Genomic DNA, 57,671 nt, shown 5'->3' with positions numbered 1-57,671 from the left:
ACCCATAACGCCCAGCCCGCCAGCAGCATATATATCGGGGCAACGCACAGCGAGGCGCTAATCATGCCGCGTAGTACGCGCGGATAGGGTAATACGCGCTTTTGCGGTTCATTGACAATCGCCACGAGGAGCAGCAGCATCAGCGTCAGCGTGGATAGCAGCCCCGCAGCGGAAACACGCGCAGAAATCGCCTCCAGTCCGGTAAAGGGTAACGTCACAATAAACAGCAATGCCAGCAGCGACACCACCGGCAGTAAACCTGTCGCGATCAGCGTCAGCAGCTTTTGCACCGCCGCCACAAGGCGCGACTGCGTGCGGGCGAGAATGACCGCCAGCGCCGTAATCAGGCCGATGGTCACATAAATAAAGGCTTCAGTTTCAAAGAAAAGGGTGCTGAAAAAGCGGATGCCCACCAGCCTGAATAGCGCGCTCCAGAGCAGAAGCACCAGCCAGAACAGTCCGTTGGCGACCAGGACGATAAACAATGTCAGTACGTTATGCCATAACCGCAGATAAAACTGGGGATAACGCGCCGAACCGGTTTGCGAATGTAGCTGATATTGCATCCAGGGTAATACCAGCATCGCCATCAACACAAGCCGGAGACCATACAGCCAGAGGAGCTCGGCCAGGCGCCATTTCTCCACCGCCTCAACCTGCCATTTCAGCCAGCCGCTCATTGCCAGCACGACCACAAAGATCAGCCCCAGCCAGCCCCACAGCGCGCGCTGTTTAAAAGAGACCACGGTAAGCAATAGCATTGACGACAACGCTATCGTCGCAGGCATACCATAGAACAGCCAGTCGCTATTTTGTGGTACCAGCCAGGCCATCAGCAGGTAGCACAAGACGCCCTGCAGCAAACCGGTGAGCAACATACCCCAGCGAGTAGTACGTGAAAGCGCTACACTTTCCATGTCGTTATCCAGAATGATGAGAAAGCCGCATTATTGCATCATCTGTTCACCGCCAGGCGTCGTCATGCATAATTCAGAAAAAAACGCAGAGAGGTGAATCGATATTGTTAATGTTGGTGTTACGTAACTTTCTTACATGAATGCGATTACAGTCACATTATGTCGGTCAAAAACACTTCCTTTTAACGTTTTCAGAACATTTTCCACAACAAAAGTAGGTTTCCTGCCATAATAACCGCCGCTGCGTGACAGGAGTCACAGTGTTTTTCGTCAATCGTGATTTTGTCCAGATACGTAAATCTATGAGCCTTGTCGCGGTTAACCAACCTCAAAAAACCTTACTATTTTCGGTAATATATATTGGCTAAGGAGCAGTGATATGCGCGTTAACAATTTAACCCCGCAAGATCTCAAGGCTTATGGTATCAACGACGTCCAGGATATCGTTTACAATCCCAGCTACGACACCCTTTACCAGGAAGAACTTAATCCTGGTCTGGAAGGCTATGAGCGTGGCGTGTTAACTAACCTGGGCGCTGTTGCCGTTGATACCGGTATTTTTACCGGTCGTTCGCCTAAGGATAAGTATATTGTTCGCGACGACACCACGCGTGATACGCTGTGGTGGTCCGATAAGGGTAAAGGTAAAAACGATAATAAGCCGCTTTCTCAGGAAACCTGGCAACACCTGAAAGGTCTGGTGACGCATCAGCTTTCCGGTAAACGCTTATTCATTGTTGATGCGTTCTGCGGCGCAAATGCCGATACGCGTCTTTCCGTGCGCTTTATTACGGAAGTCGCCTGGCAGGCCCACTTCGTTAAAAATATGTTCATTCGCCCAACGGACGAAGAGCTGGTAGGCTTCAAACCTGACTTTATTGTCATGAACGGCGCGAAGTGCACCAACCCGCAGTGGAAAGAGCAAGGGCTGAACTCGGAAAACTTCGTGGCGTTCAACCTGACTGAACGTATTCAGCTTATTGGCGGCACCTGGTACGGCGGCGAAATGAAAAAAGGGATGTTCTCGGTAATGAACTACCTGCTGCCGCTCAAAGGTATCGCCTCAATGCACTGTTCCGCCAACGTGGGTGAAAAAGGCGATGTCGCGGTCTTCTTCGGCCTTTCCGGTACCGGAAAAACCACTCTGTCCACCGACCCGAAACGTCGTCTGATTGGCGATGATGAGCACGGTTGGGATGACGACGGCGTGTTCAATTTTGAAGGCGGCTGCTACGCCAAAACCATCAAACTGTCGAAAGAAGCGGAGCCAGAAATTTATCATGCGATTCGCCGTGATGCGCTGCTGGAAAACGTCACCGTGCGCGAAGACGGCACCGTTGATTTCGACGATGGTTCCAAAACCGAAAACACCCGCGTCTCTTACCCGATCTATCATATCGATAACATCGTTAAGCCCGTGTCCAAAGCAGGTCACGCCACCAAGGTTATCTTCCTGACGGCGGACGCCTTCGGCGTGTTGCCGCCGGTTTCCCGTTTAACCGCTAACCAGACGCAGTACCACTTCCTGTCAGGTTTCACCGCTAAACTGGCCGGCACCGAACGCGGCGTCACCGAACCGACCCCCACCTTCTCCGCCTGCTTCGGCGCCGCGTTCCTGACGCTGCACCCGACGCAGTATGCTGAGGTTCTGGTGAAACGTATGCAGGCAGCAGGCGCGCAGGCTTATCTGGTTAACACCGGCTGGAATGGCACCGGCAAACGTATCTCCATCAAAGATACGCGCGCGATTATCGACGCCATTCTGAACGGTTCTCTTGATAACGCGGAAACCTTCCGTCTGCCGCTGTTCGATCTGGCGATCCCGACTGAACTGCCAGGCGTGGATACCCACATTCTCGACCCGCGTAACACCTACGCGTCGCCGGAACAATGGCAGGAAAAAGCCACCGCGCTGGCGAAACTGTTCATTGAGAACTTCGAGAAGTATACGGATACCCCGGCAGGCGAAGCGCTGGTTAGCGCCGGACCGAAGCTGTAAGGAACAGGCCGGATGGCGGCTTTGAACAGCGTCATCCAGCGTTAAGAAGAAAGGGAGGGTAATACCTCCCTTTCTTATGCCTCTTTTGTCGTCCCCTGGACGCGAGCCACAGGAACCGGTAGCCAGGCGCGAATCGACAATCCGCCACGCTCGCTGGTGCCAATCTCCAGCATCCCGTTATGGTTATCGATAATGCGCTGCACAATCGCCAGCCCCAGCCCTGTGCCGCTGGTGCTACGGGCGCTGTCGCCGCGTACAAAAGGCTGGAACAGATGTTTACGCTGCTCCGGCTTAATGCCCGGCCCGTCATCTTCTACCTGGAACCAGGCGCGATGCGACTCGGTGCCGCTGCTGACCTTAATCCAGCCGTTGCCATAGCGGGCAGCATTGACCACCATATTCGCCACCGCGCGCTTAATCGAGAGCGGGTGCATTTTCACCTGGATACTGCCTGCCTGAAGCGCAGTGTTAATCTCACGCTCATAGCCGCTTTCCGCCGCAATCACCTCGCCCAGCACGGAATTGAGATCCGCCATCTCCATTGGCATTTCCTGACCGGTACGCAGATAGTCAATAAACTGTTCGATAATGGCGTTACACTCTTCGATGTCTTTATTGATCGACTCCGCGAGATAACCGTCTTCCTCGCCCATCATCTCCGTCGCCAGACGAATACGGGTCAGCGGCGTGCGCAAGTCGTGGCTGACGCCCGCCATCAATAGCGTACGGTCATCGGCCAATTGTTTCACGCCGGCTGCCATATGGTTAAACGCCCGGGTCACAGAGCGCACCTCAGAGGCGCCATATTCACGCAGCGGCGGCGGAATAATTCCCTTCCCTACCTGCAAGGCGGCATGTTCAAGATCCACTAACGGTCGATTCTGTATACGAATAAACAGCCACGCGCCGCCTATCGCCAGGAGCATGATCGCCAGCGTGTAACGGAAAAGCGGAGAAAAATCGCCCTGATGAATTTCAGTCAGCGGCACGCGCACCCAGATATTGGGCGACAGCCAGGTTTTGAGCCACACGACGGGCGAGCTTTTGTTGACCTCAACCCGCACTTCCGTCGGGCCGCCTAATTGCTGCGCCATCTGGTGGCTTAAGAATTCGTAGTGTTGCGCCCAACGCAGCCCGGCCTCTTCAGCGGCTTCGTTGGTGTAGAGAGAGATCCCCAGCTCGCGATAGATTTCCCGGCGAAACGCAGGCGGCACGACTAACTGCGTGCCGTCCTCCAGTTGCAGCTTATCGGTCATCAGCATACGGACTTCGTAAGCCAGAACCTTATTAAACTGCTGGAGGCTCGGCAAAATCGCGAAGTTCAGCACCACCAGGTAGGTCGTCACCAGGCTGACGAACAGCAAGGTGACGATGAGCAACAGCGTGCGGGCAAATGAACTTCGCGGCGAGAAGCGCATTCGCCTCATGCTTTAGAACCGTCCGGTACGAAGACGTAGCCCAGGCCCCATACGGTCTGAATATAACGCGGATGTGCCGGATCTTCTTCCACCATACGGCGCAGGCGGGAGATCTGGACGTCGATGGAGCGTTCCATCGCGGAATACTCGCGGCCACGGGCCAGATTCATCAGCTTATCGCGAGAGAGCGGCTCGCGCGGATGGCTGACTAACGCTTTCAGTACCGCAAACTCCCCGCTGGTCAGCGGCATCGGTTCATCTTCACGGAACATCTCGCGCGTACCGAGGTTCAGTTTAAACTTACCGAACGCGATAACGGCCTCTTCCTGCGACGGCGCGCCGGGCAGTTCGTTTGCCTGACGACGTAACACGGCGCGGATACGCGCCAACAGCTCGCGCGGGTTAAACGGTTTAGGAATGTAGTCATCGGCGCCGATTTCCAGCCCGACGATACGGTCAACTTCTTCACCCTTCGCCGTGACCATAATGATCGGCATTGGATTACTCTGACTACGCAGGCGACGACAAATCGACAGACCATCTTCACCTGGCAGCATTAAATCCAGTACCATGAGGTGGAAAGATTCACGGGTCAGCAGACGATCCATCTGCTCGGCGTTAGCGACGCTTCGAACCTGGAAGCCCTGCTCGGTCAGATAACGTTCCAGTAGCGCCCGCAGACGCATATCGTCATCAACCACCAGAATCTTATAATTCTCTTGCATTGTCTGTACTCCCAAAGGTTCGCAACAAATGTAAGTGTGTATTCTTAAAAAAGCTCACGTGAGTCACCAGCAAATTCTGGTATGAATTTCAGGCTAAATTGTTACAAAGCATATTTAACAGCAGCTTAAATATACAATTAATCGGCAACCCCATTATTTATTCTGTCGGGACGATCACGTTATACCCCGTGTGCGCAATATCGACAGCAAAGGTAAATCAACGAGATGAAAACGCCCCTGATCACCCGCGAAGGGTACGAAACACTCAAACAAGAGCTCAATTATCTCTGGCGTGAAGAGCGCCCGGAGGTCACCAAAAAAGTGACCTGGGCTGCGAGTCTGGGCGACCGCAGCGAGAATGCCGACTATCAGTATAATAAAAAGCGCCTGCGTGAGATCGACAGACGCGTCAGATATCTGACCAAATGCATGGAAAATCTCAAAATCGTGGATTATTCCCCGCAGCAGGAGGGCAAAGTCTTCTTCGGCGCCTGGGTGGAAATTGAAAATGATGACGGCGATACGCTGAAGTTCCGCATTGTCGGCTACGATGAAATTTTCGGACGTAAGGATTACATCTCTATCGACTCGCCGATGGCGCGGGCGCTACTGAAAAAAGAAGTGGGCGATCTGGCGGTGGTCAACACCCCTGTCGGCGAAGCAAACTGGTACGTCAATGCGATCGAATACGTCAAATAAGACAAGAAGAATCCTAAGCCCCCGCTGATGGCTGGCATTTTTGCCAGCCAATCCGTATAACTATCCCCTGATTTTTATCCTGAAGACGAAGCTAACCCATGATGAATGATTCTTTCTGCCGCATTATTGCGGGTGAAATCCAGGCAAATGCCGGACAGGTTGAAGCTGCCGTTCGCCTGCTTGACGAAGGGAACACCGTGCCGTTTATCGCACGTTATCGTAAAGAAATCACCGGCGGTCTGGATGACACGCAGTTGCGTAACCTGGAAACGCGTCTGGGCTATCTGCGTGAGCTGGAAGACAGGCGTCAGGCCATCCTCAAGTCCATTTCCGAACAAGGCAAACTGACCGATGAGCTGGCTGGCGCCATCAACGCTACGTTAAGTAAGACCGAGCTCGAAGACCTCTACCTGCCCTATAAACCTAAACGCCGCACCCGTGGACAAATCGCCATTGAAGCCGGCCTTGAGCCGCTGGCCGATCTGCTCTGGAACGAGCCGTCCCACGATCCTGACGTGGAAGCGGCAAAGTACATTGATGGCGACAAAGGCGTGGCGGACACGAAAGCCGCGCTCGACGGCGCACGCTACATTCTGATGGAGCGCTTTGCCGAAGACGCCGCATTGCTGGCGAAAGTGCGTGATTACCTGTGGAAGAACGCCCATCTGGTCGCCACCGTCGTGAGCGGCAAAGAGGAAGAAGGGGCAAAATTCCGCGACTATTTCGACCATCATGAGCCCATTGCTAACGTCCCGTCTCACCGTGCGCTGGCCATGTTCCGTGGTCGTAACGAAGGCATTCTGCAACTTTCGCTCAATGCCGACCCACAGTTTGATGAGCCGCCGAAAGAGAGCTACTGCGAGCAGATCATCATGGACCATCTCGGCCTGCGGCTAAATAACGCCCCGGCGGATAGCTGGCGCAAAGGCGTAGTGAGCTGGACGTGGCGTATCAAAGTCTTAATGCACCTCGAAACCGAACTGATGGGCACCGTGCGCGAACGTGCGGAAGATGAAGCGATTAACGTGTTTGCCCGTAACCTGCACGACCTGCTGATGGCAGCCCCCGCAGGCCTGCGCGCCACAATGGGCCTTGATCCTGGCCTGCGTACCGGCGTAAAAGTCGCTGTCGTTGACGGCACCGGCAAGCTGGTGGCGACGGATACCATTTATCCGCATACCGGTCAGGCGGCCAAAGCGGCGACCGTGATCGCCGCGCTGTGCGAAAAATACCACGTCGAACTGGTCGCGATTGGCAACGGTACGGCCTCGCGTGAAACCGAACGCTTCTATCTCGACGTACAGAAACAGTTCCCGAACGTGACGGCGCAGAAAGTGATCGTCAGCGAAGCGGGGGCGTCCGTGTATTCCGCTTCTGAGCTGGCGGCGCAGGAGTTTCCGGATCTCGACGTCTCCCTGCGCGGCGCGGTCTCTATCGCGCGTCGTCTGCAGGATCCGCTGGCGGAACTGGTGAAAATCGATCCGAAATCGATCGGCGTCGGCCAATATCAACACGATGTCAGCCAGACCCAGTTGGCCCGTAAACTGGATGCGGTGGTCGAAGACTGCGTAAACGCCGTCGGCGTCGATTTGAATACCGCCTCCGTACCGCTGCTGACCCGCGTCGCAGGCTTAACACGCATGATGGCGCAAAACATCGTCGCCTGGCGCGATGAGAACGGTCAGTTCCAGAACCGCCAGCAACTGTTGAAGGTGAGCCGTCTGGGGCCGAAAGCGTTTGAACAGTGCGCGGGCTTCCTGCGTATTAACCACGGCGATAACCCGCTGGATGCCTCCACCGTCCACCCGGAAGCCTATCCGGTTGTCGAACGCATTCTGGCGGCGACGCAGCAAGCGCTAAAAGATCTGATGGGCAACAGCAACGAATTGCGTCACCTCAAGGCCGCTGATTTTACCGACGATAAATTCGGCGTGCCGACCGTGAGCGATATCATCAAAGAGCTGGAAAAACCGGGCCGCGACCCGCGTCCTGAATTTAAAACCGCGCAATTCGCCGATGGCGTTGAAACCATGAACGACCTGCTGCCGGGGATGATTCTGGAAGGGGCGGTCACTAACGTCACTAACTTCGGCGCGTTTGTCGATATCGGCGTTCATCAGGATGGCCTGGTGCATATCTCCTCGCTCTCGAATAAGTTCGTTGAAGATCCGCACACCGTGGTAAAAGCGGGCGACATCGTGAAGGTGAAAGTGCTGGAAGTGGATCTGCAACGTAAGCGTATTGCGCTGACGATGCGTCTGGACGAACAGCCCGGCGAAACCGCCGCTCGCCGCGGCGGCGGCGCCGATCGCGCTCAGGGCAACCGCCCGGCATCAAAAGCGGCGAAACCGCGCGGTCGTGACGCCCAGCCAGCCGGTAACAGCGCCATGATGGACGCGCTGGCAGCCGCAATGGGAAAAAAACGCTAATCGGGTAATACGCAGGCCGGGTTACTTCTTATCCGGCCTGCGATTTTGCAATACGTCCAACCCTTTCTTTTTTAATTAACAATTAAATCTTACCCATTAGAATCTGTTAATTAATTTCCTTCTGCTATCCGCACTATTAATTATCACTTTATTAACAGATGAAACCTTAATTAAACATTAAAAACGGGGAATATTTGCACATTAGAGGTATTTGCAAAAAGACAAATAAATGTTGAGCCATATCAACATCGGCGCAAATTATCGCTTATTTGTACATTCCGTCACATTTTAATCGTTGAAGATAGAAACCATTCTCATTATCATTGTGTTGTTGATTATTTACTCTTTCCTTCGTTGGCTAAACATCGGGTCTCCTGCCGCCCCCCTGAGCGCCGCATGAGGTATACATCCAGTTAGTAAGAAACAAGTAGGTCGTATGCAATTCACTCCTGACACTGCGTGGAAAATCACCGGCTTTGCGCGTGAAATCAGCCCGGCGTATCGTCAAAAACTGCTTTCGCTCGGCATGTTGCCCGGCTCTTCATTTAATGTCGTCCGCGTCGCGCCCTTAGGCGATCCGATCCATATCGAAACACGACGCGTGAGTCTGGTTTTGCGTAAAAAGGATTTGGCGTTAATAGAAGTGGAAGCGGTTTCCTGTTAATACAGTGAGTCTATAAAAATGAAAAAATTAACCATTGGTTTAATTGGTAATCCTAATTCCGGCAAGACCACCTTATTTAACCAACTCACCGGCGCGCGTCAGCGCGTGGGGAACTGGGCGGGCGTCACCGTCGAGCGTAAAGAGGGCCAGTTCGCGACAACTGACCACCAGGTCACGCTGGTAGATTTACCCGGCACCTATTCTCTGACGACCATCTCGTCACAAACCTCTCTCGACGAACAGATCGCCTGCCACTACATCCTGAGCGGCGACGCCGACCTGTTGATAAACGTTGTGGACGCCTCCAATCTGGAGCGCAACCTCTATTTGACGCTGCAACTGCTGGAGCTGGGTATCCCCTGTATTGTCGCGCTCAACATGCTGGATATCGCCGAAAAACAGCAGGTTCGTATTGATGTCGACGCTCTGTCCACGCGTCTGGGTTGCCCTGTCGTACCGCTGGTATCGACTCGCGGCCGCGGTATCGAGGCGCTGAAACTGGCCATTGACCGTCACAACGCTAATGACAACGTCGAACTGGTGCATTATGCCCAGCCGCTGCTGCGCGAAGCGGGTTTCCTGGCCGACGCGATGGCCCAGGAGATGCCTTTACAACAGCGCCGCTGGCTGGGTCTGCAAATGCTGGAGGGCGATATCTACAGCCGGGCTTACGCAGGCGAGGCGGCGCAAAACCTGGACACCTCCCTTGCCCGTCTGAAGGACGAAATGGACGACCCGGCGCTGCATATCGCCGACGCCCGTTACCAGTGTATCGCCGCTATTTGCGACGTGGTCAGCAATACCCTGACAGCCGAACCCAGCCGCTTCACCAGGGCGGTCGATAAAATTATCCTGAACCGCTTCCTCGGCTTACCGATTTTTTTGTTCGTGATGTACCTGATGTTCCTGCTCGCCATTAACATCGGCGGCGCGTTGCAACCCCTGTTTGATGCCGGTTCCGTCGCCATCTTTATTCATGGCATTCAATGGATTGGCTACACGCTGCACTTCCCGGATTGGTTAACTATCTTCCTGGCGCAAGGTCTTGGCGGCGGGATCAATACCGTCCTGCCGCTGGTGCCGCAAATCGGGATGATGTACCTGTTCCTCTCCTTCCTTGAAGACTCCGGTTATATGGCGCGCGCGGCCTTCGTCATGGATCGCCTGATGCAGGCGCTGGGACTACCGGGTAAATCCTTCGTGCCGCTGATTGTCGGCTTCGGCTGTAACGTGCCTTCCGTGATGGGCGCCCGCACGCTTGACGCTCCGCGCGAACGTCTGATGACCATCATGATGGCGCCGTTTATGTCCTGTGGCGCGCGCCTGGCGATTTTCGCCGTCTTTGCCGCCGCCTTCTTCGGGCAAAACGGCGCGCTGGCGGTCTTCTCGCTATACGTGCTGGGTATTGTCATGGCGGTATTAACCGGCCTGATGCTGAAACATACCATTATGCGCGGCGAAGCCTCTCCGTTTGTGATGGAGCTGCCGGTTTACCACGTACCGCATATCAAGAGCCTGATCATCCAGACCTGGCAACGCCTGAAAGGTTTTGTACTACGCGCCGGTAAAGTCATTATCATCGTGAGTATTTTCCTGAGCGCGTTTAACAGTTTCTCGCTGAGCGGCAAAATCGTCGATAACATTAATGACTCCGCCCTCGCCTCTGTAAGCCGGGTCATCACGCCAGTCTTTAAACCGATCGGCGTCCATGAGGATAACTGGCAAGCGACCGTGGGTCTGTTTACGGGCGCCATGGCGAAAGAAGTTGTCGTCGGTACGCTGAACACGCTCTACACCGCCGAAAATATTCAGGACGAAGCGTTTAATCCTGCCGACTTCCACCTCGGCGATGAACTGCTGGGCGCGGTTGACGATACCTGGCAAAGCCTGAAAGACACCTTTAGCCTGAGCGTACTGGCTAACCCGATCGAAGCGAGTAAAGGCGACGGTGAAATGGCGACCGGCGCGATGGGCGTGATGGATCAAAAATTCGGCAGCGCCGCGGCGGCGTACAGTTACCTGATTTTTGTCCTGCTTTACGTACCGTGTATCTCGGTAATGGGCGCTATCGCCCGCGAGTCCAGCCGCGGCTGGATGGGCTTCTCCATCCTGTGGGGACTGAATATCGCCTATTCGCTCGCCACGCTGTTCTACCAGGTTACCAGCTTCAGTCAACACCCGACATACAGTCTGATCTGTATTCTGGCAGTGATCGTCTTTAACGTTGTGGTGTTAAGCCTGTTGCGCCGCGCCCGCAGCCGTGTAGACATTGAACTGCTGGCAACCCGCAAAAACGTCAGTTCCTGTTGTTCGGGCACTGCGGGCAATTGTCACTAAGGGATGTAAAAAATGGCTTCATTGATACAGGTTCGCGATCTACTGGCGCTACGGGGGCGTATGGAGGCAACGCAGATCAGCCATACGCTGCACGCTCCGCAGCCCATGATCGACGCCATGCTGAATCAACTGGAGATCATGGGTAAAGCGGTACGTATCCCGGAAGAAGCGGACGGCTGCCTTTCAGGCAGCTGTAAAAGTTGTCCGGAAGGTAAAGCCTGCCTGCGCGAATGGTGGGCCTTGCGTTGACCTTCGCCGGGTAGCGACGTAACGCGTCTTATCCGGCCTTTATCCCGCCTTTATCCCGCGTTATGTTGCCCGGTACGCGTCACGCTGCCGGGCAATTTTGCGTCATGCCTTCCACAAAGATGAAAGCGTTACCGCCGTGCGCATTTATCTCCCCACGCGCCTCGCAAGCGCGCTAATCCTCTACTGCAATCAGCCCGGTCTGCGCGTAGTGTCACGCCATTGAACTTCACCGATGACGGATCGATATGGCGACCTCAACAACATCCACGCCGCATGACGCGGTATTCAAACAGTTTTTATGCCACCCCGATACTGCACGGGATTTTTTGGAAATCCATCTCCCGTCGACATTACGTCAAATCTGTAATCTGAATACGTTACGGCTGGAGTCCGGTAGCTTTATTGAAGAGGATTTACGCCCCCATTATTCCGATATTCTGTGGTCGCTGGAAACAAGTGAAGGTGACGGTTACATTTACGTGGTTATTGAACATCAGAGTACGCCGGACGCGCATATGGCATTTCGGCTGATGCGTTACGCAATGGCTGCAATGCAACGGCACCTGGAGGCCGGGCATAAGACGTTGCCGTTAGTGGTGCCAATGCTGTTTTATCACGGAAACCGCAGCCCGTATCCGTTCTCATTATGCTGGCTGGATGAATTTGCCGACCCGGTGATGGCGCGTAAGCTATACGCCACCGCCTTTCCTCTGGTCGATATTACGGTCGTGCCGGACGACGAGATTATGCGACACCGACGGGTCGCGCTGCTGGAACTCATACAAAAACACATCCGCCAGCGCGATCTGATGGGGCTTGTCGAACAGCTGGTCGCCCTGCTGGTTAAGGGATACGCTAATGACACCCAGCTTCAAAGTTTGTTTAATTACATGATGCACACTGGCGACGCCGCGCGCTTCAATACGTTTATCCGCCAGGTGGCTATGCGTATCCCACAGCATAAGGAGAAGATCATGACTATCGCAGACAGATTACGTCAGGAAGGACATCGTAACGGGTTACAGCAAGGCAAACAGGAAGGCCAACGGCTCGCCGCATTGCGCATTGCCCGCTCCATGCTAAACGATGGTTTCGATCGCGATACCGTGCTTAGGGTTACCGGGCTGGCGCCTGCCGATCTGGCGTCTGAAAGCCATTAACCTTGCAGAATGGTCCGGGCCCGGCAACGCCCTGGTTACAGCGATGATTTTAGCGTCATCAGCGCCTGACAAAACGCCGCCGGATGCGAGATAAACGGCGCATGGGCCGCCTTCGCCATTATCTGTGATGTACTGTGCGGCCATAACGTATCGAGCAAAGGCACCATTTTACGCGGCACCAGACCGTCCAGATAACCATACAAACGCAAAAATGGCATGTTCACATTTTTAAGCGCTTCTCGTAGATCGACCGTTTTTAAGATTTCCAGTCCGCCATTGAGCACCTCTACATCCGGCATAGGCTGCGCCAGCACCACGCTTTTTAAGGTGCGGGCATCCTGACGCGCCGTCTCCGTCCCTAACGTTTGCAGCGCCAGAAAACGCTCCACCGTGCGCTGAAAATCGTCGCTAAGCTGCTGCTGGAATCCGCCGAGGATTTCCGGTTTTATTCCCGGCCACCCCTCACGCGCGCTAAAGCATGGCGAAGAGGCGACTGTCACCAACGCCTGAACGCGTTCAGGGTGGGTGAGCGCCATCTGACTCGCCACCAGGCCGCCCAGGCTCCAGCCAAGCCAGATAGCCTGGTCCGGCGCGTTTTTCGCTACCTGCGCCGTCATCTCTTCAAGCGTCATGGCGCCAAACCCCGAGCTGCGACCATAGCCCGGCAAGTCGACCAGATGCAGCGTAAAATGCGAGCCGAGTTCCTCGCGAATGCAATGCCATACCTCCGCGTTCAATCCCCATCCGTGCAGCAGCACAAGATGACAATTTCCCTCGCCGTAGGTCTGCCACCAGATGTCATTCATCAGTTACTGTTCTCTTTTGTCTAACAAGGATGCACCTATGCTAACAGTACCGGGATTATGCTGGCTATGCCGAATGCCGCTGGCGTTAAGCCACTGGGGGATTTGTTCCGTATGCGCGCGCGCCGTCCGCCAGCGCGTCAGCCTGTGTCCGCAATGTGGATTACCCGCCGCGCATCCTTCGCTCCCCTGCGGTCGCTGCCTGCAAAAACCGCCGCCCTGGCAGCGTCTGGTGAGCGTCAGTGACTATACGCCGCCCTTGAGTTTACTGGTGCATCAGCTTAAATTTACCCGCCGCAGCGAAATTGCCGCCGCACTGGCGCGTCTACTGTTGCAGGAAGTCCTCATGGCGCGCCGCAGCACTGGCTTGCAGCTTCCCGACAGAATCGTCAGCGTTCCGCTCTGGTCGCGCCGACACTGGCGGCGGGGATTTAACCAAAGCGATCTGTTATGCCAACCGTTAGCGCGCTGGCTTGGCTGCGCGTGGGACAGCCAGACCATCACGCGGGTACGGGCGACCGCAACACAACATCATCTCAGCGCCAGGTTACGTAAACGCAATTTGAAAAACGCGTTTCGCCTTGAATTGCCGGTACAGGGTCTCCATATGGTTATTGTGGATGATGTCGTCACTACCGGAAGTACCGTCGCGGAAATCGCGCAACTGCTTTTGCGCAACGGCGCAGCGACTGTCCAGGTATGGTGCCTGTGTCGAACCTTGTAGAGCCTCGATGATGGGCGTATTATAACCAACTAAAATAGTCAACTATTAGGCCATTACTATGATCCGTATTTCCGATGCTGCACAAGCGCACTTTGCCAAACTGCTGGCAAATCAGGAAGAAGGGACGCAAATCCGCGTATTTGTCATTAATCCCGGCACTCCTAACGCAGAGTGCGGCGTTTCTTATTGTCCGCCCGACGCCGTAGAAGCCACCGATACTGCACTGAAATTTGACCTGTTGACCGCTTATGTTGATGAACTGAGCGCGCCCTATCTGGAAGACGCGGAAATTGATTTCGTGACCGACCAGCTAGGTTCTCAACTCACATTGAAAGCGCCAAACGCGAAGATGCGCAAAGTGGCCGATGACGCGCCGCTGATGGAGCGCGTGGAATATGCTCTGCAATCGCAGATTAACCCGCAGTTGGCGGGCCACGGCGGTCGCGTCTCGCTGATGGAAATTACCGATGAAGGCTATGCAATTCTGCAGTTTGGCGGCGGTTGTAACGGTTGCTCGATGGTTGACGTCACGCTGAAAGAAGGGATCGAGAAACAGTTGCTGAATGAATTCCCGGAACTGAAAGGGGTTCGCGATCTGACCGAACACCAGCGCGGCGAGCACTCATACTACTAAGATTTTCCCCGCATCCATGCCCGATGGCGCTTGCGCCTGTCGGGCCTTGTCTGCCCCACCGTAGGCCGAATAAGGCGTCTACGGTGCCATCCTGTGCCATCAGCCACATCTCAGAGCAATGGTCCTTCTTCTTTCGCCGATAACATGACCTGTGTCTCATAATTTAAATTTTGCCTGCCAGGGTCATTTTCAACACCCATATGTTACCCGTATCATTCTTATGGGCACCTAACATCCATATAACATCTGACTACGCTCATTCGTTTCAACGGTAATCAGTATTGGTGCTATTGCGACTCTGTTCCCGTCGGGAACAACAGGAATTTGTCGTCGAAACAATGACGTTACCCATAACAAAGTAAAGGCCAGGTAAATCATGCCATTAGTCATCGTTGCTATCGGTGTTATCTTGTTACTTCTTCTGATGATCCGCTTCAAAATGAACGGATTTATCGCCCTTGTCCTGGTAGCGCTCGCTGTCGGGTTGATGCAGGGAATGCCGCTGGATAAAGTCATCGGCTCCATCAAAGCCGGTGTCGGCGGTACGCTTGGCAGTCTGGCCCTGATTATGGGGTTCGGCGCCATGCTGGGCAAAATGCTTGCCGACTGCGGTGGCGCTCAACGTATCGCCACTACCCTGATCGCGAAATTTGGTAAAAAGCATATTCAGTGGGCCGTAGTGTTAACCGGCTTTACCGTCGGCTTCGCTCTGTTCTATGAAGTGGGCTTCGTTCTGATGCTGCCGCTGGTATTCACCATTGCCGCAGCGGCGAATATCCCGTTACTGTACGTCGGCGTGCCGATGGCCGCGGCGCTCTCCGTCACACACGGCTTCCTGCCGCCGCACCCGGGCCCAACCGCAATCGCCACGATTTTCCATGCCGATATGGGTAAGACGCTGCTGTTTGGTACGATTCTGGCGATCCCGACCGTGATCCTTGCCGGCCCGGTTTACGCCCGTTTCCTGAAAGGCATCGATAAGCCGATCCCGGAAGGCCTGTACAGCGCGAAAACTTTTACGGAAGAAGAGATGCCGGGCTTTGGCGTCAGCGTCTGGACGTCGCTGGTTCCGGTGATTCTGATGGCGATGCGTGCGGTTGCCGAGATGATTCTGCCAAAAGGCCACGCTTTCCTGCCCGTTGCCGAGTTCCTGGGCGACCCGGTAATGGCTACGTTAATTGCCGTACTGATTGCGATGTTCACCTTTGGCCTGAACCGCGGGCGTTCAATGGATCAGATTAACGATACGCTGGTCTCTTCCATCAAAATTATCGCCATGATGCTGCTGATCATCGGCGGCGGCGGCGCGTTCAAGCAGGTGCTGGTCGATAGCGGCGTGGATAAATACATCGCTTCAATGATGCATGAAACCAATGTCTCTCCGCTGTTGATGGCGTGGTCTATCGCGGCGGTGCTGCGTATCGCGCTGGGCTCCGCGACTGTCGCGGCGATTACCGCAGGCGGCATTGCGGCGCCGCTGATCGCCACTACCGGCGTTAGCCCTGAACTGATGGTTATCGCAGTCGGTTCCGGGAGCGTGATTTTCTCTCACGTCAACGACCCGGGCTTCTGGCTATTCAAAGAGTATTTCAATTTGACTATCGGCGAGACCATTAAATCCTGGTCGATGCTGGAAACGATCATCTCCGTCTGCGGCCTGATCGGCTGTCTGCTACTGGGTATGGTGGTTTAAGCGAGGCGGCTTGTAGGCCGGATAAGGCAGCAATGTGCGCCAGGATTGCCTGATGGCGCTGCGCTTATCAGGCCTACGTGCTCTCACCATCATAAAGCCGGGGAAATCCCCGGCTTTATTACTTCTTCTTCGCGGCCGCTTTTCGGCGCTTATCCAAATCCTTAATCAGCTTGTTTACACCCTCATCGGCAAACATCTGCTCCAGCGTGGCGGTGAGCTTCCGTCGCCAGTTTTTATACTGATCGCTGGTGCCCGGTACGTTAACCGGATCGGCCATATCCAGCCAGTCCTCCGGCTGAAGCCCCAACAGACCGCTGTTACTGTCGGCGATATAGCGCTGAAGTCCGCGATTTAGCGTTGGCGTCATCGACATTAACGATGCCTTATGCCCGGCGCGTTTTGGCAGACAGCCATATTTATGCAGCGCGTCCAACAGCCCCTGTTTCGCCCGCTCGCGATCCTCATACAGCCCGCGCAGAATCACTTCATCCGGATAAAGCCCCAGAGCTTTACCCAACGTCAGGTCACCGCATTCCCAATAGCCGCGCAGCGTGGGGAGATCGTGCGTCGAGGCGACAGCCATCGATTGTTGCGGATACGCGCCTGGCGCGCGGAAGTTTTTCTCAAGGTCATTTTCAAACCACAGCACTTTATAAGAATAGACCCCGCTATCGCGCAGCTTGCCGACAATCTCAACTGGCACCGTCCCCAGATCTTCGCCTATCACCATACAGCGGTGACGTTGGCTCTCCAGCGCCAGAATAGAAAGCAAATCATCTACCGGATAATGGACGTAAGCCCCCTGATCCGCTGTTTCGCCATACGGTATCCACCACAGACGCAGCAACGACATGACATGGTCAATGCGCAACGCGCCGCAGTTTTGCATATTGGCGCGCAGCAGGTCGATAAAGGGCTCATACGCCCGGGCGACAATAATATGCGGGTCCATTGGCGGCAGCCCCCAGTTCTGACCGAGCGGGCCGAGGATATCCGGCGGCGCGCCGACAGATGCTTTCAGGCAGTACAGCTCCCGGTCGCACCAGGTTTCCGCGCCGCCTTCCGCTACGCCAACCGCCAGATCGCGGTACAGACCAATCGGTAGTTTAAAACTCTGGCAGGTATCCCAGCAGGCGGCGAATTGGCGCCAGGCCAGCCACTGAAGCCAGAGGTAAAACTCCACCTCTTCGCGGTGCGCTTCACAGAATTGTTTTACAGCGGAAGACTCTACCGACTGGTACGCCTCCGGCCAGGCTGGCCAGCCCCAGCGCTGCTCATCCTCTTTTACCTGATACGCATGCAGCGCGTCGAATGCCGCCTGCCAGTAAAGGCTCTCGCCTTCGCGGGCGATAAAGTGACGAAACTCCGCCATTTGCGCATCGTCGCGAGCGGCAAACCGCGTCCACGCCATCCGCAGCGCCGTAATTTTCAGCGCGGTAACGGTAGCGTAATCCACCCATTGCGCATCGCGTGCCTGTCGCAGCTTTTGCTGTGTGGCGGGCATTTGCCACCATGCCTGCGCCTCTTCGCTCAGGCGGAAATCTTCGACGGCGTTGACGTCGATATATATCACGTTCAGCCAGCGACGAGACGAGGGGCTGTAGGGACTGGCGCTCTCCGGATTCGCCGGATAAAGCGCGTGGATCGGGTTCAGGCCGATAAACGCGCCGCCGCGTGTCGCCACGTCGACCAGCATCGACTTCAAATCGCCGAAATCGCCAATACCCCAGTTTTTTTCTGAACGCAGAGTATAAAGCTGGACGCAGGCCCCCCACAGTTTTTTCCCCTCCAGCAGCGCCTGCGGCTCATAGCATCGCGGCGGGGCGACGATAATCCGGCAGTGCGTACGCTGTTCATCCTGGGTCAACGTCAGGGTGTGGTAGCCCTCCGGCAACGTAGCCGGCAGGTTAAGTTTTTTACCGCCCGTCACGCGCCCTTTGTAATGCATGCCCTCTTCCGTAGTCAGCAGCCAGGCAAACTCACCGCGCCCCTCTACCGGCAACGCCATTTTTTTACCCGCGGTATAAACCTTCACATTCGGCACGACCGCCTGTGGTCCTGTTGTCGTGCCGTGCATCGCCGCCAGCAAACGTCTCTTGGTTTCAGCGCCAATAGACTGCGGTTTGCCATGAGCATTGATGTAACTGGGGCTGATCCCCGCCGCCAGCGCGGCACTATCGAGACGTTTATTTTCCATCGCGCTCCCTTAGCGTTTTGCCTGCCAGATACGGGCCTGATAATCGCGAATAGAGCGATCGGAACTGAACATACCGCAGCGCGCGGTATTGAGGATCGCGGCGCGCGTCCACGCTTCCTGGTCGCGATACAGCGCATCCACCTGCTTTTGCGCCTCGACATAAGCGGCGAAGTCCGCCATGACCAGGTACGGATCGCCCCCCTGTTTGCCGAGGCTATGCAGCATCTGGTCAAAGGCATGTTTATCGCCATCGCTGTATTGACCGCTTTCCAGCTCTTTTAGCACCGCATCCAGCACTTTGTCTTTTTTACGCCATTTCACCGGATCGTAGCCTTTGGCTTTGAGCGCCTTGACCTCTTCCACAGTATGGCCAAAGATAAAGATATTCTCTTCACCCACCTTTTCAGCGATTTCAACGTTAGCGCCGTCCAGCGTTCCCACGGTCAACGCCCCGTTCAGCGCCAGTTTCATGTTACCGGTGCCGGACGCCTCTTTCCCGGCGGTAGAAATTTGCTCGGAAATATCCGCCGCCGGAATGAGCATTTCCGCCGCCGAGACGCAATAATCCGGCAGGAAAACCACCTTCAGCTTATCACCCACCGCCGGGTCGTTATTAATGGCTTCCGCAACCTTATTGATAGCAAAAATGATGTTCTTCGCCAGGTAATAGCCCGGCGCCGCCTTCGCGCCAAACAGGAATACGCGCGGTACGCGGTCAGCCTGCGGGTTTTCGCGGATCTCTTTGTACAGCGCCAGAATATGCAACAGATTCAGATGCTGACGCTTGTACTCGTGCAGGCGTTTGATCTGAATATCAAAAATCGCGTTGCTTGAAATCTCAATCCCGGTACGGGCCTTGATGAATTTCACCAGCCGTTCTTTGTTCGCCCGTTTGATGTCGCGATACTGCTGACGGAATGTGGCGTCGTCAGCGTATTTTTCGAGGTTGATTAACTGGTCGAGATCGTTAGCCCACTCTTTTTTCAGCGTTTTATCCAGCAACGCCGCAAGCTGCGGATTGCACTGTTTAATCCAGCGACGCGGTGTAATGCCGTTGGTGACATTGTGGAATTTGTTCGGCCAAAGCTGGTGATATTCCGGGAACAGATCTTTCACCACCAGATCGGAGTGCAGCGCCGCCACGCCGTTGACCGCAAAGCCGCTGACCACGCACATATTGGCCATGCGTACCTGACGGTCGTGCACCACCGCCAGTTTTGCCCATACCTGCTTATCGCCAGGCCAGGTGTTATCGACCAGCGTCTTAAAGCGATCGTTAATCTGCTTGATAATCTGCATATGACGCGGCAACAGCGCTTTCACCAGCTTCTCATCCCAGCACTCCAGCGCTTCTGGCATCAGGGTGTGGTTGGTGTAGGCGAAGGTTTTGCTGGTGATAGCCCAGGCGTCATCCCAGCTCAGTTGGTGCTCGTCAATCAGCACGCGCAGCAGTTCCGGAATGGCGATGGTCGGGTGAGTATCGTTCAACTGAATGACCTCGTAATCCGCCAGCTCATGCAGTTTGCGTCCGGCCAGATGGTGGCGACGCAGAATATCCGCTACCGAGCAGGCGCACTGGAAGTATTGCTGCATCAGGCGCAGTTTTTTACCCGCCGTGTGGTTATCGTTGGGATAAAGCACCTTCGTCAGTTTTTCCGCATCGATACCCTGCTGTTCCGCCCGCAGGAAAGCGCCGTCGTTGAATTTGGTCAGATCAAACGGATGCGCGTGGGTCGCCTGCCACAAACGCAGCGGTTGCGCGACGCCGTTACGATAGCCTAACACCGGCAGATCCCAGGCCTGGCCTGTAATCACAAAACCTGGCTCCCAGCGCCCTTCTTTGGTAACTTTACCGCCGATCCCAACCTGGACGTCCAGCGCCTCGTTGTGGCGGAACCACGGATAGCTGCCGCGATGCCAGTCATCAGGCGCCTCCATCTGCTTGCCTTCAACAAATGACTGACGGAACAGCCCATACTGGTAGTTCAGACCATAGCCCGTAGCGGACTGCCCGACGGTGGCCATCGAATCGAGGAAGCAGGCGGCCAGACGTCCCAGACCACCGTTGCCGAGCGCCGGATCGACTTCCTCTTCCAGCAGATCGGTCAGATTAATATCGTGCGCTTTCAGCACATCGCTAACGTCCTGGTACCATCCCAGATTTAACAGGTTATTTCCCGTCAGGCGACCAATCAAAAATTCCATCGAAATGTAGTTCACATGACGCTGGCCTTTCATCGGCTGCGCTACCGGTTGCGCGCTCAGTAATTCCGCCAGCGCGCCGCTAACGGCCTGCCACCACTGACGAGGCGTCATGTCGGACGCCGACAGTAAACCGAAACGCTGCCACTGACGCGTCAGGGCGGCCTGGAATTGATCTTTATTGAAGGTTGGCTGTGACATAGGAAATCCGTCCTCGGGTAATAAAACAACGTTATCGCTAGTTTGCCAGGCTCGATGTTGACCTTCCTCCTCCCGGCAATGATTAGGGAGGGAGGAGGAGCGGGGATGAGCATAAAAGTGTGATCGCCGCCACTTACCCCTGTATAAACGCGCCGATTCCTGTCAACGACACCCAGTGTTACGCATAATCAAATGAATAAACAGAAATAACAGTAAATCGCGAAGGGGTATTTTCGAAAGATTATATGAACGCCGAAATAGTTTCTTACCTGAAATATTCAGCGGCGGGAGATTCACTCACTAAACATAATTAATTAAACGCCTGGTATCGCCATTGTGTTAAATCCGGATGATGTCCAGGACATTATTTACAATAACGGAAATATGACCTCAGCCCAGCTCTGACGCTCGTTTCAACCGCGCCGAATACTTTTTTAATACCGTTATTTAGAATTGTGACAGAGTGCAAATTCAGACACATAAAAAGTCTGCTTAGCTTGCATTAAAATGCTTTCTGGCCGACCTTATATCTATTAATTACGAAGCGCAAAAAAAATCGCAGTTCCCCCCATTTCCCACAGTGAAGTGATTGCTATGTTGATTCCGTCTAAATTAAGTCGTCCGGTTCGTCTCGACCATACCGTGGTTCGTGAGCGGCTGTTGGCTAAACTTTCCGGCGCGAACAATTTCAGGCTCGCCCTGGTAACCAGTCCTGCTGGCTATGGGAAAACCACGCTTGTCTCACAGTGGGCGGCGGGCAAAAATGAATTAGGCTGGTACTCTCTCGACGAAGGCGATAACCAGCAAGAGCGATTCGCCAGTTACTTAATTGCCGCTATCCAACAGGCCACCGGCGGACACTGCTCTACCAGCGAAGCGATGGCGCAAAAACGTCAGTATGCCAGCCTGACGTCCCTCTTCGCGCAGCTCTTTATTGAACTGGCGCAGTGGCATCGCCCGCTTTATCTGGTGATTGACGACTACCATTTGATTACCAATCCGGTGATTCACGACGCGATGCGCTTTTTCTTACGGCATCAGCCGGAAAATTTCACCCTGGTGGTGTTATCGCGTAATTTGCCGCAACTGGGCATCGCTAACCTGCGCGTGCGCGATCAGCTGTTGGAAATCGGCAGCCAGCAGTTGGCTTTTAACCATCAGGAAGCAAAGCAATTTTTTGACCGTCGTCTTTCGTCGCCCATTGAAGCCGCTGAGAGCAGCCGCATGTGCGACGATGTGGCCGGTTGGGCCACTGCGCTACAGTTGATCGCCCTCTCCGCGCGCCAGAACCATACCTCTGCGCATCACTCCGCCCGCCGTCTTGCCGGGATTAATGCCAGCCACCTTTCTGATTATCTGGTGGACGAAGTACTGGATAACGTGGATGTCAGCACCCGACATTTTTTACTTAAAAGCGCGATCTTACGCTCAATGAATGACGCGTTGATCGTGCGCGTGACCGGCGAAGAAAACGGCCAGATGCGGCTGGAGGAGATTGAGCGCCAGGGGTTATTCCTGCAACGCATGGACGACACGGGCGAATGGTTTAGCTATCACCCGTTGTTTGGTAGCTTTCTGCGCCAGCGTTGCCAGTGGGAACTGGCGGCGGAACTGCCGGAGATCCACCGCGCGGCCGCAGAAAGCTGGATGGAACAAGGTTTTCCCAGCGAAGCTATACATCATGCGCTGGCGGCGGGTGACGCGCAAATGCTGCGCGATATCCTGCTTAACCATGCGTGGGGGCTGTTTAATCACAGTGAACTGGCGCTGCTGGAAGAGTCATTAAAAGCGCTGCCGTGGGAAAGCCTGCTGGAAAATCCGCGGCTGGTGTTGTTACAGGCCTGGCTGATGCAAAGCCAACACCGCTACAGCGAAGTGAATACGTTGCTGGCGCGCGCCGAGCAAGAGATCAAAGGGGTTATGGACGGCACGCTGCATGCTGAATTTAACGCGCTGCGCGCCCAGGTCGCCATCAACGACGGCAATCCGGAAGAGGCTGAGCGGCTGGCGAAACTGGCGCTGGATGAGCTTCCTCTCGCCTGGTTTTATAGCCGCATTGTCGCGACCTCCGTTCACGGCGAAGTGCTGCACTGTAAAGGCGATCTCAGCCAGTCTTTATCGCTGATGCAGCAAACCGAACAAATGGCGCGCCATCATGACGTCTGGCATTACGCGCTGTGGAGCTTAATTCAACAAAGCGAAATTCAGTTCGCCCAGGGATTCCTGCAGGCCGCATGGGAAACGCAGGAGAGAGCCTTCCAGTTGATCAAAGAGCAACATCTGGAACAACTGCCGATGCATGAGTTTCTGGTACGTATCCGCGCGCAATTGCTGTGGGCGTGGGCGCGCCTTGACGAAGCGGAGGCCTCGGCGCGCAGCGGTATCGCTGTGCTGTCCACCTTCCAGCCGCAACAACAGTTGCAGTGCCTGACGCTACTGGTGCAGTGCTCGCTGGCGCGCGGCGATCTGGATAATGCCCGTAGTCAGCTTAACCGACTGGAAAATTTATTAGGCAATGGCCGTTATCACTGTGACTGGATCTCTAACGCCGATAAAGTGCGTGTCATTTACTGGCAGTTAACCGGCGACAAAAAATCCGCCGCCAACTGGTTACGCCATACGCCAAAACCGGCGTTTGCCAATAACCATTTTCTGCAAGGACAATGGCGGAATATCGCCCGCGCGCAGATCCTGCTGGGCGAATTCGAGCCTGCGGAAATCGTGCTGGAAGAGTTAAATGAGAATGCCCGTAGCCTGCGCTTAATGAGCGATTTAAACCGCAATCTGCTGTTACTCAATCAGCTTTACTGGCAATCCGGGCGGAAAAACGACGCCCAGCGCGTATTGCTTGATGCCTTACAGCTTGCCAACCGCACCGGATTTATCAGCCATTTTGTGATTGAAGGCGAAGCCATGGCGCAACAATTGCGTCAGCTGATTCAACTCAATACGCTGCCGGAGATGGAGCAGCATCGCGCGCAGCGCATCCTGCGAGAGATTAACCAACATCACCGGCATAAATTCGCCCATTTTGACGAAGGCTTCGTCGAGCGCCTGCTTAACCATCCGGATGTCCCGGAGCTTATTCGCACCAGCCCGCTCACCCAGCGTGAATGGCAGGTGTTAGGGCTTATCTATTCTGGTTACAGCAACGAACAGATTGCCGGTGAACTGGCGGTGGCCGCGACCACCATTAAGACGCATATCCGCAACCTCTACCAGAAACTCGGCGTCGCGCACCGTCAGGACGCGGTACAGCACGCGCAGCAGTTGCTGAAGATGATGGGGTACGGGGTTTAACGTGTGCCTGATGGCGCTTCGCTTATCAGGCCTGTAGAGTCATTTTAAAACATATTGATATTGCTGGTTTTGTAGGCCGGGGGCATAAACGTAAATCCAGACGTTGAGTTGGCTTCAGGCCCGATGGCCGTCGCTCAGCCGCAGGTTAAATGGCGCCCATCCATCCGGCGGGTCCCATTCGCCACTGCCATAAATAATACCCTCCCGGATATCGTGAATAATGACGCCATCAATACCACACGGTTCCGATCGCCAGATAATGCCGGAACTCACGTTGATAAGAAACGTATACTGAAAGGTTGTGACCAGGAAATTCTCACTCAGCGAGGCCTTATGATCCCAAACATCGGGTATTGAATAAATATGGCCAACATAATCATCAAGAAACAGGCTCTTAACCTGATGTGAATCCGTATCAAATAAGTGAACGTGCTGACCGTATAATATCGTAATAGTCTTATCATTATTCATGATGCCGCTGAAGCACTGCTCAACGATCCAGCGCCCCTCTTCCAGCGCGACAAAAAGACACAGCACGATAACCGGCTCGCCGTCCTGACTCACCAGCACTCTTCGCCGCATCGTTGAAGGGCCGGAAAAGGGATTAACATCCCTCTCCGGGATGGCGTCAGCAACGCGTTGTTCAGCATCAAGGAAATCAGCGTGGTATGTCATGATCCGCTATCCTTTTTACTTACCATAACCTGCACCATCTCCCTCGCCTCCTCCAGGTTGAACGTTACCGGCAAAAACCGTTCCACCACCGCAATATTGGTAAGCAAGTGAGCGGAAGCCCGCGCCACGGTAAACGCGCCTTCGCCCGCCAGCGCCAACGGTAAAATCAGCTGGTCGGCCAGATGCTCTCCCACCGCTGCCGGGCTTGCGAGATAGCGCCGCGCTTCATGCGCAACCTGGTTAGCTACCGCTTCCGCGCTGGTGCCTTTTACGCCGAACGCGGCGAACAGTTCGGTCAACTGTTCGCTTTGAATCATCAGCGACAGCGCGTTGCCCGGCCCGCAGCCGCCTTCCAGCGCAACGACGTTTTTCTCCGCCCGCGGGAAGTGGGCTTCCAGCGTTGCGACTTCACGTTCGCCAACGTGGTGAGGCACCGAGGCCAGCAAAGCTTCGGCGGTGATACGCCGCGTCTCGCCGCGCGATATCAGCGTCAGACCGCGTAAAGACGCTGCCGGTTCGACGACCGTTGCCGCCGCGCCGCCGCCTGCCGGATAAAAGCCGTGTTTTATCAGCGTGGTACGCTGGTTGATGCCCATCCTCGCCAACAGCGGTTCCCAGACGCGGCAGATAAAATCGGCGCTGGGCGCGGCCTGATTATGCGTCCCGCCGTGAACCTCCACGCGGGATGAACCATCGGCAAACCACAGCGCGGGCAGGACGGTTTGCAGCACCAGCATACAACTGCCCGCGCTGCCAATCGCGAAACGGTACTCGCCGCCGCGAATCGGCCCCGGCGTAAAACGCAACTGTTGCGAGCCCAGCTCGTCGCCGTTCACCTGCGCGCCGCAGATTTCCGTTGCCGCCCGCACCGCCGTTAAATGCTGGCGTAGCAGCCCCGGTTTGGCGCGCCCGGCGCGGATGCCGCTCATTTCAAACGGCTGGCCGGTTATCATTGATAAACTCAGCGCCGAGCGCAAAATCTGCCCGCCGCCCTCTCCCTGTGCGCCATCCAGCGCGATGATCCTTGCCATTTTCTATCCTTTAACGCACACCACCTGCCGCAGGGTGTACATGATTGCCACCAGGTCAGACTGCGCCGCCATCACCGCATCAATATCTTTATACGCCATTGGGATCTCGTCGATCACGTCCGCATCTTTACGGCATTCGACATGCGCGGTGGCGCGAATCTGATCGTCAACGCTAAACAGTTTCTTCGCTTTCGTTCGGCTCATCACACGCCCGGCGCCGTGGCTGCACGAACAGAACGACTCTTCGTTACCCAGCCCGCGCACGATAAAGCTTTTCGCCCCCATCGAACCGGGAATGATACCGAACTCACCGCGCCGCGCCGAAACCGCCCCTTTACGCGTCACATAAATCTCTTCGCCAAAGTGCTGCTCTTTTTGCACATAGTTATGGTGGCAGTTGATCTCGTCCATATCGAGGGCGATCGGTTTTTCCACGCAGCGCTGGAGCGCCGCCAGCGCGTTTTCCATCATCGCCTCGCGGTTCAGGCTGGCGAATTGCTGCGCCCAGTGTACCGCTTTCAGGTAATCATCAAAATATTCGCTTCCTTCATTAAAATACGCCAGATCGCGGGACGGCAGCGTTTCTAACTGCTCCTGCATTTCTTGCTGCGCCAGGCCGATAAAATAGGTGCCGATGGCGTTACCGATCCCGCGCGAACCGGAGTGCAGCATGATCCATACCCGATCGGTTTCATCCAGACAGATCTCAATAAAGTGGTTACCGGTTCCCAACGTTCCCAGGTGCTTATAGCTATTGGTATTCAAAAAGCGCGGATATTTTTGCGTTAACCACTGATATCCCGCTTCCAGCTGCGCCCATTTTTCATCAACGTTGGCGGGCGGTTTTCCCCATGCGCCCACATCGCGACGCCCGCGTCCGGTGGTACGCCCGTGAGGCACAGCGGCCTCTATGGCGTTACGCAGTTCCGCCAGATTTTCCGGCAGATCGGCCGCCGTTAAGCTGGTACGCAGCGCGTTCATTCCACAACCGATATCCACGCCCACCGCCGCCGGAATAATCGCCCCTTTCGTCGGGATCACGCTACCGATGGTCGATCCTTTCCCCAAATGCACATCCGGCATAACGGCAATATGTTTGAAAATAAACGGCATTTTCGCCGTATTGATCAGCTGCTGACGGGCATCGTCTTCTACCGGTACGCCTTTGGTCCACATTTTTACCGGTGCGTTCTGGGTGGTCATCAATTCGTAATTCATCATTTTTTTCTCGTTTTAATCATTAGGGTGGCGACAAGTTTATGTGAATACACCGCTCTACCATTGAGCTACAGAGCCGGGCTCTGACGGGTCTCGAACCCGCAACAAATGTAGATCCACAGGCATTCGCCAAAACAGGGTGGCACGACAAGTTGAGGTGGATCACCCGCTCTACCGTTGAGCTACAGGGCTAAGCCCCGGCAGGGTTCGAACCTGCGTCTGGCCATACAAGGTGTAGATCCACCAGCATTCGTGCCTTCAGCGTTGCGCGACAAATTCATAGCCGGGATGATACGCATCGGGAAAGATGTAATCCCGGCCAGCATTCGCGCCGCGCTGAATACTCTTTACAGCGTCACGGCTTCAATCTCTTCCAGCCAGTGCGCGCTGCCATAGCGACCGTTAACAAAGTTATCTATCACCGTAAACACCTCGTCGCTGAAGCCGCCGACGTTCAAAATATCGCTTCGTTCCGCCGCCTGGGTGGTACCGTAAGGCAGCAGATCGATACACACCAGGCGCGCCTGCGGGTTGCGCTTTTTCAGTTCGATCCAGCATTCCATGGTGGCCGTTGAGCCATGGCGCGACTTATCAACCCACGATTCGTTATCCGACACCATAATCACCAGATCCACCCGCGCCCGCTCGTTCAACAACCTACGCAGCGGCGCGGAGCAGTTGGTGCCGCCGCCGCCAACCGCCGCCAGCTTTTGCGCGTTGTGCATGACCGACTGGCGCGCATCAAGCCGCACGTCGACCACATCGCATTCAAACGGCAGCACGCGGGCCTGCGGATGATTACGCAGCACGGCGGCGGCGATCAGCCCGGCAACGTCCACGCAGCGGATCTTACTGGTCGCCCCCTTGCGATAGCCGGTTATCGACGACTTCATCGACCCCGACACGTCCGGGCAGACCACCACATTGCCGCGAAACGGCGGAATGTTCTCCAGCGCGTACTCCATCGCCTGCGCTAAAGCCTCGCGAATAACCTGCGGCACGCTGCTTTGCAGATTGCTCCACGCCGACAGCAACTGATAAGGATAGACCCAGGACTGGCGCACCTGCGCCCTGTCCGCCAGCCGCTGCGCCACGCTGGCGGCAAGCGTTGCATTCTCAAACACGTCATGACGCGCCAGCGTATTCAAATTCATCCGCAACGTTTGCCAACTCATCCGCTGCGCCAGTTGCGCCCACTGTTCGCGACTCAGCGGCGCGTTGGTCAGCAGTAAAAACGGCACATCGGGTAAGGCCGCGCCGATATTGCCTTCACGAAACGCCAGCAGCGCGCGCGTTTTTTCCGGCAGTTGCGCCTTATCGCACGGCTTACCAATCAGCCAGGCGAAGAAGGCTTCCTGCCACGCCGCCTGCGGCCGTGGGTGCACCATTTTGACGATATCCGCCAGCGACGGCGCATTGCCCACCGAGGCCTGCAATAAACGCTCTTCGCTGGCGTTCTGCAACCAACGCTGCACCAGCTTCTTTGGCCGCGTCCCCAGCGAGCGCCGCCCGGTCACGCCGCTGCGTAACATTTGCACAAAGTTACGCAGCATCCGGCCATTGTTGATCACCCGCGCAAATACTACCGGCAGCAGCGCCGAACCACGCGCCGCCAGAATGGCGGTCAACAGCGCGGGCATATCCTTCATCATCCCGCGTTCGCGGCCATAAATCGCCAGTTGCGCTAAAAACAGATCGTCGAGATCTTTCGCCGTCGCCAGAACATCATTTAGCTGCGCCTGGCCGCTGGCATAAAAAGTCTCGTTCATGCAGCCGGTCATCACCATTTGCGCCAGTTTATGGCGCGGGGTGAAGGCAAAGGCCGCTGCGCCTTGCTGATTGCTGGCGTTGGCCAGCGGCACGTCCCTTAACAGCGAACGGAACAAAAGTGGATTAGCCATTTGTTTTTCCCATTTCCGTTATTCTCCATGCCATGGTTATTGCAACCAGCGTGCCAGAAAATAAATTATTTTTTAATCTATTGATTTTTAATTGATTTATTTCTTTAGCGTTCAAGTGAAAGAAAAATGCCTGCACGGTAGTCATTAAAAAGCGATAAAATTATCTCGTCTTTTAGAAGGAAATCTAAGATGCGAAAAACGGTGGCCTTTGGTTTTGTCGGTACGGTACTCGACTATGCAGGACGCGGCAGTCAACGTTGGGAAAAATGGCGCCCCACTTTGTGTCTGTGTCAGCAGGAGACGCTGGTCGTTCACCGCCTGGAACTGCTGTACGATGCCCGCTCTCGCTCGCTGTTTGAAGGATTAAAGAAGGATATCGCCAGCGTCTCGCCGGAAACGGAAGTCGTCGGCGTAGAAATCGCGATCCGCAACCCGTGGGACTTCGAAGAGGTTTATGCCTGCCTGCACGATTTCGCCCGCAGCCATACCTTTCATCCCGAAGATGAAGACTATCTGATTCATATCACCACCGGCACTCACGTCGCGCAGATCTGCTGGTTCCTGCTGGCGGAGGCGCGCTATCTACCGGCGCGATTAGCGCAGACCTCGCCGCCGCGCAAAAAAGATAAACCACATAGCACGGGCGACGTGACGATTATTGACCTCGACCTCAGCCGCTACAATGACATCGCTACCCGCTTCGCCCAGGAGCGGGAGGAGACGCTCAACTTCCTGAAGTCCGGCATTGCAACCCGCAACCCGTGTTTCAACCGGATGATTGAGCAAATTGAGCGCGTCGCGATACGCTCCCGTTCGCCAATCCTGCTCAACGGCCCGACCGGCGCGGGCAAGTCGTTTCTCGCCCGTCGCATCTATGAACTAAAACTGGCCCGCCACCAGTTCAGCGGCCCGTTTGTCGAAGTGAACTGCGCCACCCTGCGCGGCGACACGGCGATGTCGGCGCTGTTCGGCCACGTTAAGGGGGCGTTTACCGGCGCGAGAGAGGAGCGTGCAGGACTGCTGCGCAGCGCCGACGGCGGCATGTTGTTTCTTGACGAAGTGGGAGAGCTGGGCGCGGATGAACAGGCCATGTTGCTGAAAGCCATTGAAGAGAAACGCTTTTACCCTTTCGGCAGCGACCAGCAGGTCAGCAGCGATTTCCAGTTGATTGCCGGCACGGTGCGCGACCTGCGCCAGCGGGTGGCGGAGGGGACATTCCGCGAAGACCTGTATGCGCGCATTAATCTCTGGACCTTCGAACTACCGGGCCTGCGTCAGCGCCAGGAAGATATTGAGCCAAACCTTGACTACGAACTGGAGCGCCACGCGGCGCTAACCGGCGACAGCGTGCGTTTTAATACCGAAGCGCGCCGCGCCTGGCTGAGCTTCGCCACCTCGCCGCAGGCCGCCTGGCGCGGTAACTTCCGCGAACTCTCCGCCAGCGTCACCCGCATGGCGACGCTGGCGGACAACGGGCGAATCACGATCGAAACGGTAGACGATGAAATCGCGCGTTTGCGCTATAGCTGGAATGATCATCGCCCCTCCGCGCTCGACGGACTGCCGGGCATTGACGCAACGGCGCTGGATCTGTTTGACCGTATGCAACTGGAAAACGTCGTTGCCGTCTGCCGCCAGGCGAAAACCCTTTCCGACGCCGGGCGGCAGCTATTCAACGTTTCCCGTCAGGGGAAAGCCACGGTGAATGACGCTGACCGGCTGCGTAAATACCTGGCGCGTTTTGGTCTGACGTGGGACGTTTTACAGAATTAACACAGCTCCAGTTGGATATGGTTCTCCGTCAACACCTGCATCACGCCCGGCGGCGGCAGGGTATCGGTGTAGACCGCATCGACCATACTAATGCTGCCCATGTTTACCATCGCGTTACGGCCAAATTTGGAGTGATCCACCACCAGCATCACGTGGCGCGAATTTTCGATAATCGCGCGCTTGGTGCGTACCTCATGGTAGTCAAATTCCAGCAATGAGCCGTCGCTATCAATACCGCTAATACCGAGAATGCCGAAATCGAGACGGAACTGGGCGATAAAGTCCTGCGTCGCTTCGCCAATAATGCCGCCGTCGCGGCTACGGAGTTCGCCGCCAGCGAGGATAATACGAAAATCCTCTTTCGCCATTAGCGTGTTCGCTACGTTCAAATTGTTGGTCACGATCCGCAAATTACTGTGCCCTAACAGGGCGTGCGCTACGGCTTCCGGCGTCGTGCCGATATCAATAAACAGCGTTGAACCATTGGGAATCTGGGCCGCGACTTTGCGAGCGATGCGCTCTTTTTCTTCCGTTTGCGTTGCCTTACGATCGTGCCACGGCGTGTTCACCGAGCTGGAGGGCAACGCCGCGCCGCCGTGGTGGCGCAAAATCATATTCTGTTCCGCCAGATCGTTAAGATCCCGACGAATGGTTTGCGGGCTGACAGAAAAATGCTCCACCAGCTCTTCCGTACTGACGTACCCCTGTTTTTTCACCAGTTCAATGATCGCGTCATGCCGTTGTGTTTGTTTCATGAATAATCTCTGAAAGTAACCAACCTTGCGCCGGATAGCGGCATTCGCCCTACCCGGCCTGGAAAAATATCTCGACCACAGGCCGGATACGCCTCACGTTCGTTTTCGCGCATTCAGCGTATCAACAAAGGCCATCGCTAAACCGACGATAAGCCCGGCGATGTGCGCGCCGTTCGCCATAGACATGCCAAACCAGTCAAACCAACCAGCGACTATCCACAATAATGCAAAAATAATTAAGCCGCGCTGGAGGTAAATTCCGCTTTGCGGATCGCGCTCTCCGCGCAGCCACACGTAACCCATCAGCGCATAGACGACGCCAGACAGTCCGCCAAACCACGGGCCGCTAAATTTCTGCTGTACATAGCCGCTTAGCAGCGCGCTTATCACCGTAATGACGATTAATTTACCGCTGCCCAGGCGCTTCTCTACCGCCCCGCCGAGATACCACCACCACAGCAGGTTAAAAAGAATATGCATCAGTGAGAAGTGCATAAAGATATGGGTGAAGTAGCGCCAGACTTCAAATTTTAAAACCGGATCGAACGGCCACGCCAGCCACACCATCACCGTCTGATCGCCGATGAGACTCATCGCGATATAGACCAGCACGCAGGCGAGCATCACGATCCAGGTAACAGGGCCGGCTCGTTCACGCAGCGTGGCGAGAAAGGGAAAACGGCGGTAGCGCAGTCCGCTGTTAGTCTGCCCGGACTGCCAGCTAGCCGCCAGATAACGCGGATCGCCGGGATTTTCTATAAACCGCGCCAGCTCGACCCGCACACGTTCGGCCTGCGATTCATCTGCCAACCAGATATCGCTTTGATTATGTTGCTGAATAGTAAGAATGACGCCCTGGGTGGCCATGTAATCAACAAATGCCTGCGCCACGCGAGGATTCGCAAAGGAAGTAATCATCAACATTATTGCTGTCGCTTAGTCCATACAAAAGAAGACAGTATATATACCCTTCTCGTCGGAGGCTGCATCTTTATGGGATTACGCGCCATTCGCGACATTGGCAGGGAAACGGCGATGCCAGGCCTCAAACCCGCCGTCAATGCTGTAAACCGCATCATAGCCTTGCTGGAGCAGATACTGCGCGGCGCCTTTACTACTGTTGCCGTGATAGCACATTACCATCACCGCGGTATCGAAACCATGCTTACGCATAAACGCGCCCAGCGTATCGTTAGTCAAGTGAAACGCCTGCGGCGCATGACCCATGGCATAACTTTGCGGATCGCGAATATCGACCAGCACCGCCGCGCCCTGGCGCAGTTTCTGATACGCCTCTTCTACAGTGATACATTCAAATTGTTCCATGAATCGCTCTTTCATTATTGCCGGTGAAGCCAATTAAGGCATTTTATCGCCCAGTGTACGTTGACGGAGTAGCTTAACGCCATAATGTTATACATATCACTCTAAAATGTTTTTTCGATGTTACCAATAGCGCGTTTCTTTGCTATTATGTTCGATAACGAACATTTTTGAACTTTAACGAAAGTGCAAGAGGGCAGCATGGAAACCAAAGATCTGATCGTGATAGGCGGGGGCATTAACGGTGCAGGCATCGCGGCTGATGCCGCCGGACGCGGTTTGTCCGTACTCATGCTGGAAGCGCAGGATTTGGCCTGCGCGACCTCTTCCGCCAGTTCAAAACTTATCCACGGCGGCTTACGCTACCTTGAACACTACGAGTTCCGTCTGGTCAGCGAAGCGCTGGCAGAACGTGAAGTGCTGTTGAAAATGGCGCCGCACATCGCCTTCCCGATGCGTTTTCGTCTGCCGCACCGCCCGCATTTACGTCCGGCCTGGATGATCCGTATCGGTCTGTTTATGTACGATCACCTCGGCAAACGTACCAGTTTACCCGGTTCCACCGGTGTGCGGTTTGGCGCAGATTCGGTGCTCAAACCGGAAATTGTGCGCGGATTCGAATATTCCGACTGCTGGGTAGACGATGCGCGTCTGGTGCTGGCTAACGCACAGATGGTGGTGCGTAAAGGCGGCGAAGTCCTTACCCGTACTCGCGCAACCGCCGCTCGTCGGGAAAATGGCCTGTGGATTGTCGAAGCGGAAGATATCGACACCGGTAAAAAATATGTCTGGCAGGCGCGCGGACTGGTTAACGCCACCGGACCGTGGGTCAAACAGTTCTTCGACGAAGGGATGCACCTGCCGTCGCCGTATGGCATCCGCCTGATCAAAGGCAGCCATATCGTCGTGCCACGCGTCCATAATCAGAAGCAGGCGTATATTCTGCAAAACGAAGATAAGCGTATCGTCTTTGTCATTCCGTGGATGGAAGAGTTTTCGATCATTGGCACAACCGATGTCGAATATAAAGGCGATCCGAAAGCGGTAAAAATTGAAGAGAGCGAAATTAATTACCTGTTGAAGGTCTATAACGCGCACTTCCAGAAACAGCTTGGCCGGGACGATATCGTCTGGACCTACTCGGGCGTGCGTCCGCTATGTGATGACGAGTCCGACTCGCCGCAGGCTATCACCCGTGATTACACGCTGGATATCCACGACGAAAACGGCAAAGCGCCGCTGTTGTCGGTCTTTGGCGGTAAGCTGACAACCTATCGTAAGCTGGCCGAACATGCGATGGAAAAACTGGCGTCTTATTATCCAGGCATCGGGCCGGCATGGACCAAAACGTGCGTACTGCCCGGCGGCGACATCGACGGCAGCCGCGAAGATTACGCGGCGAAGCTGCGTCGTCGTTATCCGTTCCTGACGGAATCGCTGGCGCGCCACTATTCGCGCACTTACGGCAGCAACACGGAGTGGATTCTCGGCGAAGCCACGTCGCTGCTTGATTTAGGCGAAGATTTCGGTCATGAGTTTTACGAAGCGGAACTCAAGTACCTGGTGGATCACGAATGGGTGCGCCGTACTGAAGATGCTATCTGGCGTCGCACCAAAGAAGGCATGTGGCTGACCGCCGAACAGCAGTCCCGCATCACCCAGTGGCTGGCGGCGTATGTTGAGAAACACCAACTTTCACTGGCGTCGTAATAAAATCCGGGGCGGTTTATACCGCCCTTTTCGCCACATACCGCATTCACTCGCCGGGTTTTGTACAGCCGGGCATATGATTAGTGATACGGTAGCGATCGACACTTATTTGGGTAATAAAGAAGGGTTTTGCCCGCGCTTCGCTATTCCAGAGAGTTTTCCCCGTTTTACACCAGCTTTTATGAGGAAAGTTGGCATAATGAACCACGCTCTCCTCCCCCAGCACGCTTTCAAAATGCGCACGTTTATCACCGTCGGCCACGCTAAATTCAGCATAAAAAAGATTGCTGTCCAGGTTAAACGTCATTTCTATTTCACTGGCGGACGATGGAAAGAACACAGGCAGCCAGGTCCAGATACCGGACTGCTCGGGTATGGCGGCATAATCAGGAAAATAGCTTACCTGGCGATCATCGCAGGCGGTCAGCACAGCGATGATGATTAATGTTGCACCACACCGGAGGACCTGATTAATCAGCTCAGCAACAATATCTTTATGCCACGAAGTGGATTCACGCCGTACAATACGAATATCCGCGCCGCTGGCCGGGTCTACGCCTACCCGTTCCACATATAATTTAACATCTTCCATTTAGTCCCTTTATTTCGCGGCCGGATACAGCGGCACATATCCCACATCCTGCACCAACTGTTGTCCCTGCGGGCTTAGAAACCAGTCCACCAGCTTTTGTGTTTCCGCTGTGGGGTGTTCACGGGTGACCATATAAACATCAACCGTGTACGGGTAACTGCCGTTACGAATATTTTCAACCGTCGGCGCAACATCGTTTATCGCCAGTAATTTAATCTCTTTATTGCTGTGCATCTGCGTAGCGTAATAACGAAAGGTATAGCCAATGGCGTTGTGCGTATTGCGATACTCAGCCACGATATCCACCATTTCCCCCATCGCGGTTGCCACTGATGTTGTTTGCGCTGGCATCAGCTTTGTTTCTTTCATTACCTTCGCCAGCATCGCCGTTTGGCTGCCAGAGTTTTCCGGTCGCTGCCAGGGCTTAATGTCGATTGCCTCTCCGCCCACCTCATTCCAGTGGGTGATTCTTCCGCTAAAAATGCCGCGAATTTGTACATCACTCAACGATGACACGGGATTGTTTTGGTTGACGATAAACACAAACGCTTCACGTGCAAAGGGGGTGTAAACCAGTTTTACGCCACTGGCCTCGGCCAATTGCTTTTGAGCAGTGGAAGGCTGGGCGACAAAAATAAGATCGGCATTACCGTTAAGGATATTTTGATAGGCTTCAATGGTTCCCTGGTTTTCAAGGTAGTCTTCAGGGCAGATATCATCCGGAAAGCGCGTAAGCGCATAAAAAGCCGAGGCGTATAACGGCAAGCCAGCCGTTGCGCCATCGAGCCGCGGCCAATTTTGGGTGAGCAGAAGTGTCGGTTCATCGCGCAGCCCGGTTAGCTTGTTGCCCCATGTGTGCGCCTGATAATCGCGGAAATAAAGATATTCACTGCTCTCGGGAGCGGGATATTTCACGGCATAAAGATGTGACTGATATACGGCACAGCTCCCGAAAAACAGCAGGCAAATCACCAGCAGATTACGACAAGAGTAGCCCGCACCGCCGCGTAGCACTCCCCAACGCGCACCGCCATACCCTAATGCAAAACAGAGCTGCGAGCCAACCGGGATGAGCAACACTGCCCATACCCAGCCGTTGAAAAAGGATATTACGCTGGGTACTAACCAAAGCGTTTGCACCACCTGGGCGATGGGTTTACGCCCTATCGCGCGAATATTAAGATCGGTGAGAAACATCAGGATGACCCACCCCATCAGCACCACCAGAGCGGGCATAAGCAGGCAGCAATCACGCCATTCTGGATTTACCTCTGATGCATTTCCCTTTCCCCATATCCGGCCACAGAGAAAAATTAACCCCGCGCCCAGAAGCGCTACCGGGATAATGGTCGCCTCTTCAATAGATCGCGCGACGGGGATACTATTTTCAAGAACGCTAATGCACGCCCACGTTCCCCCCACGATAATCGTAATAATGTTCACCAGCAGCGGCACGCCGATAAACGCCATTATGATTGACAAAAAAAGCCACTTAGCATTTTTCACTTTTCTATCCGCTAATCCCTGCGATAGCGGAAGTATAAACCCGGTAGTCCTGAGCACCCCCCATGCATTTTTCTGAAATCGCGACGTTAAAACATTCACGATAGCGGCAGACAGAAGTTGAAAGTTCCGGCTGCCGTTTTTTATTTACAGTCTCACATTAACCTGCAAGATCGATCTTTTTCCGCGCCTGCCCAACAGCATCGGCGGCCCGCAATGCCGCCTGAACGGCCTCCGGCGTAATGGTAAACGGCTCGTTGTGCATCGTTTCCCCAGTTTGACAAGACGCCCTGGAAACGGCCAGCAGTTCATCATCGCTAACGCCAGCCAGACCAATATCCGCCAGCGTGGTGGGCAAGCCTATATCTTCACAAAATTGATAAACCTCCTCGATAAGCTCAGGCGCTCTATCGGTGAGCATAAGCATTGCCAGCGTGCCAAACGCAACCTTTTCCCCATGCCAGTATTTGTGCGTGGCGGGCAGTACCGTCAGACCATTATGAATAGCGTGCGCCGCCGCCAGCCCACCGCTTTCAAAACCGAGCCCGGATAATAGCGTATTCGCTTCGATAACATGTTCGAGCGCCGGAGTAACCTGATGTTGTTCACAGGCAAGCTTCGCCAGGCGCCCATAGCGCATTAAGGTGGTGTAGCAAAAGCGCGCCAGCTCAAATGCGGTCATCGGTCCTGGCCTGGTGGTCATATTGCCTGCCCCTTTGATGCGGCAATCTTCCGCTTCAAACCAGGTTGCCAGCGCATCGCCTATCCCGGAAACCAAAAAGCGTACCGGCGCGGCAGCAATAATACTGCTGTCCACCAGCACAAGCGTCGGGTTACGTGGAATCATCAGGTAGCGTTTGAATTGCCCTTCTGGCGTATAGATAACAACCAGTGAACTGCACGGCGCATCCGTTGAGGCCAGAGTAGGAACCACGGCAATAGGCAGCCGCAGGCTGGCGCCAGTTGCTTTTGCCGTATCCAGGGTTTTCCCACCCCCCATACCGACAATCACATCGGCGCCAATTTCCTGCGCGCGTGCGGAGATGCGAGCAATTTCCTCATCACTGCACTCGCTACTGAACACTTCGATATCAAATTCAATCACCCCGTGCAGTGCTGTTGCAACTGTATCCCGGTAGGTGTTGTGAACAACAGGATCCTGCAAAATCAGCGCCTTATGACCGAGTGCGGCCAATTCCTGCGGGAGATGCGTTGTCAACGCTCCTTTACCCTGAACATATCGTGACGGAAAGATCGCGGTAGTAACCATTGTTTCTCCTTAAAAAGCATTAAAGTTCAATATACAGAACACAAATTCCACATAAAGAATTTAATGCTGTTTACTCTGAACGCACAATGACCAGGTGAGAACATAATCTTATCCTGTGAGGCAGCGCACAATTTTGGCGATGTATTAGACCGATGAGCAGTTTCCAGTGGGTTATCCGCTCTTTCTCACTTTATCTCCGTTCATTTTTGAAGCAAATCACAAAATATAACCTTCCTTAGAGTATGGAATTGACGCTGTATGAATACGTCGGCATAGTGTCAATATACAGAACAGTAGTTCCATATACAGAACACTTTTTTGATACTAAAGGGATGCAATGATGAGCATTGAAATAGAGAAACCGACCACACGAGGGCGCTGGCTGCATATTATTCCAGCCACGATCCTCGTTTATATCGTGGCCTATATGGACAGGACCAATATCGCCATTGGGATAGCAGGCGGCATGGATGAAGATTTAGGCATGACGGCTTCTTTTGCCGGTCTGGTCGCCGGGATCTTCTTTATTGGTTATATCTTCCTGCAAATTCCCGGCGGTCAGATAGCCGAGCGGCTAAGCGCCAAAAAGTTAATTGCCTGGACAATCGTCGCCTGGGGTGGCTTTGCCCTGCTGACCGGTTTTGTTCAGACACCGACGCAGTTGTTGATTATTCGCTTTGTGCTCGGCGTGGCGGAAGGTGCTGTGTATCCCGCCATTCTGGCGCTGATTGGCCACTGGTTCCCAAATGAGGAGCGCGCCAGGGCTATCGCCTATTTCCAGATGAACCTGGCCGTCGCTTCTATTATTACCGGGCCGCTTTCCGGCTGGCTTATTGAAACCTACGGCTGGCGGGAGATGTTTATCATCGAAGGCTTGCTCTCTCTGGGACTGCTCTTTGTCTGGCTACCTTTGGTTTCCGATCACCCGCATCAGGCAAAGTGGCTGGATCCGAAAGAGCGCGCCTGGATCGAACAAAAATTGCTGGCCGATCGCGCGTTGAGTATTGGCGGAGAACAAAGCAGCATTCGCGGCGTATTAAAAAGCATCAACCTGTGGAAGCTTGTCGGTATCTATTTCTTCGTACAGGTCGGCTTCTATGGCTTCGCGCTATGGATGCCAAATCTGATTAAACACCTGACCGGCAGCGGCATGACCATCGTTGGGGTACTCACTGCGGCGCCTTACGTTCTGTGCATTATCGGTCAGTATTACATCGCCAAATGGTGTGATAAGACGATGAATCGCCGCCTTTACACGGCTATTCCTCTGCTGGGTTTCGCGGTCTGCCTCGCCCTCTCCTTATTACTGAAAGATAACGTCTGGCTCGCCTACGGCATGATGGTTATTTGCGGGTTCTTCCTGCAAGCCTATGCCGGTCCATTCTGGACGCTGCCGCCATTACTCTTCGCCCCCAACGTTCTGGGCGGCGTGCGCGGCACGATCAACGCCCTGGGCAACATTGGCGGCTTTATCGGTCCGTACCTCGTCGGGCTGTTAACGGTGACGTTCTCGCAAACAGCAGGAATGACCGTACTGGTTGCCGCCCTGCTTATCGCCGTTGGACTGCTTTTCAGCTTACCTTCTGTTACCGCTCGTCCTGCAGGTAGCAGTAACACACCTAACACCTCGACGCCGGGTGCGTCACTTAAACAGGAAGGAATCGCCAAATGAGCCAAAAATGTCAACATGCTCGCGACCTGTGGTCGCAGCTCGACGCCCTGCGTCTTGGAATGAATTACAGCAAAGAAGATGTCAATAAACTGCAGGTCCTGGTGGATGATTGCTATGGCGAAAGTCATCCGGGCAGTTTCCATCTTAACCAACTGGGCGATGAAGCCGTGCTGGGTGTTCATGAAAGCGGCGGGCGCGCGGTCCGTCACCATGTGACGGATATCTGCGACGGCTGGGGTCAGGGCCACGATGGGATGAATTACATCCTGGCATCTCGAGAAGCTATTGCCAACATGGTCGAAATTCATGCCTCAGTGGTGCCTTATGATGCCGGTATTCTGATCTCAAGCTGCGATAAATCTATCCCGGCGCATCTGATTGCCGCCGCACGCCTGAACCTGCCGCTGCTGCATATTCCTGGCGGTTCTATGCGTCCGGCACCGAATATGAGTACTTCTGACCTCGGTGGGATCACTGCTAAGTTGAAGAAAGGCGAAATCGGCATTCAGCAAGTAGAAGCCATGCAGCAATGCGGTTGCCCCACCGCCGGAGCCTGCCAGTTTATGGGAACGGCCAGTACCATGCAGTGCATGTCAGAGGCCTTGGGGCTGGCCCTGCCAGGCAGCGCTTTGCTGCCATCGACCCTGGCGGAAATTCGCCGCGTTGCCAGAACTGCAGGCCACCAGGCGCTGTATCTGGCGGAGAAAAATATCACCACCCATAAGATCCTGACTCCTGCGGCGTTTGAAAATGCTATCAAAGTCCATGCTGCTATTGGTGGCAGCACCAATGCGATGATCCACCTTCCGGCCATCGCTCATGAACTCGGATGGGAGCTGAAGCCCGAACTGTTTGATCGGATCAATAATGAAATCCCTTATCTGACCAATATTCAGCCCAGCGGTGAATACGTTACCGAAATGATGTGGTTCGCAGGCGGCGTGCCAATGGTGCAATGGTATCTGCGCGATTATCTGGATCTTGATGTTCTTACCGTGACTGGCCGTACGCTCGGTGACAACCTGGAAATGCTCCATCAATCCGGCTTCTTTACCCGCAACCACGGTTACCTCAACAATTACAAAGTCAGTCCGGAGGCGGTAATCCGTAAACCAGAAAATGCCACCAAAAAAGGGTCGATTGCGGTACTGAAAGGCAACATCGCGCCTGAAGGAGCGGTCATTAAATACGCGGCCTGTGCGCCGGATATGCACCACCATACCGGTCCTGCTCGGGTCTTTAACTCCGAAGAAGACGCTCAGCAGGCCATCATCCATAACCATATCGAACCCGGCGACGTCATTTTCATTCGCTACGAAGGCGCAAAAGGCTCTGGCGCACCGGAAATGCTGATGACCACCGATGCCATCGTGTATGACAAACGCCTCGACGGAAAAGTCGCATTGATTACCGACGGTCGTTTCTCTGGAGCGACCAGCGGGCCATGTGTCGGACACGTCTCGCCAGAAGCCGCTGATGGCGGGCCGATTGCCCTGGTGGAAGATGGTGATTTAATCGAAATGGATGTGAAAGGCCGCAAGCTCAATATTGTAGGGATCGACGGGTTGCCTAAAACAGAAGAGGAAATACGCCGCTGTCTTGAAGAGCGTCGAGCAAGCTGGAAGAAACCTGATTATTCAAACCGTCGCGGCGTCTTTAAACAGTTCACCGCTAATGCAACATCATTAATGGCCGGAGCCTGGCTTAAATAATATCCCTGGCGGGCTACGGCTCGCCTGTTTTAAGGATCAATACATGACTCAGATTACGAAATTTCACGGCGTATTTCCGCCAGTTCCGACCATTGTTAATGCGCAGGGAGAGTTAGATAAAGTCGGCATGGCAACCTTGCTGGATCATCTTATTGCAAGCAAGGTCAATGGCGTATTACTGCTGGGCAGCGGAGGGGAATTTTGCCATATGACCAATGCGCTGCGTCTGGAAACCGCAGAGTTTTGCGTCCGTCATATTAACCGCCGTATTCCAGTACTATTAGGTATTAGCAGCACCAGCACGCAGGAAGTGATTGAGTATGGTCAGCATGCCGACCGACTCGAAGTCGATGCCGTGCTGGTACTCAATCCCTACTATGCCAGATTGACCGATGAGTATATTTATCATCATTTCAAAACCGTGGCTAATAACATAAAAAGCCCGGTGATTCTCTACAACTTCCCAGCATTGACGGGACAGGACCTTAGCGTTGATTTAATTACCCGGCTGGCGCAGGATCACCCCAATATTATCGGCATTAAGGATACCGTTGATAATATCAGCCATATTCGTGAAATCATCAATAATGTCAGGCCAGTGCGTCCGGACTTCGTTATTTTCTCCGGCTATGATGAATATATGATGGATACGCTTATCTTAGGCGGCAACGGCGGGATCCCAGCGACAGCGAACTTTGCGCCGCAGCTAACCTGCGGGATCTACCGCGCGTGGTGTGAAAAAGAGTATGAGACAATGTTCGGATTACAGCGCAGGCTGTCCGCGCTTTCCACTATTTACAGCCTGGATTCACCTTTCTTCGGGATAATCAAAAAGGCAATTCAGCTTAGCGGAGTCGATATTTCAACTCATGTAATGCCCCCCGTTTTGCCGGCAAATGAAGAACATATTTCGAATTTGAAGCAGATCTTACAGCGTGCGGGACTTTAAGCGATGACGAAAGCGGGCTTCTTGCCCGCTATGTCTTTTTATTTCAGCACATCAGGCGCGTCAGGCTACGGCTGGCATCCATCATCAGCGTAGCAAGCGACTCGCGTTTATCATCGGGGATCTGGAACGTAACGCCGGATACGCTCAGGGCGGCGATCACTTTCCCCTGCGTATTGAATACCGGCACCGCAATGCAGCGCACGCCAAGGGAGTCTTCTTCGTTATCATAACCCCAGCCGCGACGGCGAATTCCTGCTAACTCCTGCTTAAGGATATTCACATCTGTGATCGTCGTATCCGTAAAACGCGTTAATATTTGATCTGGAGGCAGCAACTCCTCCAGCTCTTCCCCGCTAAGCCATGCAATCAGCACCTTTCCCAGCCCTGAGCTATGTAATGAGAGGCGCTTGCCCTCCCAGCTTCGAATCACAATAGCCTGTGGGCTTTCGACTTTCAGAAGATAAATGGGGGCATCGCCCTCCAGAACACCAAGATGGCAGGTCAGGCCGGTGTTATCGCGAATCTCTTCAAGAATCGGTAACGCGATTTTTTTAATATCGTACTGTTCCGCCGCTTTATTACCTAATTCATACAGGCGTAGCCCCAGATAATACTTGTCTTTTTCCTGGCGTAATAACCCATGCTCCACCATGCCGTTGAGCAAAGATGAGGTACTGCTTTTCGCAATCCCTGAATTTTGATGGATCTGGGTAAACGTTGCGCCATCGCACTCCAGAAGGTAAGCAAATACGCGCATAATTTTATCGAGAGCCGGAATAGATGTCGTAATCTTTTTCATATTATTATCAATTAATTATGGATTTTTCTGCTAATACTATACACCAGTACTCAACCCTTTTTCCATGACAGAGACCAAGTGCCGCTAACAGATTCAGCAGACGAATATCGGCATCCCCCCCGAATATACCACGATAAAAAACGGGGCCGTTTGGCCCCGTTCTCAAGCGTTAAACCGCTACAACCGCACCGGATCAATATGCCAGATATTTTCGGCATACTCTTTGATGGTTCTGTCCGATGAGAAGTAGCCCATATTGGCAATGTTGAGCATCGCTTTCGTCGTCCATTCTTCCGGGCGACGATACAACTCATCCACCTTATCCTGGCAGTCCACGTAGCTGCGGTAGTCCGCCAGCACCTGATAGTGATCGCCAAAGTTAATCAGCGAATCTACCAGATCGCGGTAACGACCTGGCTCTTCCGGATTAAAGACGCCGCTACCAATCTGCGTCAGTACCTGATGTAGCTCTTCATCTTTTTCATAATAGTCGCGAGGCTTATAACCCTGCCTGCGCAACGCTTCCACCTCTTCGGCAGTATTACCGAAGATAAAGATATTCTCCTCGCCGACATGCTCCTGCATCTCTACGTTCGCACCATCCAGCGTACCAATGGTGAGCGCGCCGTTCAGGGCAAATTTCATATTACTGGTGCCGGAAGCTTCTGTCCCTGCCAGCGAAATCTGCTCAGACAGGTCAGCAGCGGGAATGATTACCTGCGCCAGGCTGACGCTGTAGTTCGGGATAAACACTACTTTCAGCTTGTCGCCAATCTGCGGATCGTTGTTAATCACTTTCGCTACGTCGTTGATCAGATGAATAATGTGTTTTGCCATGTAATAGGCGGAAGCCGCCTTACCGGCAAAAATATTCACCCGCGGCACCCAGTCGGCCTCCGGATTTTCTTTAATGCGGTTATAGCGGGTAATGACATGCAGTACGTTCATCAACTGCCGCTTGTATTCGTGAATACGCTTAATCTGCACGTCGAATAACGCTTTAGGGTTCACCACCACATTCAGTTGTTGCGCTATCACTACCGCCAGCCGTTTTTTATTTTCCAGCTTCGCCTGACGCACCGCATGATTGACCAGCGGATAATCACAATGCTGCTTCAGCTCGCTGAGCTGACTAAGATCGGTACGCCAGGTACGACCAATATTCTCATCCAGCACGTCAGACAGCGGCGGGTTTGCCAGCGCCAGCCAGCGGCGCGGCGTAACGCCGTTAGTGACGTTACAAAAACGGGTCGGGAAAATCTTCGCAAAATCCGCGAACAGCGACTGCACCATCAGGTTGGAATGGAGTTCAGAAACGCCGTTGACTTTATGGCTGACCACCACCGCCAGCCAGGCCATCCGTACCCGGCGGCCGTTCGACTCATCAATAATCGACGCGCGTCCAAGCAGGCTGGTATCGTTGGGATATTGCTCCTGCAACGTTTTCAGGAAATAGTCGTTAATCTCGAAGATAATCTGCAGGTGGCGGGGCAGAATTTTCCCCAGCATATCGACGGGCCAGGTTTCCAGCGCCTCGCTCATCAACGTATGGTTGGTATAAGAGAAGACCTGACAGCACACCTCAAACGCGTCGTCCCAGCTAAATTTATGTTCATCAATCAGCAGGCGCATCAGCTCCGGAATTGACAGCACCGGATGCGTATCATTGAGGTGAATGGCGATTTTATCCGCCAGATTCTCATAGGTTTTATGCAGTTGATAATGACGGTGCAGGATATCCTGCACCGTCGCCGAGACCAGAAAATACTCCTGACGCAGGCGTAGCTCTCGTCCGGAATAGGTGGAATCGTCCGGGTAGAGCACCCGTGAAACGTTCTCAGAGTGGTTTTTATCTTCCACCGCCGCAAAGTAGTCGCCCTGGTTGAATTTACCGAGGTTGATTTCACTACTGGCCTGCGCATTCCACAGCCGCAGTGTGTTAGTGGCGTCGGTGTCGTAACCGGGGATGATCTGATCATACGCGACGGCCAGAATCTCTTCCGTCTCAATCCAGCGCGCTTTTTTACCTTCCTGCTGAATGCGCCCGCCAAAAAGCACCTTATAGCGCGTATTGTGGCGCTTGAACTCCCACGGGTTGCCATATTCCAGCCAGTAATCCGGAGATTCTTTTTGCCGCCCGTCGACAATATTCTGCTTAAACATACCGTAGTCGTAGCGAATGCCGTACCCGCGACCCGGTAATCCTAGCGTCGCCAGCGAGTCCAGGAAGCAAGCTGCCAGCCGTCCTAAGCCGCCGTTGCCAAGCCCTGGGTCATTCTCTTCATCGATCAGCTCTTCGAGATCTAAGCCCATGGCCTCCAGCGCGCCTTTAACGTCATCATAAATGCCCAGCGAGAGCAGCGCGTTAGAGAGGGTACGACCAATCAAAAACTCCATCGACAGGTAATAAACCTGCCGGGTTTCCTGCGATAATTGGGCTCGATTAGAACGCAGCCAGCGCTCCACCAGACGATCGCGCACCGCGAACAACGTGGCGTTCAGCCATTCATGTTTATTGGCAATGACCGGGTCTTTACCAATCGTAAACATCAGCTTATAGGCAATAGAATGCTTAAGCGCCTCAACGCTGAGTGTGGGCGATGCATAAGTAAACGGAGCATTCATATAAATGATTCCTGGATGACTATTTCAAGCGATAGTACAGCTCGCGGTATGATTTCGCGGCAACTTGCCAGCTAAAATCCATCGCCATCGCCTGCCGTTGTACAAACCGCCAAAGCGAAGGCCGTGACCACAACACAAAAGCACGCCGAATCGCGCGTAGCAACGACCAGGCGTTACTGTCTTCGAAGACAAAACCGCTGGCGATACCGTCCGCCAGATTTTCCAGCGAACTGTCGGAGACCGTATCGGCCAACCCCCCGGTACGCCGCACCAGAGGCAGCGTGCCATACTTTAAGCCATATAACTGCGTTAAGCCGCACGGTTCGAAACGACTGGGCACCAGAATAACGTCCGCGCCGCCCATAATGCGATGCGAGAAAGCTTCGTGATAGCCGATCTGTACGCCAACCTGCCCTGGGTGTTCCGCCGCCGCCGCGAGGAACCCTTCCTGAAGCACCGGATCGCCCGCGCCGAGTAGCGCCAACTGCCCGCCCTGCTCCAGCAGCCCCGGTAACGCCTCCAGCACCAGATCCAGACCTTTCTGGTTGGTCAGACGGCTTACCACGGCGAACAGCGGCACTTTGTCGTTAACCTTTAACCCCATCGCAATTTGTAGCTGACGTTTGTTTTCCGCCTTCTCTTCCAGGGTATCGCGCGTGTAGCGCGACGCCAGCAGCAGATCGGATTCCGGATTCCAGATCTTCTCATCCACGCCGTTCAGTATGCCGGACAAGCGCCCTTCCAGATGACGCTGGCGCAGCAGGCCTTCCATACCATAAGCAAACTGCGGTTCAGTAATTTCACGCGCATAGGTCGGGCTCACCGCCGTAATATGGTCGGCATAGTACAAACCGGCCTTCAAAAAGGAGAGTTGTCCGTTGAACTCCAGCCCATGCATATTAAAGAATGACCACGGTAGTTCGATGTCATCCATATGCTTTGCATAAAACATGCCTTGATAGGCCAGGTTGTGTACGGTAAAGACCGATTTCGCCGGCCGCCCGCGCGCCGCCAGATAGGCGGGCGCCAGCCCGGCGTGCCAGTCATGGGCGTGCACCACGTCGGGGCGCCAGAATGGATCAAGTCCGCAGGCCATTTCACAGCCGACCCACCCTAACAGGGCAAAGCGCAGCACGTTATCGGTATAGGCATATAAATTCGTATCGTGATAGGGACTGCCTGGACGCTCGTACAGATGCGGCGCGTCGATCAGATAAATGCCCACGCCGTTATAATGCCCGAACAGCAGCGATATCTTACCTGCGAAAGTATCGCGGCGGCTCACCACATGCGCGTCGGGTATCCCCCGACGGATATCGGGAAACCCTGGAAGCAGAACGCGAACATCAACACCATCCGCAATTTGTGCCGCAGGCAACGCGCCTATCACATCCGCCAGCCCCCCAGTCTTCAGCAGGGGGAACATCTCTGAACATACATGTAAAACCTGCATTATCGCTCCTGTTTGACCTGCAGTTTGCGCAGCATTTCACGCGTGACCAGTACAATACCTTCTTCTGAACGGTAGAAACGACGAGCGTCCTCTTCCGCATTTTCACCAATCACCATGCCTTCCGGGATAATACAGGCACGGTCAATAACACAGCGACGTAAACGGCAGGAGCGCCCTACCCAAACCTCAGGTAACAACACTGCCGAATCAATATTACAAAAAGAATTTATTCTCACCCGTGGGAAGAGCACAGATTGCACCACCACCGAACCGGAGATAATGCAGCCGCCGGAGACCAGCGAGTTCAGCGTCATACCGTGGCTACCGGAGCGGTCCTGCACGAATTTCGCAGGCGGTAGCGATTCCATATGCGTACGGATAGGCCAGTTCTGGTCATACATATCCAGCTCCGGCGTCACCGAGGCTAAATCCAGGTTCGCCTTCCAGTAAGCTTCCAGCGTACCTACATCGCGCCAGTACGGTTCGGCTTGTGGATCGGACTGCACGCAGGAGAGCGGGAAAGGATGCGCGTAAGCCATACCTTCGCGGGTGATTTTGGGGATAATGTCTTTACCGAAATCGTGGCTGGAAGCGTCATCTTTATCGTCTGCCGCCAGCAATTCATACAGGTAATCGGCGTCAAAAACGTAAATGCCCATACTGGCCAGCGCTTTGCTGGCGTCACCAGGCATTGCGGGGGGATTCGCCGGTTTTTCGACAAAATCAATAATCTTGTCGCTTTCATCGACCGCCATCACGCCGAACGCCGTCGCTTCTTTGATCGGCACCGGCATACAGGCCACCGTGCAACGCGCGCCCTTTTCAACGTGATCGATCAACATACGCGAGTAGTCCTGCTTGTAGATATGATCGCCTGCCAGGATGACGACATATTCCGCTTTATAGCGACGAATAATATCCAGGTTCTGGGTCACCGCGTCTGCCGTGCCGCGATACCAGTTTTCGCCCTTCATACGCTGTTGAGCTGGCAGCAGATCGACAAATTCGTTCATCTCTTCGCTAAACAGTGACCAGCCGCGCTGAATATGCTGCACCAGCGTATGGGACTGATACTGAGTGATCACGCCGATACGGCGAATCCCGGAGTTCAGACAATTAGATAAGGCGAAATCGATGATGCGGAACTTCCCACCAAAGTGGACGGCTGGTTTGGCGCGTTTGTTCGTTAAATCTTTTAGACGCGTGCCGCGGCCGCCGGCCAGGATTAGGGCAACAGATTTCAATGGCAGCTGGCGCGCCAACATTACACGATCGTTCTTCTCTAAACTCACCATGATTAACTCCTTTTTTATCCTCTCTGGAACACACACAGTCCATGCGCAGGTCCCTGCCAGACCGCCGTTATCACCGGATTATCCTCTCCAGCGAATGGGGGAACGGCGCGCCATTCCCCTTCGGGTAAAACTATATCTGTCACCTCAAGCGTGGCATTTATCGCAATCAGAAAACGGTCCGACAACAGAATTTGCATCAGCTTAGGCCCGTTTTGCCACTCATCCGCACTCAAGGGTTGCGCGTTTTTATTTAGCCAACGCACGTTGCCATCGCCTTCTTCCCACCAGCTATTGCCGGTTAAAGCCGGTATCTGCTGACGCAAACGAATCAGCGCGGCGGTAAACGTGGTTAACCCACGGTTTGCCTGCTGCCAGTCCAGCCAGGTTAAGGCATTATCCTGACAATAGGCGTTATTGTTGCCGTGCTGGCTATGGCCGTGTTCATCGCCTGCCAGCAGCATCGGCGTTCCCTGAGAGAGCAGTAGCGTCGCCAGCAGGGCATGAATGCTGTCGCGCCGCCGCTCCATTAAATCAAGCGGACCGCCTAATCCTTCTTTACCATGATTGTCGCTGTAATTGCTGTTGGTGCCGTCGCGATTTTCCTCACCGTTCGCCTCATTGTGTTTCTGATTGAAACAGACGCAGTCCCGAAGCGTAAAACCGTCATGCGCCGTGAGCAGATTGACAGAGGCGCCGGGCGTGCGGCCATTGCGTTTAAACACATCGCTGGAAGCGGCGAAACGACAGGCAAATTCCCCCGTCGTCAGGTTACGCGGCAACCAGAATCGGCGGGCCGCATCGCGAAAATGATCGTTCCACTCGGCAAACGGTGGCGGAAAATTCCCGACCTGATAGCCGCCCTCGCCAATATCCCACGGTTCAGCAATCAGCTTGACCGTTGATAACACAGGACACGCTTTAATCGCGGCGAACAGCGGCGCATCCTGGCGAAACGTCGGCGTGCGCCCCATGACGGACGCCAAATCAAAACGAAAACCATCGACATGACAGGTTTCCACCCAATAGCGCAAACACTCGCACGCGTATTCCACCACGCCAGGATGGCTTAAATTGAGCGTGTTGCCGCACCCCGTCCAGTTGTGATAATCGCCATCGTCCCTTATCCAATAATAGCTACGGTTATCAATTCCGCGCAGGGAGAAGGTTGGACCGTCCAGATCCAGCTCGGCGCTATGGTTTAATACAATGTCCAGAATGACCTCAATCCCCGCGCGATGCAGCGCTTTCACCGCGTCGCGAAACTCGTCCAGCGCCGTCTCGGGCGAACTGGCCCAGGCGGGATGCAGCGCGAACATCGCCATCGGGTTATAACCCCAATAATTGGTCAGTCCCATACGTTGCAGGCGCGGCTCGCTGGCAAACTGCGCCACCGGCAACAGTTCCAGCGCCGTAATGCCAAGCTGTTTGAAATACGCCACCATGACCGGATGACCGAGCGCTTTATAGGTGCCGCGTATCTCCTGGGGGAGTTCCGGATGCAGGTAGGTAAGCCCTTTGACATGCGCTTCATAGATGACCGTTTTTCCCCACGGCGTGCGCGGCGCGGCGTCATCTTCCCAGTCATAATGGTCGCTGATTATCACGCTTTTCGGCGCCACCGCCGCGTTATCGCGGTAGTCCGGTTCATCGTGTCCGCCGTGCAACAGCGGATGATCTTTTAGTTCGCCCTCGACCCGGCGCGCATAAGGGTCAAGCAGTAACTTCGCCGGATTAAACCGATGCCCCTGCGCTGGCTGCCACGGGCCATGTACGCGATAGCCATAGCGCAAACCTGGCCTGGCGCCTGCCAGATAACCATGCCAGACATCGCCGCGACGTCCTGGCAGGTCATAGCGACGCTCATTCCCTCGGGAATCAAAAACGCACAGCTCTACGCGCTCCGCATGGGCGGAAAAGAGCGTGAAATTCACGCCATGACCGTCATACGTTGCGCCATGCGGCGTTGCTTCGCCGATCGCAAGCTGCGTCATTCCCCCTCCCGCATCAGCCAGATCGTCGCCAACGGCGGTAACGTCAGGTTAAGAGAGTGCTGACGGCCATGGCTTTCGATCTTATCGCTGTGCACCACGCCGCCGTTGCCGGTGTTGCTACCGTGATAATGCATCGAATCAGTATTGAGAATTTCACGCCAGCGTCCCGGCTGGTTGATGCCAAAGCGGTAGTCGTGGCGAGGAACGGGCGTAAAGTTGCTGGCGACGATGATCTCGTTACCGGCTTTATCACGGCGTACAAAAATCAGTACCGAGCGTTCATTGTCATCGACCACCAGCCACTCAAAGCCGTAAGCATCAAAATCCAGCTCATGCAACGCTTTATGGTGGCGATAGGTGTGGTTGAGATCGCGTACCAGACGCTGAACCCCGTGGTGCCAGTTATCGCCCCCCTCCAGCAGGTGCCAGTCGAGGCTGGCGTCATGGTTCCACTCGCGTCCCTGGGCAAACTCATTCCCCATAAATAGCAGTTTCTTGCCGGGGAAGGCCCACATCCAGCCATAGTAGGCGCGCAGGTTGGCAAATTTTTGCCACGCATCGCCCGGCATACGATCGAGAATGGATTTCTTGCCGTGAACCACCTCATCGTGCGACAGCGGCAGAACAAAGTTTTCGGTATGGTTGTACAACATACCAAAGGTCAGCTTGTCGTGATGATACTGGCGGTACACCGGGTCCAGCTTCATGTAGTCCAGCGTGTCGTGCATCCAGCCCAGGTTCCACTTGTACCAGAACCCCAGGCCGCCCGTTTCCGGTGGACGCGTCACGCCAGCGAAGTCTGTCGACTCTTCCGCCATGCTGACCGCGCCGGGCACCTGCTCGCCAATAATGCGGTTGGTATTGCGCAGAAACTCAATGGCTTCCAGGTTTTCACGACCGCCGAACTCGTTCGGTATCCACTCGCCCTCTTTGCGGCTGTAGTCGCGGTAGATCATAGAGGCCACCGCATCGACACGCAGCGCATCAATCCCAAAACGCTCCATCCAGTACAGGGCGTTGCCCACCAGATAATTACTGACTTCACGACGACCATAGTTGTAGATCAGCGTATTCCAGTCCTGGTGATAGCCCTCGCGCGGGTCGCTGTGCTCATAGAGGTGAGTGCCGTCAAACTCCGCGAGGCTAAATTCATCGGACGGGAAATGGCCCGGCACCCAGTCGAGAATGACGTTAAGGCCCGCCGCATGGGCCGCATTGATGAAATAGCGGAAGTCGTCCCGCGTACCAAAGCGGCGGGTCGGCGCGTAGAGGCCGGTCGGCTGGTAGCCCCAACTGCCGTCAAACGGATGTTCGTTGACCGGCAAGAGTTCAAGGTGCGTAAAGCCCATCCATTTGGCGTAAGGCACAAGCTGATCCGCCAGCTCACGATAGCTCAGCCAGAAATTGTTATCCGTATGGCGGCGCCATGAACCTAAATGCACCTCATAAATCGAGATCGGCGCATCAAACTGATTGGCTTTTTGTCGTTCTTCGCTTGGCGTCACTTTCTCCGGCAGTCCGCAAATCATCGACGCCGTTTCCGGACGCATCTGCGCCTCAAAAGCATAGGGATCGGCTTTAATGCGCAGATTACCGTTCGCATCAAGCAACTCGAATTTATACAGCTGTCCATTATGCGCGCCGGGGATAAACAACTCCCAAATACCGCTCTCTTTGCGCAGACGCATCGGGTGGCGACGCCCATCCCAATAGTTGAATTGCCCGACAACCGAAACGCGACGGGCATTAGGCGCCCAGACGGAGAAACGGGTGCCGGTGACGCCATCCATCGTATCGGCGTGCGCGCCCAGCGTTTCATAAGGACGCAGGTGGGTGCCTTCCGATAATAACCAGGCATCCATTTCCTGTATTAATGGACCAAAACGGTAAGGATCGTCGATGAGGTTCTGCTGTCCGTGCCAGGTCACGGCGAGCTGATAGCGAAAGAAATTTTTACGTCGGGGTAAAACGCCGCAGAAAAAACCGCGAGCGTCGAGACATTCCAGTTTGCCGACTTTACGTCCGGTTTTGGGTTCAATCACCCATACGTCGGTGGCGTCAGGTAATAGGGCGCGGACTTCTAGTCCGGCTTGGGTCTGGTGCATTCCGAGTACGGAAAAAGGGTCCGCAAAATGTCCTGCAATTAGCGCATTAATCACGTCTCTATCGATACGACTGGACATGGTTTGTCATCCTGTTTTGTGGCGTCACTCCATCTCACTGAATTCAACATCAGGTAGTGACACTTCTTTGACCTGAACGGCGCAGCACACTGTGCATCCTATCTGCGTCGTCCTACCTTCAGGTTAGGCTTAATACCCGTGGGATTAAGCTACCCTTAAAGAATAGCCAATGCTCTGCTTAACTCCTGATAAAAATGAAACATCTGCGTTTACTCCTGTATTACGCAAAAAAAAGGGTGACGATGCACCCCTGGTTTAACACAAATTCCCCCGCCGGATGGCGGCGCGAGCGCGCCTTATCCGGCCTACAGAACCACACGCAGGCCCGATAAGCGCTGCAATAGCTACTACGCCAACTGGCGCAGCATTCGACGCAGCGGCTCGGCGGCGCCCCATAACAACTGGTCGCCTACGGTAAACGCCGACAAGAACTCTGGCCCCATGTTCAGCTTACGCAGACGACCAACCGGCGTAGTCAACGTGCCGGTCACCGCCGCCGGGGTTAATTCGCGCATAGTGATATCACGATCGTTCGGCACCACTTTCGCCCACGGATTATGTGCCGCCAGCAGTTCTTCCACCGTCGGAATGGATACCTCTTTTTTCAGCTTGATGGTGAACGCCTGGCTGTGACAGCGCAGCGCGCCGACGCGCACACACAAACCATCAACCGGAATCACAGAGGCAGTATTGAGAATCTTGTTGGTTTCCGCCTGGCCTTTCCACTCTTCACGGCTCTGGCCGTTATCGAGCTGTTTGTCGATCCAGGGGATCAGGCTTCCCGCCAGCGGTACGCCAAAGTTATCCACCGGCAGCTCGCCGCTGCGGGTCAATGCCGTAACTTTGCGTTCAATATCAAGAATTGCGGAAGACGGCGTCGCCAGTTCATCGGCGACATGGCCATACAACTGACCCATTTGGGTTAACAGCTCGCGCATATGGCGCGCGCCGCCGCCGGAGGCGGCCTGATAGGTCGCGACGGATACCCAGTCAACGAGATTATGGGCAAAGAGACCGCCCAGCGACATCAACATCAGGCTAACGGTACAGTTACCGCCCACAAAGGTCTTCACGCCATTGTTCAGGCCGTCGGTAATCACGTCCTGGTTGACCGGGTCGAGAATAATAATGGCATCATCTTTCATGCGCAGCGTAGAAGCCGCATCAATCCAGTAACCCTGCCATCCGCTTTCGCGCAGCTTTGGATAAATTTCGTTGGTATAATCGCCGCCCTGGCAGGTCACGATGATATCGAGCGCTTTTAGCGCATCCAGATCAAAAGCGTCCTGTAGCGTGCCGGTGGAGGTGTCGCCGAAGGTGGGCGCCGCCTGTCCAAACTGGGAGGTAGAAAAGAAAACAGGGCGAATAGCGTCGAAATCGCGCTCCTCTACCATGCGTTGCATGAGAACAGAGCCGACCATTCCGCGCCAGCCGATAAAGCCAACATTTTTCATAGCGTTTTTTTCCTGCAAAGAGATGTGCTGTGTATGCGCGCCAGTATCCTGTGGCGCATCCTTCACCATACAAAAAGCAGCCAAAGTCGCAAGTGAAATTAATCAATGATAGCGAAGCCATCAGTAATGCGACTTATCCTGCCTTACCGCGCAAGCAGAAAGTCCAGTGGCGATTATCAGGGAATTTGCGTTAGGAAGGGAATCATTTCCGTCGCTGTTTTATTGATCCTAATTATGGATCAGCGTAGAAATTTGCCTGCTTTTATGCGCGTACTGAAACATGGCGAGGCAAAACGTCGTTGGGCGATTGCCATGCATACCTCAATAAAAAAACCGGGTAGCGATTACGCCTTACCCGGCTTACGGTGTCGATCTGTGCCCGTTTCCAGGCCCGGTAAGCACAGCGCCACCGGGCAACAAGACTCAGCTCAGCAGTTGGAAAGCAATCATTCCGACAATCGCGCCGACCGTGCCGAGGATAGTTTCCATCATCGTCCAGGTCTTCAGCGTCTGCGCTTCGGTCGCGCCGGTAAATTTACCGAACAGCCAGAAGCCGGCGTCGTTAACATGAGAAACCACAATTGAACCGCCGGCGATACAGATAGAGAGCGCCGCCATCTGCGCGCCGGAGAAATTCAGTTGCTCAATGACCGGCATCACCAGACCGACCGCGGTTAAACACGCCACGGTCGCGGAACCCTGAATGATGCGCACCGCCGCCGCCAGCACAAAGCAGGTAATGGCAATCGGCAGCCCCATGCCGGTTAACGCTTCGCCCAGCGCCGGGCCGACGCCGGAGTCAACCAGTACCTGTTTGAACACCCCGCCTGCGCCAATCACCAGCAGGATAATGCCCGCCGGTTGCAGCGCGTGGCCGCAGATTTCCATCACTTTGTCTTTCGGCATCCCCTGGCGCATCGCCAGGCCGTAAATCGCTACCAGACAAGCGACCAGAATCGCAGTGAAGGGGTGGCCGATAAACTCAAACCATTCGTAAGCGGTGGAACCTTCCGGCACAAAACGCGCGGCGATCGTTTTCAGCCCTACCAGCACCAACGGCAGCAGAATCAGCGACAGGCTGAAGCCGAAAGAAGGCATTTTACCTTCACCCAGATGCGGCTCGGTAATGTCGTCAGGAATACGCAGCTCAACATAACGGCTGATAAAATTCCCCCACAGCGGCCCGGCGATAATCATGCCAGGAATGGAGGCGCACAGCCCAATCAGGATCATCCAGCCGAAATCAGCATGCATCTGGGAAGCCAGCAGCATCGGCGCAGGCCCAGGCAACAAAAACGCCGCGGCTGCCGCCACGCCCGCAAACAGCGGAATGACCAGCTTCACCAGGTTTGTGCCGGTATGACGCGCCATAGAGAATGCCACGCTTATCAGCAGCACAATCGCCACTTCAAAGAACAGCGGAAGCGCGCAAATCAGCCCGGCCAGGCCAATCGCATAGTGCGCGCGGTTATGACCAAAGGATTTAAGCATCTTGACGGCTATCTGATCGACCGCGCCGGTTTCATGCAGAATTTTACCGAACATCGCCCCCAGCGCGACCACAATCGCCAGGAATCCCAGCGTGCCGCCCATCCCTTTTTCCATGGTCGCGGCGATTTTATCAAGCGGCATCCCTGAAAAAAGCCCCGCGCCCATTGAGACGACCATTAACGCGACGAAGGCGTGCATACGCGCCTTCATCACGAGAAACAGCAGCAGTAAGACGGAACCGACGGCGGTTAAAACCAGTGTTAATGTACTCACAGCGTACTGCCTTTATTGATGACCTCAATGGTGCTCGCCACGACGTCTTCCAGCGGCTGGTCGATATCCACCACCAGAACATCGCGTTCGTCGGCACCCGGCTCTTGCAGCGTTTCAAACTGCGTCACCAGCATCTGGGTTTTGAAGAAATGACCTTTGCGCGCTTTCAGACGGCTTTCAATGACGTCGAAATCACCTTTCAGGTAGATAAAGGAGAGGTTCGGGTTTCCCTCGCGCAGCAGGTCGCGATAGTGTTTTTTCAGTGCGGAGCAGACGATCAGCGAGATTTTATTGGTACGCTGCATCGCGAAAGCGGCGTCGTTCAGCGCCTGTAACCACGGTTTGCGGTCATCATCATTCAACGGCTCGCCGGAAGCCATTTTTTCAATATTGCAGCGCGGATGCAGAAAATCGCCGTCCAGAAACGCGGCATGAAGCTGATGCGCCACGGCGCTTGCGACAGCGGATTTACCGCTGCCTGATACGCCCATCAGAACGTAAACGTGGTGATCATGATTAGTCGTGCTCAAAGCGGGCCCCCACTCTACAAGTTGCAAAATTTGTTACGGGTAACTGTTATCGGTAACATTGTCCAACCGCACCATTCACGACGCAATGACCATTCGTGCCAAAAGTGAATAAGTGTGAGCTACTTCAAAGTTGTCAGACTAAATAGATCCGCCCGGTGACAAGGTGAAACCTAAATCTAACATTTTCGGCGTGACCGTTTCGCCGCGAATGCGGGCCAACAGACGTTCCGCGCCAATGCTGCCCATTCGCTCGCGCGGCGTCAGGACGCTTGCCAGACGCGGTTCCATCACCTGGCCGATGTCATGACCGTGGAACCCGGCGATCGCCATGTCGTCCGGGATTTTTAGCCCCAGGCGCTGGCATTCGAAGGCCGCCCCCACCGCCAGGTCATCGTTGGTGCAAAAAATACCGTCAAGCTGTGGGTATTCACGTCGCGCCTGGCGCATGAGTTCGATACCGGAAGAGTAGGATGAAGATTGCTCCATCATCACACTGTAAGGAACCAGGCCTGCGTCCCGCATCGCCTGTTCATAGCCCTTCTGCTTGATGATAGTACGTTCGTCGAGGCGCGCCCCCAGATAGGCGATATGACGATGACCACGCGCGATAATCGCGGCGGTCATCTGACGGGCGGCCTCGAAGTTGTCAAAACCAACGGCAATATCGAGACACGGCGACTGGCTGTCCATCAGTTCCACCACCGGAATCCCGGCGACTTCGATCATTTTTAAGGTGCGCGGCGTATGGGTACGCTCAGTGAGGATCAGGCCGTCGATATTCCAGGAGAGCATCGATTCCAGGCGCTCCTGCTCCATCTCCGGTTTATAGCCGTAGTGCGCCAGCATGGTTTGATACCCGTGGGCATCGGTGACGGCCTCAATGCCGCGTAACACTTCCGCAAAGACCTGGTTGGTTAAAGACGGCAGCAGAACGCCAATGGCGCGGCTGGTGGCGTTGGAAAGAATGTCAGGCGCGCGATTAGGAATGTACCCGAGCTCATCAAGCGCAGCCGCAATTTTACCCCGCAGCGCGACGGAGACCTGCTCCGGATTACGCAAAAAACGGCTGACCGTCATTTTGGTCACGCCCACACGGTCGGCTACATCCTGAAGTACGGGTCTTTTCTTTTTCATCGTCCTGA

At 54.5% G+C, this 57,671-nt stretch carries 42 protein-coding genes and 1 pseudogene (1 of these 43 running past the window's edge); 17 read left to right on the top strand and 26 right to left on the bottom strand.

Features of this window, described 5'->3' with window-relative positions; all coding sequences use genetic code 11:
- Nucleotides 1-917, bottom strand: the 5' portion of a protein-coding gene (locus tag ACH0WD_RS12670; RefSeq protein ID WP_000446444.1) for a DUF4153 domain-containing protein. It extends 793 nt beyond the left edge of the window; only the first 917 of its 1,710 coding nucleotides appear in the window; its start codon is at nucleotides 915-917; its stop codon lies beyond the left edge, outside the window.
- 379 nt (nucleotides 918-1,296) lie between these two features.
- Between ACH0WD_RS12670 and pckA the strand changes: the two genes are divergently transcribed.
- Complete coding sequence (pckA, locus tag ACH0WD_RS12665) at nucleotides 1,297-2,916, top strand: phosphoenolpyruvate carboxykinase (ATP) (protein ID WP_001265689.1); 1,620 nt, start codon at nucleotides 1,297-1,299, stop codon at nucleotides 2,914-2,916.
- A 74-nt stretch (nucleotides 2,917-2,990) separates the two neighbouring features.
- Here the strand turns inward: pckA and envZ are convergent, their stop codons facing one another.
- Both envZ and ompR read right to left on the bottom strand, forming a co-directional pair.
- Nucleotides 2,991-4,343, bottom strand: coding sequence for a two-component system sensor histidine kinase EnvZ (envZ, locus tag ACH0WD_RS12660; RefSeq protein ID WP_001253818.1), 1,353 nt, complete (start codon nucleotides 4,341-4,343; stop codon nucleotides 2,991-2,993).
- Nucleotides 4,340-5,059 carry a two-component system response regulator OmpR gene (ompR, locus tag ACH0WD_RS12655; RefSeq protein WP_001157751.1) on the bottom strand — a complete coding sequence of 240 codons (720 nt, stop codon included), beginning with the start codon at nucleotides 5,057-5,059 and terminating at the stop codon, nucleotides 4,340-4,342. Before ompR ends, envZ begins: the two co-directional genes overlap by 4 nt.
- A gap of 225 nt (nucleotides 5,060-5,284) precedes the next feature.
- On the opposite strand from ompR, the gene greB reads away from it, so the two are divergent.
- The 6 genes from greB to ACH0WD_RS12625 all read left to right on the top strand — a co-directional run bounded on the left by greB (nucleotide 5,285) and on the right by ACH0WD_RS12625 (nucleotide 12,597).
- Entirely contained in the window at nucleotides 5,285-5,758 is a 474-nt protein-coding gene (greB, locus tag ACH0WD_RS12650; RefSeq protein ID WP_000856695.1) for a transcription elongation factor GreB, read from the top strand.
- Between the two features lie 98 nt (nucleotides 5,759-5,856).
- Nucleotides 5,857-8,187, top strand: coding sequence for a Tex family protein (locus ACH0WD_RS12645; RefSeq protein ID WP_000980661.1), 2,331 nt, complete (start codon nucleotides 5,857-5,859; stop codon nucleotides 8,185-8,187).
- Between the two features lie 436 nt (nucleotides 8,188-8,623).
- Nucleotides 8,624-8,851, top strand: coding sequence for a ferrous iron transporter A (feoA, locus tag ACH0WD_RS12640; RefSeq protein WP_001160955.1), 228 nt, complete (start codon nucleotides 8,624-8,626; stop codon nucleotides 8,849-8,851).
- A gap of 18 nt (nucleotides 8,852-8,869) precedes the next feature.
- The gene (feoB, locus tag ACH0WD_RS12635; protein WP_000736983.1) at nucleotides 8,870-11,188 is read left to right on the top strand and encodes a Fe(2+) transporter permease subunit FeoB; all 2,319 of its coding nucleotides are present in this window, start codon (nucleotides 8,870-8,872) and stop codon (nucleotides 11,186-11,188) included.
- A gap of 12 nt (nucleotides 11,189-11,200) precedes the next feature.
- Nucleotides 11,201-11,437: a [Fe-S]-dependent transcriptional repressor FeoC gene (gene feoC, locus ACH0WD_RS12630; protein ID WP_000157587.1), complete on the top strand. Its 237-nt coding sequence runs from the start codon at nucleotides 11,201-11,203 to the stop codon at nucleotides 11,435-11,437.
- A gap of 245 nt (nucleotides 11,438-11,682) precedes the next feature.
- Nucleotides 11,683-12,597, top strand: coding sequence for an Rpn family recombination-promoting nuclease/putative transposase (locus ACH0WD_RS12625; protein ID WP_000235942.1), 915 nt, complete (start codon nucleotides 11,683-11,685; stop codon nucleotides 12,595-12,597).
- Nucleotides 12,598-12,632: 35 nt separating this feature from the next.
- Here the strand turns inward: ACH0WD_RS12625 and bioH are convergent, their stop codons facing one another.
- Complete coding sequence (gene bioH / locus ACH0WD_RS12620; protein ID WP_000998147.1) at nucleotides 12,633-13,403, bottom strand: pimeloyl-ACP methyl ester esterase BioH; 771 nt, start codon at nucleotides 13,401-13,403, stop codon at nucleotides 12,633-12,635.
- 37 nt (nucleotides 13,404-13,440) lie between these two features.
- On the opposite strand from bioH, the gene gntX reads away from it, so the two are divergent.
- The 3 genes from gntX to gntT all read left to right on the top strand — a co-directional run bounded on the left by gntX (nucleotide 13,441) and on the right by gntT (nucleotide 16,451).
- The gene (gene gntX / locus ACH0WD_RS12615; protein ID WP_000958733.1) at nucleotides 13,441-14,124 is read left to right on the top strand and encodes a DNA utilization protein GntX; all 684 of its coding nucleotides are present in this window, start codon (nucleotides 13,441-13,443) and stop codon (nucleotides 14,122-14,124) included.
- A gap of 58 nt (nucleotides 14,125-14,182) precedes the next feature.
- The gene (gene nfuA / locus ACH0WD_RS12610) at nucleotides 14,183-14,758 is read left to right on the top strand and encodes a Fe-S biogenesis protein NfuA (protein WP_000619387.1); all 576 of its coding nucleotides are present in this window, start codon (nucleotides 14,183-14,185) and stop codon (nucleotides 14,756-14,758) included.
- Between the two features lie 376 nt (nucleotides 14,759-15,134).
- Nucleotides 15,135-16,451 (top strand): gluconate transporter, encoded by a 1,317-nt coding sequence (gene gntT / locus ACH0WD_RS12605; RefSeq protein ID WP_001131741.1) that lies wholly within the window; start codon nucleotides 15,135-15,137, stop codon nucleotides 16,449-16,451.
- Between the two features lie 118 nt (nucleotides 16,452-16,569).
- Here the strand turns inward: gntT and malQ are convergent, their stop codons facing one another.
- Together malQ and malP are read right to left on the bottom strand one after the other, a co-directional pair.
- Entirely contained in the window at nucleotides 16,570-18,648 is a 2,079-nt protein-coding gene (malQ, locus tag ACH0WD_RS12600; RefSeq protein ID WP_000428716.1) for a 4-alpha-glucanotransferase, read from the bottom strand.
- A gap of 9 nt (nucleotides 18,649-18,657) precedes the next feature.
- Entirely contained in the window at nucleotides 18,658-21,051 is a 2,394-nt protein-coding gene (malP, locus tag ACH0WD_RS12595) for a maltodextrin phosphorylase (protein ID WP_000082241.1), read from the bottom strand.
- A 594-nt stretch (nucleotides 21,052-21,645) separates the two neighbouring features.
- Between malP and malT the strand changes: the two genes are divergently transcribed.
- Entirely contained in the window at nucleotides 21,646-24,351 is a 2,706-nt protein-coding gene (gene malT / locus ACH0WD_RS12590) for an HTH-type transcriptional regulator MalT (RefSeq protein WP_000907030.1), read from the top strand.
- Between the two features lie 114 nt (nucleotides 24,352-24,465).
- Here malT and ACH0WD_RS12585 read toward each other — a convergent pair whose 3' ends face one another.
- The 4 genes from ACH0WD_RS12585 to ACH0WD_RS12570 form a co-directional block, all read right to left on the bottom strand.
- Nucleotides 24,466-25,026: a hypothetical protein gene (locus ACH0WD_RS12585; protein ID WP_000220923.1), complete on the bottom strand. Its 561-nt coding sequence runs from the start codon at nucleotides 25,024-25,026 to the stop codon at nucleotides 24,466-24,468.
- Nucleotides 25,023-26,057 (bottom strand): RNA 3'-terminal phosphate cyclase, encoded by a 1,035-nt coding sequence (gene rtcA / locus ACH0WD_RS12580; RefSeq protein WP_000101025.1) that lies wholly within the window; start codon nucleotides 26,055-26,057, stop codon nucleotides 25,023-25,025. The genes ACH0WD_RS12585 and rtcA overlap by 4 nt, the downstream gene beginning before the upstream one ends.
- Nucleotides 26,058-26,060: 3 nt before the next feature.
- Entirely contained in the window at nucleotides 26,061-27,275 is a 1,215-nt protein-coding gene (gene rtcB, locus ACH0WD_RS12575; protein ID WP_001105523.1) for an RNA-splicing ligase RtcB, read from the bottom strand.
- Between the two features lie 347 nt (nucleotides 27,276-27,622).
- Nucleotides 27,623-29,176: a TROVE domain-containing protein gene (locus ACH0WD_RS12570; RefSeq protein ID WP_000013018.1), complete on the bottom strand. Its 1,554-nt coding sequence runs from the start codon at nucleotides 29,174-29,176 to the stop codon at nucleotides 27,623-27,625.
- 189 nt (nucleotides 29,177-29,365) lie between these two features.
- Here ACH0WD_RS12570 and rtcR point away from each other — a divergent pair, with 189 nt between their 5' ends.
- Entirely contained in the window at nucleotides 29,366-30,949 is a 1,584-nt protein-coding gene (rtcR, locus tag ACH0WD_RS12565) for an RNA repair transcriptional activator RtcR (protein WP_001232869.1), read from the top strand.
- Here rtcR and ACH0WD_RS12560 read toward each other — a convergent pair.
- The 3 genes from ACH0WD_RS12560 to glpE form a co-directional block, all read right to left on the bottom strand.
- Nucleotides 30,946-31,704, bottom strand: coding sequence for a DeoR/GlpR family transcriptional regulator (locus tag ACH0WD_RS12560; RefSeq protein WP_000815085.1), 759 nt, complete (start codon nucleotides 31,702-31,704; stop codon nucleotides 30,946-30,948). The genes rtcR and ACH0WD_RS12560 overlap by 4 nt on opposite strands.
- Before the next feature lie 93 nt (nucleotides 31,705-31,797).
- Entirely contained in the window at nucleotides 31,798-32,628 is an 831-nt protein-coding gene (gene glpG, locus ACH0WD_RS12555; RefSeq protein ID WP_000928702.1) for a rhomboid family intramembrane serine protease GlpG, read from the bottom strand.
- Nucleotides 32,629-32,703: 75 nt separating this feature from the next.
- Nucleotides 32,704-33,030, bottom strand: coding sequence for a thiosulfate sulfurtransferase GlpE (gene glpE / locus ACH0WD_RS12550; RefSeq protein WP_000434528.1), 327 nt, complete (start codon nucleotides 33,028-33,030; stop codon nucleotides 32,704-32,706).
- A 198-nt stretch (nucleotides 33,031-33,228) separates the two neighbouring features.
- Between glpE and glpD the strand changes: the two genes are divergently transcribed.
- On the top strand, nucleotides 33,229-34,737 hold the full coding sequence (glpD, locus tag ACH0WD_RS12545; protein WP_000448178.1) for a glycerol-3-phosphate dehydrogenase: 1,509 nt from the start codon (nucleotides 33,229-33,231) through the stop codon (nucleotides 34,735-34,737).
- A 46-nt stretch (nucleotides 34,738-34,783) separates the two neighbouring features.
- Here glpD and ACH0WD_RS12540 read toward each other — a convergent pair whose 3' ends face one another.
- From ACH0WD_RS12540 to ACH0WD_RS12530, 3 genes are all read right to left on the bottom strand, one after another.
- Nucleotides 34,784-35,329: a hypothetical protein gene (locus tag ACH0WD_RS12540; RefSeq protein WP_000390376.1), complete on the bottom strand. Its 546-nt coding sequence runs from the start codon at nucleotides 35,327-35,329 to the stop codon at nucleotides 34,784-34,786.
- Nucleotides 35,330-35,338: 9 nt separating this feature from the next.
- Nucleotides 35,339-36,835 (bottom strand): PstS family phosphate ABC transporter substrate-binding protein, encoded by a 1,497-nt coding sequence (locus ACH0WD_RS12535; protein WP_000786184.1) that lies wholly within the window; start codon nucleotides 36,833-36,835, stop codon nucleotides 35,339-35,341.
- Between the two features lie 157 nt (nucleotides 36,836-36,992).
- On the bottom strand, nucleotides 36,993-38,102 hold the full coding sequence (locus ACH0WD_RS12530) for a glycerol dehydrogenase (RefSeq protein ID WP_000258843.1): 1,110 nt from the start codon (nucleotides 38,100-38,102) through the stop codon (nucleotides 36,993-36,995).
- Between the two features lie 337 nt (nucleotides 38,103-38,439).
- Here ACH0WD_RS12530 and ACH0WD_RS12525 point away from each other — a divergent pair, with 337 nt between their 5' ends.
- The 3 genes from ACH0WD_RS12525 to ACH0WD_RS12515 are packed head-to-tail and all read left to right on the top strand — an operon-like array spanning nucleotide 38,440 to nucleotide 42,435.
- Nucleotides 38,440-39,774, top strand: coding sequence for an MFS transporter (locus ACH0WD_RS12525; RefSeq protein ID WP_001518078.1), 1,335 nt, complete (start codon nucleotides 38,440-38,442; stop codon nucleotides 39,772-39,774).
- Entirely contained in the window at nucleotides 39,771-41,486 is a 1,716-nt protein-coding gene (gene ilvD / locus ACH0WD_RS12520; protein WP_000078492.1) for a dihydroxy-acid dehydratase, read from the top strand. The genes ACH0WD_RS12525 and ilvD overlap by 4 nt, the downstream gene beginning before the upstream one ends.
- A 43-nt stretch (nucleotides 41,487-41,529) precedes the next feature.
- Nucleotides 41,530-42,435: a dihydrodipicolinate synthase family protein gene (locus tag ACH0WD_RS12515; protein WP_000192193.1), complete on the top strand. Its 906-nt coding sequence runs from the start codon at nucleotides 41,530-41,532 to the stop codon at nucleotides 42,433-42,435.
- Between the two features lie 43 nt (nucleotides 42,436-42,478).
- Here ACH0WD_RS12515 and ACH0WD_RS12510 read toward each other — a convergent pair whose 3' ends face one another.
- The 7 genes from ACH0WD_RS12510 to asd all read right to left on the bottom strand — a co-directional run bounded on the left by ACH0WD_RS12510 (nucleotide 42,479) and on the right by asd (nucleotide 54,235).
- Entirely contained in the window at nucleotides 42,479-43,234 is a 756-nt protein-coding gene (locus ACH0WD_RS12510; protein ID WP_000724553.1) for an IclR family transcriptional regulator, read from the bottom strand.
- A gap of 177 nt (nucleotides 43,235-43,411) precedes the next feature.
- Nucleotides 43,412-45,859 (bottom strand): glycogen phosphorylase, encoded by a 2,448-nt coding sequence (glgP, locus tag ACH0WD_RS12505; RefSeq protein WP_000993424.1) that lies wholly within the window; start codon nucleotides 45,857-45,859, stop codon nucleotides 43,412-43,414.
- Between the two features lie 19 nt (nucleotides 45,860-45,878).
- On the bottom strand, nucleotides 45,879-47,312 hold the full coding sequence (gene glgA / locus ACH0WD_RS12500) for a glycogen synthase GlgA (RefSeq protein WP_001197669.1): 1,434 nt from the start codon (nucleotides 47,310-47,312) through the stop codon (nucleotides 45,879-45,881).
- On the bottom strand, nucleotides 47,312-48,607 hold the full coding sequence (gene glgC, locus ACH0WD_RS12495; RefSeq protein WP_000253994.1) for a glucose-1-phosphate adenylyltransferase: 1,296 nt from the start codon (nucleotides 48,605-48,607) through the stop codon (nucleotides 47,312-47,314). Before glgC ends, glgA begins: the two co-directional genes overlap by 1 nt.
- A 14-nt stretch (nucleotides 48,608-48,621) precedes the next feature.
- Complete coding sequence (gene glgX, locus ACH0WD_RS12490; protein ID WP_000192478.1) at nucleotides 48,622-50,598, bottom strand: glycogen debranching protein GlgX; 1,977 nt, start codon at nucleotides 50,596-50,598, stop codon at nucleotides 48,622-48,624.
- The gene (glgB, locus tag ACH0WD_RS12485; protein ID WP_000098549.1) at nucleotides 50,595-52,781 is read right to left on the bottom strand and encodes a 1,4-alpha-glucan branching enzyme; all 2,187 of its coding nucleotides are present in this window, start codon (nucleotides 52,779-52,781) and stop codon (nucleotides 50,595-50,597) included. The genes glgX and glgB overlap by 4 nt, the downstream gene beginning before the upstream one ends.
- A gap of 347 nt (nucleotides 52,782-53,128) precedes the next feature.
- Nucleotides 53,129-54,235 carry an aspartate-semialdehyde dehydrogenase gene (gene asd / locus ACH0WD_RS12480; protein WP_000799940.1) on the bottom strand — a complete coding sequence of 369 codons (1,107 nt, stop codon included), beginning with the start codon at nucleotides 54,233-54,235 and terminating at the stop codon, nucleotides 53,129-53,131.
- Nucleotides 54,236-54,469: 234 nt separating this feature from the next.
- On the opposite strand from asd, the pseudogene ACH0WD_RS12475 reads away from it, so the two are divergent.
- Nucleotides 54,470-54,544 (top strand): annotated as a pseudogene (locus ACH0WD_RS12475) (MarC family protein); the annotation flags it as partial.
- A 114-nt stretch (nucleotides 54,545-54,658) separates the two neighbouring features.
- Here ACH0WD_RS12475 and gntU read toward each other — a convergent pair.
- The 3 genes from gntU to gntR all read right to left on the bottom strand — a co-directional run bounded on the left by gntU (nucleotide 54,659) and on the right by gntR (nucleotide 57,663).
- Complete coding sequence (gene gntU / locus ACH0WD_RS12470; protein WP_000105956.1) at nucleotides 54,659-55,999, bottom strand: gluconate transporter; 1,341 nt, start codon at nucleotides 55,997-55,999, stop codon at nucleotides 54,659-54,661.
- Nucleotides 55,996-56,529: a gluconokinase gene (gntK, locus tag ACH0WD_RS12465; protein ID WP_000108340.1), complete on the bottom strand. Its 534-nt coding sequence runs from the start codon at nucleotides 56,527-56,529 to the stop codon at nucleotides 55,996-55,998. Before gntK ends, gntU begins: the two co-directional genes overlap by 4 nt.
- A gap of 138 nt (nucleotides 56,530-56,667) precedes the next feature.
- Nucleotides 56,668-57,663: a gluconate operon transcriptional repressor GntR gene (gene gntR, locus ACH0WD_RS12460; protein ID WP_000730239.1), complete on the bottom strand. Its 996-nt coding sequence runs from the start codon at nucleotides 57,661-57,663 to the stop codon at nucleotides 56,668-56,670.
- Nucleotides 57,664-57,671: the final 8 nt, after the last annotated feature.

The organism is Salmonella sp. 2020_1395 (assembly GCF_043848115.1).
GTDB lineage: Bacteria > Pseudomonadota > Gammaproteobacteria > Enterobacterales > Enterobacteriaceae > Salmonella > Salmonella enterica.
The sequence above is the reverse complement of the archived record's forward strand: the minus strand, read 5'-3'. Positions and strand labels throughout refer to the sequence as shown.

Coding starts and splice junctions, on each gene's coding strand:
- pckA (WP_001265689.1), top strand. CDS start 1,297: ATGCGCGTTAACAATTTAACCCCGCAAGATCTCAAGGCTTATGGTATC.
- envZ (WP_001253818.1), bottom strand. CDS start 4,343: ATGAGGCGAATGCGCTTCTCGCCGCGAAGTTCATTTGCCCGCACGCTG.
- ompR (WP_001157751.1), bottom strand. CDS start 5,059: ATGCAAGAGAATTATAAGATTCTGGTGGTTGATGACGATATGCGTCTG.
- greB (WP_000856695.1), top strand. CDS start 5,285: ATGAAAACGCCCCTGATCACCCGCGAAGGGTACGAAACACTCAAACAA.
- ACH0WD_RS12645 (WP_000980661.1), top strand. CDS start 5,857: ATGATGAATGATTCTTTCTGCCGCATTATTGCGGGTGAAATCCAGGCA.
- feoA (WP_001160955.1), top strand. CDS start 8,624: ATGCAATTCACTCCTGACACTGCGTGGAAAATCACCGGCTTTGCGCGT.
- feoB (WP_000736983.1), top strand. CDS start 8,870: ATGAAAAAATTAACCATTGGTTTAATTGGTAATCCTAATTCCGGCAAG.
- feoC (WP_000157587.1), top strand. CDS start 11,201: ATGGCTTCATTGATACAGGTTCGCGATCTACTGGCGCTACGGGGGCGT.
- ACH0WD_RS12625 (WP_000235942.1), top strand. CDS start 11,683: ATGGCGACCTCAACAACATCCACGCCGCATGACGCGGTATTCAAACAG.
- bioH (WP_000998147.1), bottom strand. CDS start 13,403: ATGAATGACATCTGGTGGCAGACCTACGGCGAGGGAAATTGTCATCTT.
- gntX (WP_000958733.1), top strand. CDS start 13,441: ATGCTAACAGTACCGGGATTATGCTGGCTATGCCGAATGCCGCTGGCG.
- nfuA (WP_000619387.1), top strand. CDS start 14,183: ATGATCCGTATTTCCGATGCTGCACAAGCGCACTTTGCCAAACTGCTG.
- gntT (WP_001131741.1), top strand. CDS start 15,135: ATGCCATTAGTCATCGTTGCTATCGGTGTTATCTTGTTACTTCTTCTG.
- malQ (WP_000428716.1), bottom strand. CDS start 18,648: ATGGAAAATAAACGTCTCGATAGTGCCGCGCTGGCGGCGGGGATCAGC.
- malP (WP_000082241.1), bottom strand. CDS start 21,051: ATGTCACAGCCAACCTTCAATAAAGATCAATTCCAGGCCGCCCTGACG.
- malT (WP_000907030.1), top strand. CDS start 21,646: ATGTTGATTCCGTCTAAATTAAGTCGTCCGGTTCGTCTCGACCATACC.
- ACH0WD_RS12585 (WP_000220923.1), bottom strand. CDS start 25,026: ATGACATACCACGCTGATTTCCTTGATGCTGAACAACGCGTTGCTGAC.
- rtcA (WP_000101025.1), bottom strand. CDS start 26,057: ATGGCAAGGATCATCGCGCTGGATGGCGCACAGGGAGAGGGCGGCGGG.
- rtcB (WP_001105523.1), bottom strand. CDS start 27,275: ATGAATTACGAATTGATGACCACCCAGAACGCACCGGTAAAAATGTGG.
- ACH0WD_RS12570 (WP_000013018.1), bottom strand. CDS start 29,176: ATGGCTAATCCACTTTTGTTCCGTTCGCTGTTAAGGGACGTGCCGCTG.
- rtcR (WP_001232869.1), top strand. CDS start 29,366: ATGCGAAAAACGGTGGCCTTTGGTTTTGTCGGTACGGTACTCGACTAT.
- ACH0WD_RS12560 (WP_000815085.1), bottom strand. CDS start 31,704: ATGAAACAAACACAACGGCATGACGCGATCATTGAACTGGTGAAAAAA.
- glpG (WP_000928702.1), bottom strand. CDS start 32,628: ATGTTGATGATTACTTCCTTTGCGAATCCTCGCGTGGCGCAGGCATTT.
- glpE (WP_000434528.1), bottom strand. CDS start 33,030: ATGGAACAATTTGAATGTATCACTGTAGAAGAGGCGTATCAGAAACTG.
- glpD (WP_000448178.1), top strand. CDS start 33,229: ATGGAAACCAAAGATCTGATCGTGATAGGCGGGGGCATTAACGGTGCA.
- ACH0WD_RS12540 (WP_000390376.1), bottom strand. CDS start 35,329: ATGGAAGATGTTAAATTATATGTGGAACGGGTAGGCGTAGACCCGGCC.
- ACH0WD_RS12530 (WP_000258843.1), bottom strand. CDS start 38,102: ATGGTTACTACCGCGATCTTTCCGTCACGATATGTTCAGGGTAAAGGA.
- ACH0WD_RS12525 (WP_001518078.1), top strand. CDS start 38,440: ATGATGAGCATTGAAATAGAGAAACCGACCACACGAGGGCGCTGGCTG.
- ilvD (WP_000078492.1), top strand. CDS start 39,771: ATGAGCCAAAAATGTCAACATGCTCGCGACCTGTGGTCGCAGCTCGAC.
- ACH0WD_RS12515 (WP_000192193.1), top strand. CDS start 41,530: ATGACTCAGATTACGAAATTTCACGGCGTATTTCCGCCAGTTCCGACC.
- ACH0WD_RS12510 (WP_000724553.1), bottom strand. CDS start 43,234: ATGAAAAAGATTACGACATCTATTCCGGCTCTCGATAAAATTATGCGC.
- glgP (WP_000993424.1), bottom strand. CDS start 45,859: ATGAATGCTCCGTTTACTTATGCATCGCCCACACTCAGCGTTGAGGCG.
- glgA (WP_001197669.1), bottom strand. CDS start 47,312: ATGCAGGTTTTACATGTATGTTCAGAGATGTTCCCCCTGCTGAAGACT.
- glgC (WP_000253994.1), bottom strand. CDS start 48,607: ATGGTGAGTTTAGAGAAGAACGATCGTGTAATGTTGGCGCGCCAGCTG.
- glgX (WP_000192478.1), bottom strand. CDS start 50,598: ATGACGCAGCTTGCGATCGGCGAAGCAACGCCGCATGGCGCAACGTAT.
- glgB (WP_000098549.1), bottom strand. CDS start 52,781: ATGTCCAGTCGTATCGATAGAGACGTGATTAATGCGCTAATTGCAGGA.
- asd (WP_000799940.1), bottom strand. CDS start 54,235: ATGAAAAATGTTGGCTTTATCGGCTGGCGCGGAATGGTCGGCTCTGTT.
- gntR (WP_000730239.1), bottom strand. CDS start 57,663: ATGAAAAAGAAAAGACCCGTACTTCAGGATGTAGCCGACCGTGTGGGC.